The organism is Albidovulum sediminicola, assembly GCF_025751575.1.
Lineage (GTDB): Bacteria > Pseudomonadota > Alphaproteobacteria > Rhodobacterales > Rhodobacteraceae > Albidovulum > Albidovulum sediminicola.
The window spans coordinates 1-54,215 of sequence record NZ_JAOWLA010000019.1 but is presented as its reverse complement, the minus strand read 5'-3'; the positions used below and the strand labels follow the sequence as shown (position 1 = coordinate 54,215).

At 66.6% G+C, this 54,215-nt stretch carries 60 protein-coding genes (1 of these 60 running past the window's edge); 35 read left to right on the top strand and 25 right to left on the bottom strand.

The annotated features are described in order from the left end of the window. From OE647_RS17285 to OE647_RS17265, 5 genes are all read right to left on the bottom strand, one after another. Window positions 1–1,191 carry the 5' portion of a Ppx/GppA family phosphatase gene (locus tag OE647_RS17285; protein WP_263723041.1) on the bottom strand. It extends 339 nt beyond the left edge of the window, so only the first 1,191 of its 1,530 coding nucleotides appear in the window; it begins with the start codon at window positions 1,189–1,191; its stop codon lies beyond the left edge, outside the window. 57 nt (window positions 1,192–1,248) lie between these two features. After that, window positions 1,249–3,414, bottom strand: coding sequence for an RNA degradosome polyphosphate kinase (locus OE647_RS17280; RefSeq protein WP_263723012.1), 2,166 nt, complete (start codon window positions 3,412–3,414; stop codon window positions 1,249–1,251). 42 nt (window positions 3,415–3,456) lie between these two features. Then, window positions 3,457–4,143 (bottom strand): AAA family ATPase, encoded by a 687-nt coding sequence (locus tag OE647_RS17275; protein ID WP_263723011.1) that lies wholly within the window; start codon window positions 4,141–4,143, stop codon window positions 3,457–3,459. Window position 4,144: 1 nt separating this feature from the next. After that, a complete protein-coding gene (locus OE647_RS17270) occupies window positions 4,145–5,212 on the bottom strand; it encodes an AI-2E family transporter (RefSeq protein WP_263723010.1) in 1,068 nt (355 codons plus the stop codon). A gap of 180 nt (window positions 5,213–5,392) precedes the next feature. Beyond that, entirely contained in the window at window positions 5,393–6,172 is a 780-nt protein-coding gene (locus OE647_RS17265) for a hypothetical protein (RefSeq protein ID WP_263723009.1), read from the bottom strand. Between the two features lie 618 nt (window positions 6,173–6,790). On the opposite strand from OE647_RS17265, the gene OE647_RS17260 reads away from it, so the two are divergent. From OE647_RS17260 to OE647_RS17235, 6 genes are all read left to right on the top strand, one after another. Beyond that, window positions 6,791–7,318 carry a serine O-acetyltransferase gene (locus tag OE647_RS17260; protein WP_263723008.1) on the top strand — a complete coding sequence of 176 codons (528 nt, stop codon included), beginning with the start codon at window positions 6,791–6,793 and terminating at the stop codon, window positions 7,316–7,318. Window positions 7,319–7,341: 23 nt separating this feature from the next. After that, on the top strand, window positions 7,342–8,901 hold the full coding sequence (locus OE647_RS17255) for an AMP-binding protein (RefSeq protein WP_263723007.1): 1,560 nt from the start codon (window positions 7,342–7,344) through the stop codon (window positions 8,899–8,901). 63 nt (window positions 8,902–8,964) lie between these two features. After that, the gene (locus OE647_RS17250; RefSeq protein WP_263723006.1) at window positions 8,965–9,201 is read left to right on the top strand and encodes an acyl carrier protein; all 237 of its coding nucleotides are present in this window, start codon (window positions 8,965–8,967) and stop codon (window positions 9,199–9,201) included. Window positions 9,202–9,216: 15 nt separating this feature from the next. After that, window positions 9,217–10,455, top strand: coding sequence for a type III PLP-dependent enzyme (locus OE647_RS17245; RefSeq protein ID WP_263723005.1), 1,239 nt, complete (start codon window positions 9,217–9,219; stop codon window positions 10,453–10,455). Between the two features lie 106 nt (window positions 10,456–10,561). Then, window positions 10,562–11,899, top strand: a complete 1,338-nt coding sequence (proS, locus tag OE647_RS17240; RefSeq protein WP_263723004.1) for a proline--tRNA ligase — start codon at window positions 10,562–10,564, stop codon at window positions 11,897–11,899. A gap of 97 nt (window positions 11,900–11,996) precedes the next feature. Next, entirely contained in the window at window positions 11,997–12,488 is a 492-nt protein-coding gene (locus tag OE647_RS17235) for a DUF2937 family protein (protein ID WP_263723003.1), read from the top strand. 1 nt (window position 12,489) lies between these two features. Here OE647_RS17235 and OE647_RS17230 read toward each other — a convergent pair whose 3' ends face one another. After that, window positions 12,490–13,071, bottom strand: coding sequence for a carboxymuconolactone decarboxylase family protein (locus OE647_RS17230; RefSeq protein WP_263723002.1), 582 nt, complete (start codon window positions 13,069–13,071; stop codon window positions 12,490–12,492). Window positions 13,072–13,188: 117 nt separating this feature from the next. On the opposite strand from OE647_RS17230, the gene OE647_RS17225 reads away from it, so the two are divergent. From OE647_RS17225 to OE647_RS17215, 3 genes are all read left to right on the top strand, one after another. After that, a complete protein-coding gene (locus OE647_RS17225; RefSeq protein ID WP_263723001.1) occupies window positions 13,189–14,475 on the top strand; it encodes a lipoprotein-releasing ABC transporter permease subunit in 1,287 nt (428 codons plus the stop codon). Beyond that, window positions 14,468–15,145, top strand: coding sequence for an ABC transporter ATP-binding protein (locus OE647_RS17220; protein WP_263723000.1), 678 nt, complete (start codon window positions 14,468–14,470; stop codon window positions 15,143–15,145). The genes OE647_RS17225 and OE647_RS17220 overlap by 8 nt, the downstream gene beginning before the upstream one ends. Before the next feature lie 66 nt (window positions 15,146–15,211). Next, window positions 15,212–15,616, top strand: a complete 405-nt coding sequence (locus tag OE647_RS17215) for a c-type cytochrome (protein WP_263722999.1) — start codon at window positions 15,212–15,214, stop codon at window positions 15,614–15,616. On the opposite strand, the gene OE647_RS17210 is transcribed toward OE647_RS17215, so the two are convergent. Continuing rightward, the gene (locus OE647_RS17210) at window positions 15,613–16,059 is read right to left on the bottom strand and encodes a DMT family transporter (protein WP_263722998.1); all 447 of its coding nucleotides are present in this window, start codon (window positions 16,057–16,059) and stop codon (window positions 15,613–15,615) included. The genes OE647_RS17215 and OE647_RS17210 overlap by 4 nt on opposite strands. Window positions 16,060–16,189: 130 nt before the next feature. On the opposite strand from OE647_RS17210, the gene OE647_RS17205 reads away from it, so the two are divergent. From OE647_RS17205 to OE647_RS17190, 4 genes are all read left to right on the top strand, one after another. Continuing rightward, a complete protein-coding gene (locus tag OE647_RS17205) occupies window positions 16,190–16,591 on the top strand; it encodes a c-type cytochrome (protein WP_263722997.1) in 402 nt (133 codons plus the stop codon). Window positions 16,592–16,796: 205 nt separating this feature from the next. Further along, window positions 16,797–17,417: a 30S ribosomal protein S4 gene (gene rpsD, locus OE647_RS17200; RefSeq protein ID WP_263722996.1), complete on the top strand. Its 621-nt coding sequence runs from the start codon at window positions 16,797–16,799 to the stop codon at window positions 17,415–17,417. Window positions 17,418–17,619: 202 nt separating this feature from the next. Next, the gene (gene hisC, locus OE647_RS17195) at window positions 17,620–18,705 is read left to right on the top strand and encodes a histidinol-phosphate transaminase (RefSeq protein ID WP_263722995.1); all 1,086 of its coding nucleotides are present in this window, start codon (window positions 17,620–17,622) and stop codon (window positions 18,703–18,705) included. Then, window positions 18,702–19,625, top strand: coding sequence for a prephenate/arogenate dehydrogenase family protein (locus tag OE647_RS17190; protein ID WP_263722994.1), 924 nt, complete (start codon window positions 18,702–18,704; stop codon window positions 19,623–19,625). The genes hisC and OE647_RS17190 overlap by 4 nt, the downstream gene beginning before the upstream one ends. Here the strand turns inward: OE647_RS17190 and OE647_RS17185 are convergent. Continuing rightward, a complete protein-coding gene (locus OE647_RS17185; RefSeq protein WP_263722993.1) occupies window positions 19,622–20,587 on the bottom strand; it encodes a DUF2125 domain-containing protein in 966 nt (321 codons plus the stop codon). The genes OE647_RS17190 and OE647_RS17185 overlap by 4 nt on opposite strands. A 71-nt stretch (window positions 20,588–20,658) precedes the next feature. On the opposite strand from OE647_RS17185, the gene OE647_RS17180 reads away from it, so the two are divergent. From OE647_RS17180 to OE647_RS17165, 4 genes are all read left to right on the top strand, one after another. Further along, a complete protein-coding gene (locus OE647_RS17180) occupies window positions 20,659–21,213 on the top strand; it encodes a gamma-glutamylcyclotransferase (RefSeq protein ID WP_263722992.1) in 555 nt (184 codons plus the stop codon). A 72-nt stretch (window positions 21,214–21,285) separates the two neighbouring features. Further along, window positions 21,286–22,503, top strand: a complete 1,218-nt coding sequence (locus OE647_RS17175; protein ID WP_263722991.1) for a biopolymer transporter ExbB — start codon at window positions 21,286–21,288, stop codon at window positions 22,501–22,503. Window positions 22,504–22,506: 3 nt separating this feature from the next. After that, window positions 22,507–24,129: a peptidoglycan -binding protein gene (locus OE647_RS17170; RefSeq protein WP_263722990.1), complete on the top strand. Its 1,623-nt coding sequence runs from the start codon at window positions 22,507–22,509 to the stop codon at window positions 24,127–24,129. Window positions 24,130–24,231: 102 nt separating this feature from the next. After that, window positions 24,232–24,618, top strand: coding sequence for a RidA family protein (locus tag OE647_RS17165; RefSeq protein WP_263722989.1), 387 nt, complete (start codon window positions 24,232–24,234; stop codon window positions 24,616–24,618). Between the two features lie 55 nt (window positions 24,619–24,673). On the opposite strand, the gene clpA is transcribed toward OE647_RS17165, so the two are convergent. Continuing rightward, window positions 24,674–26,995: an ATP-dependent Clp protease ATP-binding subunit ClpA gene (gene clpA, locus OE647_RS17160; RefSeq protein WP_263722988.1), complete on the bottom strand. Its 2,322-nt coding sequence runs from the start codon at window positions 26,993–26,995 to the stop codon at window positions 24,674–24,676. Window positions 26,996–27,185: 190 nt separating this feature from the next. After that, window positions 27,186–27,953, bottom strand: coding sequence for a hydroxyacylglutathione hydrolase (gloB, locus tag OE647_RS17155; RefSeq protein ID WP_263722987.1), 768 nt, complete (start codon window positions 27,951–27,953; stop codon window positions 27,186–27,188). A gap of 67 nt (window positions 27,954–28,020) precedes the next feature. On the opposite strand from gloB, the gene OE647_RS17150 reads away from it, so the two are divergent. The 10 genes from OE647_RS17150 to OE647_RS17105 all read left to right on the top strand — a co-directional run bounded on the left by OE647_RS17150 (window position 28,021) and on the right by OE647_RS17105 (window position 37,074). After that, window positions 28,021–28,767 (top strand): class I SAM-dependent methyltransferase, encoded by a 747-nt coding sequence (locus OE647_RS17150; protein WP_263723040.1) that lies wholly within the window; start codon window positions 28,021–28,023, stop codon window positions 28,765–28,767. A 282-nt stretch (window positions 28,768–29,049) separates the two neighbouring features. Beyond that, entirely contained in the window at window positions 29,050–29,610 is a 561-nt protein-coding gene (locus tag OE647_RS17145) for a F0F1 ATP synthase subunit delta (RefSeq protein ID WP_263722986.1), read from the top strand. Further along, the gene (atpA, locus tag OE647_RS17140) at window positions 29,610–31,148 is read left to right on the top strand and encodes a F0F1 ATP synthase subunit alpha (protein WP_263722985.1); all 1,539 of its coding nucleotides are present in this window, start codon (window positions 29,610–29,612) and stop codon (window positions 31,146–31,148) included. Before OE647_RS17145 ends, atpA begins: the two co-directional genes overlap by 1 nt. A 23-nt stretch (window positions 31,149–31,171) precedes the next feature. Further along, window positions 31,172–32,047: a F0F1 ATP synthase subunit gamma gene (locus OE647_RS17135; RefSeq protein WP_263722984.1), complete on the top strand. Its 876-nt coding sequence runs from the start codon at window positions 31,172–31,174 to the stop codon at window positions 32,045–32,047. 18 nt (window positions 32,048–32,065) lie between these two features. Then, window positions 32,066–33,508, top strand: coding sequence for a F0F1 ATP synthase subunit beta (gene atpD, locus OE647_RS17130; protein ID WP_263722983.1), 1,443 nt, complete (start codon window positions 32,066–32,068; stop codon window positions 33,506–33,508). Between the two features lie 9 nt (window positions 33,509–33,517). Next, the gene (locus tag OE647_RS17125; protein WP_263722982.1) at window positions 33,518–33,916 is read left to right on the top strand and encodes a F0F1 ATP synthase subunit epsilon; all 399 of its coding nucleotides are present in this window, start codon (window positions 33,518–33,520) and stop codon (window positions 33,914–33,916) included. Between the two features lie 133 nt (window positions 33,917–34,049). Continuing rightward, window positions 34,050–34,400, top strand: coding sequence for an H-type lectin domain-containing protein (locus tag OE647_RS17120; RefSeq protein WP_263722981.1), 351 nt, complete (start codon window positions 34,050–34,052; stop codon window positions 34,398–34,400). Between the two features lie 45 nt (window positions 34,401–34,445). Continuing rightward, window positions 34,446–35,984: a caspase family protein gene (locus OE647_RS17115; RefSeq protein WP_263722980.1), complete on the top strand. Its 1,539-nt coding sequence runs from the start codon at window positions 34,446–34,448 to the stop codon at window positions 35,982–35,984. After that, window positions 35,954–36,637, top strand: coding sequence for a hypothetical protein (locus OE647_RS17110; protein ID WP_263722979.1), 684 nt, complete (start codon window positions 35,954–35,956; stop codon window positions 36,635–36,637). The genes OE647_RS17115 and OE647_RS17110 overlap by 31 nt, the downstream gene beginning before the upstream one ends. An 8-nt stretch (window positions 36,638–36,645) precedes the next feature. Beyond that, entirely contained in the window at window positions 36,646–37,074 is a 429-nt protein-coding gene (locus tag OE647_RS17105; RefSeq protein WP_263722978.1) for a hypothetical protein, read from the top strand. Between the two features lies 1 nt (window position 37,075). Here the strand turns inward: OE647_RS17105 and OE647_RS17100 are convergent, their stop codons facing one another. Beyond that, entirely contained in the window at window positions 37,076–38,095 is a 1,020-nt protein-coding gene (locus tag OE647_RS17100) for a ribose-phosphate pyrophosphokinase (protein ID WP_263722977.1), read from the bottom strand. Between the two features lie 115 nt (window positions 38,096–38,210). Here OE647_RS17100 and OE647_RS17095 point away from each other — a divergent pair, with 115 nt between their 5' ends. Beyond that, entirely contained in the window at window positions 38,211–38,822 is a 612-nt protein-coding gene (locus OE647_RS17095; RefSeq protein WP_263722976.1) for a 2-hydroxychromene-2-carboxylate isomerase, read from the top strand. After that, complete coding sequence (locus tag OE647_RS17090) at window positions 38,822–39,622, top strand: alpha/beta fold hydrolase (RefSeq protein ID WP_263722975.1); 801 nt, start codon at window positions 38,822–38,824, stop codon at window positions 39,620–39,622. The genes OE647_RS17095 and OE647_RS17090 overlap by 1 nt, the downstream gene beginning before the upstream one ends. Here the strand turns inward: OE647_RS17090 and OE647_RS17085 are convergent. From OE647_RS17085 to OE647_RS17055, 7 genes are all read right to left on the bottom strand, one after another. Then, window positions 39,619–40,671 (bottom strand): threonine aldolase family protein, encoded by a 1,053-nt coding sequence (locus OE647_RS17085; protein ID WP_263722974.1) that lies wholly within the window; start codon window positions 40,669–40,671, stop codon window positions 39,619–39,621. The genes OE647_RS17090 and OE647_RS17085 overlap by 4 nt on opposite strands. Beyond that, complete coding sequence (locus tag OE647_RS17080; protein WP_263722973.1) at window positions 40,671–41,135, bottom strand: YcgN family cysteine cluster protein; 465 nt, start codon at window positions 41,133–41,135, stop codon at window positions 40,671–40,673. Before OE647_RS17080 ends, OE647_RS17085 begins: the two co-directional genes overlap by 1 nt. A 69-nt stretch (window positions 41,136–41,204) precedes the next feature. Beyond that, window positions 41,205–42,131: a bifunctional riboflavin kinase/FAD synthetase gene (locus OE647_RS17075; protein WP_263722972.1), complete on the bottom strand. Its 927-nt coding sequence runs from the start codon at window positions 42,129–42,131 to the stop codon at window positions 41,205–41,207. Between the two features lie 32 nt (window positions 42,132–42,163). Then, window positions 42,164–42,607: a MaoC family dehydratase gene (locus tag OE647_RS17070; RefSeq protein WP_263722971.1), complete on the bottom strand. Its 444-nt coding sequence runs from the start codon at window positions 42,605–42,607 to the stop codon at window positions 42,164–42,166. A 123-nt stretch (window positions 42,608–42,730) separates the two neighbouring features. Further along, the gene (locus OE647_RS17065) at window positions 42,731–43,612 is read right to left on the bottom strand and encodes a TIGR01459 family HAD-type hydrolase (protein WP_263722970.1); all 882 of its coding nucleotides are present in this window, start codon (window positions 43,610–43,612) and stop codon (window positions 42,731–42,733) included. Window positions 43,613–43,705: 93 nt separating this feature from the next. Then, window positions 43,706–44,626 carry a manganese-dependent inorganic pyrophosphatase gene (locus OE647_RS17060; RefSeq protein WP_263722969.1) on the bottom strand — a complete coding sequence of 307 codons (921 nt, stop codon included), beginning with the start codon at window positions 44,624–44,626 and terminating at the stop codon, window positions 43,706–43,708. 106 nt (window positions 44,627–44,732) lie between these two features. Next, window positions 44,733–45,731, bottom strand: a complete 999-nt coding sequence (locus tag OE647_RS17055) for a TraB/GumN family protein (RefSeq protein ID WP_263722968.1) — start codon at window positions 45,729–45,731, stop codon at window positions 44,733–44,735. A 196-nt stretch (window positions 45,732–45,927) separates the two neighbouring features. On the opposite strand from OE647_RS17055, the gene groES reads away from it, so the two are divergent. The 3 genes from groES (at window position 45,928) to OE647_RS17040 (ending at window position 48,970) form a co-directional block, all read left to right on the top strand. Beyond that, window positions 45,928–46,215: a co-chaperone GroES gene (gene groES / locus OE647_RS17050; RefSeq protein WP_263722967.1), complete on the top strand. Its 288-nt coding sequence runs from the start codon at window positions 45,928–45,930 to the stop codon at window positions 46,213–46,215. 48 nt (window positions 46,216–46,263) lie between these two features. Next, the gene (groL, locus tag OE647_RS17045) at window positions 46,264–47,907 is read left to right on the top strand and encodes a chaperonin GroEL (protein WP_263722966.1); all 1,644 of its coding nucleotides are present in this window, start codon (window positions 46,264–46,266) and stop codon (window positions 47,905–47,907) included. 205 nt (window positions 47,908–48,112) lie between these two features. Beyond that, window positions 48,113–48,970, top strand: a complete 858-nt coding sequence (locus OE647_RS17040) for a DMT family transporter (RefSeq protein ID WP_263722965.1) — start codon at window positions 48,113–48,115, stop codon at window positions 48,968–48,970. 8 nt (window positions 48,971–48,978) lie between these two features. Here OE647_RS17040 and OE647_RS17035 read toward each other — a convergent pair whose 3' ends face one another. The 3 genes from OE647_RS17035 to OE647_RS17025 are packed head-to-tail and all read right to left on the bottom strand — an operon-like array spanning window position 48,979 to window position 50,395. Then, window positions 48,979–49,464: a GNAT family N-acetyltransferase gene (locus OE647_RS17035; protein WP_263722964.1), complete on the bottom strand. Its 486-nt coding sequence runs from the start codon at window positions 49,462–49,464 to the stop codon at window positions 48,979–48,981. Continuing rightward, the gene (locus OE647_RS17030; RefSeq protein ID WP_263722963.1) at window positions 49,458–49,955 is read right to left on the bottom strand and encodes a GreA/GreB family elongation factor; all 498 of its coding nucleotides are present in this window, start codon (window positions 49,953–49,955) and stop codon (window positions 49,458–49,460) included. Before OE647_RS17030 ends, OE647_RS17035 begins: the two co-directional genes overlap by 7 nt. Next, entirely contained in the window at window positions 49,952–50,395 is a 444-nt protein-coding gene (locus OE647_RS17025; RefSeq protein ID WP_263723039.1) for an NUDIX domain-containing protein, read from the bottom strand. Before OE647_RS17025 ends, OE647_RS17030 begins: the two co-directional genes overlap by 4 nt. 45 nt (window positions 50,396–50,440) lie before the next feature. Here OE647_RS17025 and OE647_RS17020 point away from each other — a divergent pair, with 45 nt between their 5' ends. After that, window positions 50,441–51,184, top strand: a complete 744-nt coding sequence (locus OE647_RS17020; RefSeq protein ID WP_318527962.1) for an alpha/beta fold hydrolase — start codon at window positions 50,441–50,443, stop codon at window positions 51,182–51,184. 115 nt (window positions 51,185–51,299) lie between these two features. Here OE647_RS17020 and OE647_RS17015 read toward each other — a convergent pair whose 3' ends face one another. The 3 genes from OE647_RS17015 to OE647_RS17005 form a co-directional block, all read right to left on the bottom strand. Next, on the bottom strand, window positions 51,300–52,373 hold the full coding sequence (locus OE647_RS17015; protein WP_263722962.1) for a 5-(carboxyamino)imidazole ribonucleotide synthase: 1,074 nt from the start codon (window positions 52,371–52,373) through the stop codon (window positions 51,300–51,302). Further along, window positions 52,366–52,851 carry a 5-(carboxyamino)imidazole ribonucleotide mutase gene (purE, locus tag OE647_RS17010; RefSeq protein WP_263722961.1) on the bottom strand — a complete coding sequence of 162 codons (486 nt, stop codon included), beginning with the start codon at window positions 52,849–52,851 and terminating at the stop codon, window positions 52,366–52,368. Before purE ends, OE647_RS17015 begins: the two co-directional genes overlap by 8 nt. 82 nt (window positions 52,852–52,933) lie before the next feature. After that, on the bottom strand, window positions 52,934–53,152 hold the full coding sequence (locus OE647_RS17005) for a YdcH family protein (RefSeq protein ID WP_263722960.1): 219 nt from the start codon (window positions 53,150–53,152) through the stop codon (window positions 52,934–52,936). A 185-nt stretch (window positions 53,153–53,337) separates the two neighbouring features. Between OE647_RS17005 and OE647_RS17000 the strand changes: the two genes are divergently transcribed. Both OE647_RS17000 and OE647_RS16995 read left to right on the top strand, forming a co-directional pair. Continuing rightward, window positions 53,338–53,751: an Hsp20 family protein gene (locus OE647_RS17000; RefSeq protein ID WP_263722959.1), complete on the top strand. Its 414-nt coding sequence runs from the start codon at window positions 53,338–53,340 to the stop codon at window positions 53,749–53,751. A 15-nt stretch (window positions 53,752–53,766) separates the two neighbouring features. Beyond that, window positions 53,767–53,994: a DUF1150 domain-containing protein gene (locus OE647_RS16995; RefSeq protein ID WP_263722958.1), complete on the top strand. Its 228-nt coding sequence runs from the start codon at window positions 53,767–53,769 to the stop codon at window positions 53,992–53,994. 84 nt (window positions 53,995–54,078) lie between these two features. On the opposite strand, the gene OE647_RS16990 is transcribed toward OE647_RS16995, so the two are convergent. Then, window positions 54,079–54,215 (bottom strand): adenylyl-sulfate kinase (locus OE647_RS16990; protein ID WP_263723037.1); only part of this gene is annotated, 137 nt, incomplete at its 5' end.

The following is a 54,215-nucleotide window of genomic DNA, read 5'->3' as shown; positions in this document are numbered from 1 at the left end:
CCCGCCCAGGTTCGCGCGCGTGGCGTTGTCGAAGCAGACCTCCGCCCGGTAGTCCGGATGCGCGCGCCAGGTCGTGTCGTGCAAGAGGCAGGCCGCCCGCGCCAGCCGCAGCTTCTCGTAAGAGGCGTTCGGGTAAAGCGGCAGCAGGAAATTGAACAGTTTCTTGCCGAACCCCGGCATCCGGGCGGAGGTGCGTTCGGCGTGACGGCAGGCCTCGATCAGCGGGTCGCGCACGCGCAGACGCTCCGGCATCTGTTCGTAAAGCAGCCCCTCGCGGATGCCGTAGGAGGAGACGTCGATTTCCTTCGGGTGGAAGGTCAGCACCAGCTGCCTTAGCACCTGACTGGCGAGCGGTAGAAGCTCCATCCGCGCGGCCGAGGTGCCGGTGCGCGTGCGCAGCGCGCTCAGGTCGTTCTCCGCGATCCAGTGGACGGTCTGAAGGACCGACTGCGGGCCCATCCGGTATTCGTGCAGAACCGTCATCGGATAGTTCCGCCGCTCCATGTCGACGCGCGCGAAGGCGCGCCAGGAACCGCCGACCAGATAGATCCGCTCATGGCCCATGCCCATCGTGGCCGCGAGCTTTTCGACCTCGGCGCGGATGAACTCCGCCACGCCTTTCTTGCCGCCCTTGACCTGTTGAAGGCGGAAGGGCCCCAGCGGCGAGGTGACGCGCCGCCCGACCTTGCCCTTGGAAACCTCGGCCAGTTCCATCGAGTTGCCGCCGATGTCGCAGACCAGACCCTCCGCCTCGGGCCAGCCCAGCAGGACGCCCTGCGCCGACAGCCGCGCCTCTTCCTGCCCGTCGATGACCCAGAGCTTGAGGCCGGTGGCGGCCTCGACCTCGGCCTGGAACTCCGGCCCGTCCTCGGCCTCGCGGACCGCGGCGGTGGCCACGCAGGTCAGGGAGGGCAGCCGCATCCCCTTGGCAAGCGCCGCGAAGCGTTTAAGCGCGGCGAGCGCGCGAACGCGCCCTTCGGGGTGCAGCCGCCCGGTCTTGGCAAGCCCCTGTCCGAGGCCGGCAAGCACCTTTTCGTTGTAGAAATAGGCCGGGCTTCGCGCCGCGCCGTCGAAAACCACAAGCCGGACCGAGTTCGAGCCCACATCGACCACGCCCACGCGTTCCAGCGCGCGGGTGGAGGGGTCCTCGAACAGCGGGCGGCCGAAAAGCGCGATGTCGTCCTCGGGCATCTGCGGCTTCTTCGACTTGCGGCGCTTTGTGTTGTCGGTCTTGGGCATCCGCTCCCCTCAGTCCATGGAATGGGCCAGCTTCGGAACGTCCTTCGCCCCGGCCGAGCCGCGCCCCGACAGGGAAGGGTTTTCCATGAAGAAGCGGTGGCAGTTGAACAGGTCGTCGCGCCCCTCCGGCAGGTCGCGTTCATAGCGCCCGTCGGGGCGCAGGACCCAGCTTTGCACCTCGTCGGCGAGGTTCGCGGCCATGATCTGGCCCACGATCTGCGCCTTGACGGTGTCGTTCTTGATCTCGATCAGCGTTTCGACCCGGCGCGACAGGTTGCGCCCCATCCAGTCGGCGGAAGAGATGAAGACCCTGGCCTTTTTCGAGGCCAGCCCGTGGCCATTGCCGAAGCAGACGATGCGGCTATGTTCCAGGAACCGGCCGACGATCGACTTCACGCGGATGTTCTCGCTCAGCCCCTTGATGCCGGGGCGCAGTCCGCAGATGCCGCGCACAACCAGGTCGATCTTCACCCCGGCGGCGCTCGCGGCGTAAAGCGCGTCGATCACGTTGGGTTCGATCAGCGAGTTGATCTTGACCCAGATCTGCGCGGGCCGTCCTGCGCGGGCATGCTCGGCCTCCGCGGCGATCAGCTCCAGCAGCCGGGGCTTCAGGCTGATCGGAGAGATGGCGAGGTTCTCCAGGCCCTCCGGCTGGACGTAGCCCGACAGGTAGTTGAAGACCTTGGTCGCGTCCCGACCCAGCGCCGGATCGCAGGTGAACAGGCTGAGGTCGGTGTAGATACGCGCGGTGATCGGGTGGTAGTTGCCCGTGCCGTAGTGGGTGTAGGTGACCAGATGGTCGCCCTCGCGCCGGACCACGGTCGAGATCTTGGCGTGGGTCTTGTAGTTGACGAATCCGTAGACGACATGCGCGCCCGCGCGTTCCAGCCTGCGGGACTGGCGGATGTTCGCGGCCTCGTCGAAGCGGGCCTTCAGTTCGACAAGTGCGGTCACCGATTTCCCGGCCTCCGCCGCCTCGCAAAGCGCGCCGACGATCGGGCTGTCGTGCGAGGTGCGGTAAAGCGTCTGCTTGATCGCCAGGACATGCGGATCGCGCGCCGCCTGCTCCATGAAGCGGATCACCATGTCGAAGGTCTCGTAGGGGTGGTGAAGCAGCATGTCCTTCTGCCGGATCGCCGCGAACATGTCGCCTTCGTGGTCCTGCACGCGCTCGGGCACGCGCGGGGTGAAGGCCGGCCACTGAAGATCGCGGCGGCTGTCCAGCACGAGTTCCTTGAGGTCGGCCATGCCGACCATGCCCTTGACCTCCACCACCTCATCAGGGGCGACACCCAGTTCGTCCCTGATCAGCGCCCTGAGCGCATCCGGCGCGCCGGCGGTGATCTTCATCCGGATGACCTGGCCGCGGCGGCGGCGTTTCAGCGCGGTCTCGAATTCCCGCACGAGGTCCTCGGCCTCGTCCTCGACCTCAAGGTCGCTGTCGCGCAGCACGCGGAAGGTGCAGTGTCCGGTGTCGCGGTAGCCTGGGAAGAGCGAGCCGAGGTGCAAGAGCAGGAGCTCTTCCATCGGCAGGAAGCGTGTGCCGCCGGGCAGGGCCACGAAGCGGACGATCTGCTGCGGGATCGGCAGCAGTGCCTGCAAGGTCCGCTTGTCGCTGGCGCGTTCGAGTTGCAGCGCGAGACAGAAGCCGGTGTTGGGGATGAAGGGGAAGGGGTGCGCCGGGTCGATCGCCAAGGGCGAGAGCACCGGGAAGACCTGATTGAGGAAGTAGTCCTCAAGGAATTTCTCGTCCTTGCGCCCGAGCTTCGAGCGGGTCATCAGCGCGATGCCGGCCGCCTCCATCTCGCGTTTCAGCTTGTTCCAGACGGATTGCTGGGCGTTCATCAGGCGTCGCGCGTCGTCGTTGATCAGGACCAGCTGTTCGCTTGGCGACAGCCCGTCGGCCGCGGGCGTCGCATTGCCCGCCCGGCGCAGCTCGCGCAGGCCCGCGACGCGGACGGTGTAGAACTCGTCGAGGTTGGTGGCCGAGATCGACAGGAAGCGGAGCCGCTCCAGCAGCGGGACGCGCGGATTGCGCGCTTCGTCCAGCACGCGCCAGTTGAAGGCCAGCCAGCTGAGTTCGCGGTTGAAGAAGCGTTTTGGCCCGGCAGTCGCCGCCTCGGGCAGGGCGACGGGCTTCGGCGGAGGGGCCTTGAGGAAATCGGCTTGCGTCATGACGGGCTTATGCGCGGCCTTTGTAACGGTTGCATGACCGTATCATTGACCGCCCGCACCGAGACTGTCCAGCACCTCTGCCGCGAGCTTTTGTCCTATCGGCCGCCCCTGCGAAAGCGCCTGCACGTCAAGCCGCGCCGCGATATCGCGGGCCGCTGCAAAGGACCGGTCCATCCGGGCGACCAGCCAAGGGATCAGCGTTGCGGGCACGCGCAACTGGCGGTCGGTGAAATGCTTGACCAGAACCGCCGCCAGCAGCGCGTCATCGGGGGCCTCAAGCACCGCGATCTGTGTGGCATGCAGGCGGCTTGCCAGGTCCGGCAGCGCGAAGCGCCAATGGGCCGGGGCGCTGTGTGCGGTCAGCAACAACGGCCGGCCCTCGGCCAGCGCGAGGTTATGCAGGTGAAAGAGCGCGGTTTCCGCGGCGATCGTGCCGGCGATGCGGTCGGCATCCTCCACCACGACGGCCGGGGCCTGCGCAAGGCGCGCGACTTGGGCCCCGGTCAGGTCCCCGGACTGGACGATCAGCGCCCCGGTCGCGGCGGCGAAGACTTGGGCCAGATGGGTCTTGCCTGCGCCCTCCGGCCCGACCAGCAGCATTTTTCCCTGTGGCCAGGCGTCGGGGGCGTCCAGCACGGACAGGGCCAGCGCATTGGCGGGCGAGACGAAGAAATCCTCGCGTCCCAGTGCGGGGCGCACCGGCAGATCGAAAGTCAGCTGCCGTGACATCTCAGTTCTCGTCCCCGCCGCTCAGGCCCTGGTAAAGGCGGCTGTCGCGGTACTGGGCGACGGCGAAGCGCGCCAGCACTCCCATCGAGGCGGCCACGGGCACCGCCACGAGCATGCCCACGAAGCCAAAGACCGTGCCGAAGGCCGAAAGCGCAAAGAGCAGCCAGACCGGGTGCAGCCCGACCGAGTTGCCGACGAAGCGCGGGGTCAGAACGTTGCCCTCCAGGAACTGGCCGGCGGCAAAGACCCCGGCGACCGCGCCAATGTGGCCCCATTCGCCCCAGAACTGGAAGAACGCGAGACCGACCGCCAGGGCCCCGCCCACGAGCGCGCCCACATAGGGGATGAAGGTGATGAGCCCCGCGATCGCACCGACGATCAGGCCGAAGTCCAGTCCCACGAGCATCAGAGCGGCCGAATAGAAGGTCCCGAGCGTGACGCAGACCGATACCTGTCCGCGCACGAAACCCGCAAGCACGCGGTCGATGTCGCGGGCGATGGAGCGCACCACCTCGGCATGGTCGCGCGGGATCCAGCTGTCGACCGTCGCCACCATCTTGTCCCAGTCCAGCAGGAGGTAGAAGGCGACGACCGGCACGACGACAAGGAACAGCAGCGCGTTGATCAGCGACAGCGCGGAGGACAGGACGCCGGAGGCAAGCTTGCCGCCTTGCGACTTGATCGTCTGGCCGATCGATTGCAGCGTCTCGTGAACGACGCTCTGGGTGTCGAAGAGTTGCGGGAAGTGTTCGGTCAGGAAGGCCTGAAGCTGCCCGAAGATCGTCGGCGCCGCATTCACCAGCTGGGCCAACTGGCGCGCCAGCGTCGGCAGGATCAGCAGCGCCAGCAGAACAAAGACCAGCAGCGCCACGACGGAAATCGTCGCCGTCGCCGCGGTCCGCGACAACCCCAGCCGTTCGAGCCGGTCCGCGACCGGGTCAAGGAAATAGGCCACGGCCCCGCCGACCAGGAAGGGCAGGATCACATCGCCCAGAAACCAGAGCGCGGCAAAGAAGACCGCCAGCGCGATCCCCCAGTATTTCGCCTGTTGCCGGACGGGCAGGGCCATCTGTCACTCCTTTCCCCTCTCATGGCCGAAGCTCGTGCGCGCCGCAAGTCGCAACTCGGCCCAGACAAGGATGCCCGCGCCGCCGGGCAGCGCGGTTGGGTGGCCCATGCGGCGCTTGAGGCGCGAAGAAGGGCGCTCCGCGTCGCGGCCGACGCCCGTCGCCGGCGGATCAGCCCGCGGTTACGCGGTCCCGTCTCGCCCGGACGCCACGGAGGGGTAGCTAAACCCTGCCCGCCGTTCGAGGTCGAGGTCGAGATTGGCGAGGATGAAGGCGCGATCCTCGGCGGAGATTTCCTTCACCCTGCGCTCCGGGGTGTCCGCAAATCGGTTCCACGGCCAGCCAAAACGCCCTTTCGGCACCGAGACCTCCGCCGGTTCGGGCAGTCCGTGCAGGCGCGCGACGTCCTGCACGACGCCGCCGGGGTTGGCGACGATCCGGTCATGCGCCCAGTGAACCACCTTCACACCGCGTTCGGAGAGACCCAGCAGCCCCTCCATCTTCCAGCGGCGCAGTTCGAGCAGGTTCTTTGGCGGCTTGCCGGTCAAGGGGTGCCTGTCCTGCTGGAGGATCTGCCCGTTCAACGGATCATCGGTCGCCAACATGAACTTCTTGTCGAGGAAAGTGCGCCACTCGGCCCGGATGAAGTTCGAAAAGGACAGATCGTAGAGGTCGGGTTCCGCGTGCCAGGGCTTTTCGTACATGCTGAGCAGCCAGCCGAAGACCTCGCGGTAGACGGCCACGAAGACGACATCGTCCGGCGCCGCGATGAAGCTGGGAAACCCGTGTTTCCAGCCGAAGGCCTGGCAATCGCGGACCGGCAGGCTCTGCAGGATCAACGCCTCGGTGAAGTTGGTGCCGGAGCAACGTTCCCCGATCACCTGCACCTTGGGCTTCCCGAGACGTCGGAACTCGCCGAGCGTCTGCCTGAGGCGGCGCTGGACATAGGGGCTCCAGATCATCGCGCGGCCCCCGGTCGCGGTTCGGGCGCGGCGTGGCGGCAAAGGCCCCGATGCCGCCCGATGGCGGCGGGACGCGCCACGGCGCGCAAGGCCGTGATGGCAGTTCGGGATGCGGGTCGTCCCGCCATGATCGCTTCACCCTCTTCGGTGCAGGTGGCACAAGGCCGTTTTCCGGCAATCACAGCGCCGGGGCAAGACGTTGCTGGAAAATCCGGGAATGGCGCATCGCATTGTTTCGGTATGCGCACAAATACGGCGGCTGTCCCGCCATCGTCTATCGGGGCTGATGTCGCGGTGTTTCGCGTCGCCAAGGTTGCTTCTTGTCTCTCAGTGGCGCCGGAACGGTCTCTTCCGGGCATGGCAAAATTAGCTGGCTCGCTGTGGTGTTGGGTATTTTTTATATATTTTTCATAATCTTGTAGGGGTCCGACCCAAAGTCTAAGGTATCCGCTGCACTGGGGGCGGCGCAAGGGTGCGTCCCCCTGCGGGTCTTGTCCCGTCTGGGCGCCCCCCGATCTGCGTTGACACCGGAAAACAGAAATCTGAAACATAGTTGGTCACGATTGCGTACCGTCGCCTTGCTGAAGGAGAGCGGGCATTTTTGGGTGGAAGTAGCGGATGTTTGATACTCTTCGTGCGGATTATCGACGGCACAGGGGCGAAGGGGCGGCATTCGTCGCGTTGACCACTTACCGCTTCGGCCACTGGGCGCTGAGCCTCGGCAATCCCGCATTGCGTTGGGCTTTGCTGAAGGTCTACGGCCTCACGCATATGTTCGTCGCCAACATCACCAAGATCTGGCTGCCCCCGGAGATGATCATCGGCGAGGATTTCCATATCATCCATGGGTCAGGGTTTCTGGCCCTTCATCCGGATGTGGTCATCGGGGATCGATGCGGAATCATGCATAATGTGACCATCGGCACGAACATGGTCGGGGGCGTTCCACGGATCGGTGATGATGTATTCATCGGCGTCAACGCGACCATACTCGGACCTATCACGATCGGTGATCGGTCGAGGATCGGCGCCAACGCCGTGGTCGTTACCGATGTGCCGCCGGATTCCATCGTCCAGGCCCCGCCGCCGCGGATCTATCCAAGTCTTTCCATGAAAGCCATGAAGGCATCGCGCCCTTCGCCGTGAACCGGCCCGCCGGGAGGCATTTCGTGAACGCTCTGACGACGACCTTTTACCAACTTCTGTCGGACAACCTCGCGGTTCGTCCCGGCAAGACGGCGCTTGTCGATCCCAAGCGCTCCGTCGACTACGCCACGCTTCATGCCGAAGTCGACCGCGTTGCCGCGTATCTGGCGGGCCAAGGCATCGCGCGCGGCGACCGCGTCATCGTGCATCTTCGCAAGAGCATCGAGGAAGTGGTGGCCATGCTGGCCGTGGCGAAGGTGGGCGGTGTCATCGTGAATGTGAACGCTCAATGGACGCTTGACCAGCTTGGCTACGTCGCCGAGGACTGCGGCGCGGTAATGGTCCTGACGGACGGCCGCGCGGCCGCCGCAATGGCCAAGGCGGGATTTCCCGCCAGGGTTCGCCGCGCCCTTGCGCTTGAGCTCAAGAAAGACGCGGAGGGGTTCGACGACTGGCGGGACCTGCCGGAGGCGACCGCGCGCGAGGTTCCCGTGCTCGACACCGACCTTGCGATGATCATTTACACCTCCGGCTCCACGGGGCGGCCGAAGGGTGTCATGCTGTCCCACCGCAACATCATCGCGGGCGCGCGCTCGGTCGCCCGCTATCTGCGGCTGTCGGAGGACGACCGCCTGATCAGCATTCTCGTCTACAGTTTCGACGCGGGGCTGAACCAGTTGACGACGATGCTCCTGCTTGGCGGGACGGTGGTGCACCAGCCGGTGATGATGCCGGCGGAGATCGTGCGGACGATGGTCCGGCACGAGGTGACGGGCCTTGCCGGGGTGCCGCCGCTGATAAATCCGATCGTCCGGTTCCTGCGCGACAATCCCGTCGCATTGCCTTCGCTGCGGCGGGTCACGAACACCGGCGGCCGGATTCCGCCCGACATCCTGGATCTGATGCCCGGCGTGTTCCCGGGCGCCGACATCTACCTCATGTACGGCCTGACGGAGTCGTTCCGCTCGACCTTCCTCGCGCCGGAGCTTTTTCAGGCCAAGAAAGGCTCCATCGGCAAGGCGATCCCCGGTGCCGAGGTCTTTGTCATCAAGGAAGGCGTCGGAATCGCCGGACCGGGGGAGCAGGGCGAGCTTGTCCATCGTGGCCCCTTGGTCAGCATGGGCTACTGGGGCCGCCCGGACCTGACCAACGAAAAGATCCGGACCTGCCCGGAGCTGCGCCACCTGATCGGAGACGAGAAGGTGGTCTACAGCGGTGACATCGTCAGGGTCGATGAGGATGGCGATCTCTGGTTCATTGGGCGCAACGACGCAATGATCAAGACGAGCGGCTTCCGCACCAGCCCCGATGAGATCGAGGATCACATCTACAGCAGCGGCATCGTCGCCGAGGCCGTCGCCTACGGTGTCGAGGACGGGGATCTTGGTCACGCGGTCCACGTTGCGGTCACGCCGCTTGAGGGCTACGACAAGGATCGACTGATCGAGCATTGTTTCCGCACCATGCCCAGCTACATGGTGCCCAAGCAGATCCGGCTATGGACGGCCGCCATGCCGCGCACGGCGAGCGGCAAGCTCGCGCGCCCCGAGATCGTCAGGATCAGCCGGAGCCAACAGGACTAGGCCGATGAATTGTCAGGTGGAAGGACAGGACGTGCATATGAATGAGACTGCGGGTGCCCGCCAATGACCCTGCGAATGGATGAACTCGTCGATTACCTGACCCGCATGCTCGAACCCGACGAGCCGATCGAGCCGGAGACGGAGCTTTTTTCCTCTGGGCTGCTGGATTCCGTGCTGATGGTCGGCCTCATCATGTTCATCGAACAGAAGTGCGGTATCCAGGTGCGCGCGGAAGACGTGACGCTCGACAATTTCGACACGCCCGCGCGGATCGAAAGATATGTCGAAAGCGTCGGATAGGTCGTGAACGGTAGAATGTTGGAAGCCTGCGCAGATGATGCCGCCCTTGCCCGGGTGGCTGCCGAGTTCGGGACCCCGTCCTACGTGTATGTCACGGACAGGATCGAGCAGCGCATCGCCGAGTTGAAGGCCGGCTTCGGCGATCGCTTTGCGTTGAGCTACGCGGCCAAGAGCAACCCCAATCCCGAGCTTCTGCGCTGGCTTTCGACCCGGATCGACACGCTCGACATCTCCTCCATCGGTGAAATGCGGCTGGGGCTGAGGGGGGGGTGGACCGCCGATCGGATGAGCTTTACCGGCCCCGGCAAGCGCGACGCCGAACTGCGCGAGGCCGTCGAGGGCGGCTTGGGCGAGCTGATCGTCGAATCCCTGGACGAGGCGATCCGCGCGGACCGGATCGCGGCCGAGGCCGGCCGTGTGCAGCACATCCTGGTACGGATCGCGCCCGACCGGGTGCCGAAGGGGTTCGGCGACCAGATGGCGGGCCGGCCAAGCGCCTTCGGGATCGACTGCGAGACGATCCACGAGGAGCTTCCGCGCATTCTCGCGCTCAGGAACCTGCGTCTGATCGGGCTGCACATCTATTCGGGGACGCAATGCCTGGTCCCGGGCGCGATCTGCGAAAACTACCGGATCTTCATGCAGCTCTTCTCTGAAATCTGCGCGCGCCACGACATCCATCCCGAAAAGCTGGTCTTCGGGTCGGGCCTTGGCGTGCCCTATTTCGAGAACGACACGCCGCTTGATCTGGCGGCCACGGCGGGTGGCATCGCGGCGGAGCTCGACGCATTCCGCGCGCAGCCGAGGTTCCGTAAGGCCCGGCTGGTACTGGAACTCGGCCGTTATCTGGTCGGCGAGGCGGGATACTTCCTGACCGGCGTGACCACCATCAAGGACTCGCGCGGGACGCGTTTCGCGATCTGTGACGGGGGGATGAACAACCATCTGCCAGCGTCGGGAAACTTCGGCATGGTGATCCACCGGAACTACCGGATGCACCGGGTCGGCGGCGGCGAGCCCGCCCGCAAGGTCAACCTTGTCGGGCCGCTCTGTACGCCGCTGGATCGGATCGGCGTCGGGGTGCACCTTCCGGAACTCGCCGTCGGCGACGTGATCGCGGTTCACAACAGCGGCGCCTACGGGCTGACCGCCAGCCCGCTCCACTTCATCAGCCACGAACCGCCGCGCGAGATTCTGCTGGAGGGCGGACAGGCGCGGGACGTGACGCGGGCCCTTGGCGATACCGCCGCCTAGCGCGTCGCCGAAGTCTTCGCGATCCGGCGGAAGGTGGCCGCCTTGCCTGCGTGAGCGCTTTCGCATAATCCCTTGGCTAACCGAAGCCACAGGATGCGAGCCGTTCATGCGCCTTTCCCGCTATTTCCTCCCCGTCCTCAAGGAAAACCCCGCCGAGGCGCAGATCGTCAGCCACCGCTACATGCTGCGCGCGGGCATGATCAAGCAGCAGGCGGCGGGCATCTATTCCTGGCTGCCACTGGGCTTCCGCGTCCTGCGCCGGATCGAGGAGATCGTGCACCAGGAACAGGTGCGCGCGGGCCATATCCCGCTCTTGATGCCGACGCTGCAGCCCGCCGACCTCTGGCGCGAAAGCGGCCGGTACGACGATTACGGCGAAGAGATGCTGCGCATCAGGGATCGCCACGGGCGCGACATGCTCTACGGTCCGACGAACGAGGAGATGATCACCGACATCTTCCGCAGCCACGTGTCCTCCTACAAGGACCTGCCGCTGACGCTTTACCACATCCAGTGGAAGTTCCGCGACGAGGTTCGCCCGCGCTTCGGCGTGATGCGCGGGCGCGAGTTCCTGATGAAGGACGGCTACAACTTCGATGTGGACCGGGATGCGGCGCTGCACGCCTACAACCGCCACATGGTCAGCTACCTGCGCACCTACGAACGCATGGGCCTGACCGCGATCCCGATGCGCGCGGCCTCAGGCCCCATCGGCGGCGACAACACGCATGAATTCCTGGTGCTGGCGCAGACGGGCGAGTCGGAGGTCTTCTACGACGACCGCGTGACCGGGTTGAAGCTTGGCGCCCGCGATATCGACTACGACGACCGCGATCAGGTCGCGAAGGTCTGCGAGGAGTTCACGACCCTTTACGCGCGCACTGACGAAACCCATGACGAAGCGGTGTTCGACCAGGTCCCGGAGGCGCATCGCAAGGTCGGGCGCGGCATCGAGGTCGGGCAGATCTTCTACTTCGGCACCAAGTATTCAGAGGCCATGGGCGCGACCGTCGTGACCAAGGACGGCAGCCGCGTGCCGGTCGAGATGGGCAGCCACGGGATCGGCGTCAGCCGCCTTTTGGGCGCGATCATCGAGGCGAGCCACGACGACAAGGGCATCATCTGGCCCGAGGGCGTCACGCCCTTCCCGGTCGGGATCGTCAACCTCAAGCAGGGCGACGGGGCCGCGGACGCGGCCTGCGAGGGGCTTTACAAGGCGCTGCGCGCCCAGGGGCTGGAGGCGCTTTACGACGACCGCGACGAGCGCGCGGGCGCGAAGTTCGCGACGATGGACCTGATCGGCCTTCCCTGGCGCATCACCGTCGGCCCGCGCGGTCTGGCCAATGGCGTGGTCGAAGTCACCTCGCGCCGCACCGGCGACAGCGAGGAGATGAGCCCCGAGGCGGCGGTGGCCCGCATCGCCCAGATCTACGCGGGGCGCTAAGGCCGAGACGGCTGGCATGGCCGGGGGCGCGTCAGAAACGGCTCGCCTCCGGTCCGATTTGCGCTAATCTCGGCTTGGGCGGATCGGGATGCGCGCGATGCTGAGAATGTTGAGCCTTGCGGGGGGAATGGCGGGCGCGCTGGCGTTGTCGCAGTTCCCCGAGTTTTCGCAGCAGTATCTCCAGCGCTTGGCGGGCAAGGTCGATGCCCTGGACCGCGTGGCGGCCGAATTCGACGCCTCTGCCCAGGCCGCAGGGATGGACCGGGAACAGGCGTTGGTCTCGCTGTCGGGTAATGCCTTCGCCGGGCTCCATCAAAGCGACATGCGATCCACCTTCACGGAACTGGACCGGCTGCGCTCCGATCTGGCGCTGTTGCGCGCCGCCGGTCCGGTTGAGCGCACGCTGCTGCCGCACCGCTTTCTTGACGTGGAAACCTTTGCCGCGACCTGGGGCGACTTTCAGCCCGCGGTTCCCGCGACCACGGCGGGCGTGGCAACCGGCGCCATGGGCTATGTCGGCGGCTGGGCCTTGGTCAGCATCCTGATGTCGATCCTGACAACGCCTTTCCGGCGGCGGGCGCGGGTCTGACCTACCCGGCGATCGGGCGTCCCACGGTCAGCGCCCTGCGCAGGCTCTCCTCCATCCCGGCATAGGTCGCGTCGGGAAGGGTGCCGAGCGCATCGAGCAGCTTCGAAAAGAAGCAGCGTGCCGCAGCCGTTGCTGCGATGTCGAAGATTTCCTCCTCCATCAGGCCGAGTTGGCGAAGCCCGTCTATATCGCCTTGCGTGACGGAGGTCGCGTCCGTGGCGATCTTGGCGGCATAGGCCAGGATCGCGCGCTCGGCGGGGGACAGCGCCTCTGAATCACCCTCCGCGCCGATCTCGCGCAGCGCCTCGGCAGGCAATCCGTCCTTCAGCAACACGCTGCCATGTGCAAGCAGGCAATAGGACGACCGGATCGCCCGCGCCGCGCCGAGGGTGGCGTCGTAGCGGCGCGGGTCCTGACGGGCCTTCACGGCCTCAAGAAGGGCCGACCACCCGGCCAGCAGGGCGGGATTGAGGCTGAAGAGCCGCGCCCAGTTCGGCAGCGGCCCCGCCGCGGAGAGCCGCTCATACAGATCCGCAACGGCGCCGGTGGCGGCCTCCGGGGGTGTCGTGTGCACAAAGCTCATGGATGGCCCTCCGATCTGATGGCAGGTTACCGCGAATTGATCCTGCCGCGCTACCGGCCTGCTTGACCTTTCGCGCCCGCCCCGCCACCTTGCGCCGGCTTTCGCACCGGAGCCCGCATGGCACAGGCCACCCGTCCCTTCGCCCCTTTCGAGTTCATGATCGCCTGGCGCTACCTGCGCGCCCGCCGCGCCGAAGGCGGCGTCAGCGTCATGACCTGGATCAGCCTTGTCGGCATCGCGCTGGGCGTGATGGCGCTGGTCGCCACGCTGGCGGTGCGCTCGGGCTTTCGCACCGAATATGTCCAGACCATCCTCGGCGCCAATTCGCACGCCGAGATCGGCGCCTACCCGCAGGCGATGGACAATGGCATCGTCAACATCTCGATCCCCGATTACGCCGAGGTGACCGCGCGGATCGAGGCCATTCCCGGCGTCACCCGCGCCAATCCGCGCATCGCGGGCTTTTCAATGATCAGCTACGGTGACCGCGCCACCGTGGGCGAAGTTCTGGGCGTGGCGCCCAACGTCCTGGCGGAGCTTCCCACCTTCCGTGGCGCGCCGGAGGCGACGGGCGACATCGGCCGGTTCGAGGCGGGCATCGCCATCGGATCGGGCATCGCGCGGGCGCTTGGGGTCATTCCCGGCGACAAGGTGAAGCTTCTCCAGCCGAACGGGGTCAAGACCGCCTTCGGCACCTCGCCCCGCGTCAACGTGTATGAGGTGACCTACATCTTCTCCGTCGGGCGCGCGGACGTGGACAGCGCCCGCATCTACATGCCGTTCGCCGAGGCGCAGAGCTTCTTCAACCGCGAGGGCGTCGCCGATCAGATCGAGATCTTCGTCGACGACCCGGAGGGCATCGATGCGCTGGTCCCCGACCTTTTGCAGGCGTCGGGGCAGGGGCGCTACGTCTGGACCTGGAAGGACCGGTCCTCGGCCTTCCTGGCGGCGCTCTCGATCGAGGATGACGTGATGTTCGTGATCTTGGCGCTGATCGTGCTGATCGCGACGATGAACATCACCTCGGGCCTTGTCATGCTGGTGAAGAACAAGGGGCGCGACATCGGCATCCTGCGCACCATGGGGCTCACCGAGGGCTCGGTCCTGCGGGTCTTCTTCCTTTGCGGCGCCTTCGTGGGGGTGATCGGCACCATCGCGGGCGTCATCCTGGGCTGCCTCATCGCCTGGAATGTCGATGGCATCATGTCGGCGGTGAACTGGGCGACCGGGGGTGGGGCCTGGGACCCCTCGATCCGGGGCATCTACCGGCTTCCGGCCGAGCTCAGGGGCTGGGACGTGTTCCGGGCGGTGGCGCTGTCGCTCAGCCTCTCGTTCATCGTGACGATCTTTCCCGCCCGCCGCGCGGCGCGCATGAACCCGGTGGAGGCGCTGCGCTATGAGTGATGTGGTGCTGGATCTTTCGGGGATCGAAAAGACCTACAACCGTGGCCTGCCGGGCCAGGTCGAGGTGCTGCGCGGCCTTGATCTGCGGGTCGCGGCGGGCGAGATCGTGGCGCTGGTCGCGCCCTCGGGCGCGGGCAAGTCGACGCTGCTGCATATCGCGGGGCTTCTCGACACCGCCGATGCGGGCGGCGTCTCGATTTCCGGGCGGGCGATGGCGGGCCTGTCCGACCGGGCCCGGACCGAGGCGCGGCGGCGCGAGGTGGGCTTCGTCTATCAATTCCACCATCTGCTGCCGGAATTCTCGGCCGCAGAGAACATCGTCCTGCCGCAACTGGCCAACGGTGTTTCCCGCGCCGAGGCGCAGGACCACGCGATGCGGCTTCTGGATCTTGTGGGCATCCTGCCCCGGGCCGGTCACCGCCCGGCGGCGCTCTCGGGGGGCGAACAGCAGCGCGTGGCCTTCTGCCGGGCGCTGGCCAACCGTCCGAGGCTGTTGCTGGCGGATGAACCGACGGGGAACCTCGACCCCGAAACCTCCGACCGGGTCTTCGCGACGTTGCTGTCGCTGGTTCGGGAAACGGGGCTTGCGGCGCTGATCGCCACCCACAACCTGGAGCTTGCCGCCCGCATGGACCGCGTCGTGCGCCTTGAGGCCGGGCGCATCATCTGATCCGGATCAAGGCGCGCCGGGGTGCGACCCTGCGACACTGGCGCCGAACCAGCCCGGAGATCTGCCATGCGCCCCGCCGTCTGCCTCCTTGCCCTGTTCCTCGGCCTCGTCGCGGGTCATCCTGCCCTGGCTCAGGAAAACGCCACCGGGCGGGAGATCTATGTGGGCGCCTGCGCCGGCTGCCACGGAGAGGAGGCCACCGGCACCGGCCCGATGTCCGAACTGCTGACGATCCCGGTGCCAGACTTGACCCGGATCTCGGAGCGAGAGGGCGGCAGCTTCCCCTGGCTCAAGGTCGTTCACCTGGTAGATGGGCGCAGCGGGTTGCGCGGGCATGGCGGGCCGATGCCGATTTTCGGCGCCGTCTTCGCGGGCGATCCGGTCGCGGCGGATGGCCCCGAGGGCACGCCGGTCATCACCTCCCGGCGTGTGCTGGAGGTCGTCGACTACCTGATGTCGATCCAGCGCTAGGCCTTCTGGCAGAGATAGACCCCGAGCGCCATCAGGCACAGTCCCGCGATCCGCGCCGGGCCGACGCTTCGCACGGCGGCCCCGAACAACCCGAACTGGTCGATCAGCGTGGCCGAGATCAACTGCCCCAGAAGCACGAAGAAGATCGCGTTGCCGATGCCGAATCGCGGCGCGACCCAGGTGATCGAGAGGACGTAGAACGCGACCAGCAACCCCGCCAGCAAGAGGTGGCGCGGCTGCGCCGGGATCAAAGCCAGCTTGCCCATCCCCCCGGTCGCCACCGTGACGATGAGGGCGGCCCCGCAGGCCACCACGAACAGAACCGTCGCGGCCGCCGCAGGGGAGCCGATGCGCCCCCCGAGCTGCGCGTTCAGCGCCGCCAGGATGGGGATGCCGATACCCGCGGCAAGCATGATGAGCGCATAGCGCAGGGTCTCGGTCATGTCGTCGTCTCCTCCCGGAACGGGGGCGAGCCTAGGGGGGCGGCGCGCCCTTGTCACGGGCTGATTCAGATCATATTGCCTTTGCTAGCGCACCCTTATCCTCGGGCGCGGAGCCAAGCGGAGGAAGCCCATGAAACCCATCCTTGCCCTGTCGGTCGCCGCGCTGGTCCTTGTGGCGGCCTGCGCGCCCGAACAGCAGGTTTCGGGCCGGTCGCTCTACCTCGACTACTGCGCCTCGTGCCATGGGGAGCGGGGTAACGGCGACGGTCCTGCGGCCGAAGGACTTGGCAAGGCGCCCGCGGACCTGACGCGGATCGCGGCCCGCAACGGCGGCACATTCGAGCGCGTGAAGGTCATGTCCACCATCGACGGGTATACGCGGCGCGGCGATCGGTCCTCCGTCATGCCGGAGCTTGGCGTCGCGCTTCAGGACGGACCGCTGGTGCTGGTCGATACCGGGGAGGGCGTGATGACGCCGACGCCCGTCAATCTTGTCGCTCTGGCCGACTACCTGGAAAGCCTGCAAGAGTAGCGGGCCAGATCGCAGGTGGTGCCCTTGACTCCCCCGCGCCGGCCTGTATAAGCCGCCCGTCCCGGGACGAAGTGCCCGGGTCATTCATTTGGTGTTGGTGGCCCCCGCAAGGGGAAGCCTGTCGCCCGCAAGGGAAAGGACAACGCCCTTCATAGCCGCCCGGCTGATCAATCGGGGGCGGCGCCTGCAACGAAGGAGATCAGCGGTGACCAAACGCACCTCTGCCAAGTACAAAATCGACCGCCGGATGGGCGAGAACATCTGGGGTCGTGCGAAATCCCCGGTCAACAAGCGTGACTACGGCCCCGGCCAGCACGGCCAGCGCCGCAAGGGCAAGCTGTCGGACTTCGGCACGCAGCTGCGCGCCAAGCAGAAGCTCAAGGGCTACTACGGCGACCTGACCGAAAAGCAGTTCCGCCGCATCTACGCCGAGGCCGAGCGCGTCAAGGGCGACACCGGTGAAAACCTGATCGGCCTCTTGGAGCGCCGCCTGGACGCGGTTGTCTACCGCGCCAAGTTCGTTCCGACCATCTTCGCCGCGCGCCAGTTCGTGAACCACGGCCATGTGACCGTCAACGGCAAGCGCGTGAACATCGGTTCCTACCGCGTCAAGGAAGGCGATGTCGTCGCCGTCCGCGACAAGTCGCGTCAGCTGGCCATCGTGCTGGAGGCCGTCGGTCTCGCCGAGCGTGACGTGCCGGACTACATCGAAGCCGACCACAACAAGATGTCCGCGACCTTCGTGCGCACGCCGGCGCTGGGCGACGTTCCCTACGCCGTGCAGATGGAACCGCACCTCGTCGTCGAATTCTACGCGAAGAACTGATCTTCGCTACTGGTTTGGAAAGGGCCGCCCTTGGGGGCGGCCCTTTTTCGTTGGGTCGCCCCGGCCCGGGCCGCCCGTGGTAGCGGGAACAGGTGCGATGGCTGCAACACTCGCCCCCTCGCGGCGGCGGCGACGCGCGTTCAGGTCTGGTCTAGCGCCCTGACGCCCGCTAGAAAGCGCGCGAAACTGCGGAGTCGCTGCCATGACCGATCCCATCCGCCCGCAGCCGGGCATTATGGACATCGCCCTTTACGAGGGCGGTGCGGCGCATGTCGCAGGCATCAGCGACGCGATCAAGCTCAGCTCGAACGAAAATCCCTTCGGTCCCTCGGACAAGGCCAAGGAAGCGTTCCAGCGCGCCGTCCACAAGCTGCACCGCTACCCGAACACCGATCACCTCGCGTTGCGCCAGGCCATCGGAGAGGCGCACGGGCTCGACCCGGCCCGCATCATCTGCGGCGTGGGCTCGGACGAGATCATCCACTTCCTGTGCCAGGCCTATGCCGGTCCGCGCGACGAGGTTGTGTTCACCGAACACGGGTTCCTGATGTACCGCATCTCGGCGATGGCGGCGGGCGCCACGCCCGTATCGGTGCGCGAGCGGGAACGGACGACCGATGTCGATGCCCTTCTGGCGGCCTGCACGCGGCGCACGAAGCTGGTGTTCATCGCCAACCCGAACAACCCGACCGGCACGATGATCGGCCCGGCCGAGGTCGAGCGCCTGGCGGCCGGCCTTCCGAAGCAGGCGATCCTTGTGCTCGACGGGGCCTATGCGGAATATGTCGAGGGGTTCGATGGCGGGGCGGAGCTGATCGCCCGCCGCTCGAACGTCTTCATGACGCGGACCTTCTCCAAGATCTACGGGCTGGGTGGGCTTCGGATCGGCTGGGGCTACGGGCCCAAGTCGATCATCGATGTCCTCAACCGCATCCGTGGCCCCTTCAACTTGTCCAGCGCGCAGCTTGACACCGCCGAGGCCGCCGTGCGCGACCAGGACCATGTGGACCGCTGCCGGGCGGAAAACACCCGCCTGCGCGCCTGGCTGGCCGAGGCGCTGGCCGAACGCGGCGTGCCCTCGGACACCTCGACCGCGAACTTCATCCTGGCCCGCTTCGCGGATGAGGCGGAAGCCGCCGCCTGCGATGCCTATCTTCAGACCCAGGGGCTGATCGTACGGCGCGTGGCGGGCTACGGTCTGCCCCACTGCCTGCGTATCACGATCGGGGACGAGGCGTCCTGCCGCCGGGTGGCCCATGCCATCGGCCAGTTCAAGGGACAGAAATGAGCCGGCCCATCTATGACCGCGTGGCCTTGATCGGGCTCGGGCTGATCGCGTCCTCGATGGGCCATGCGATGAAGAAATGGGGCCTCGCGGGCACGATCGCGGGGCATGCGCGTTCCGCCGAAACCCGTGCCGCCGCGCTGGAGATCGGCTTTTGCGACGAGGTCTTCGAAACCGCCGCAGAGGCCGCGAAGGGCGCGGATCTGATCGTCCTGGCGGTGCCCGTGGGCGCCATGGGCGCCGTCGCTGAGGAGATCGGCCCGCACCTGAAACCCGGCGCTACCGTCACCGACGTGGGATCGGTCAAGCAGGCCGTCGTTGACGCCGTTTCCCCGCATCTGCCCGAGGGCGTCCATTTCGTACCTGGCCACCCGCTGGCCGGGACCGAGCATTCGGGGCCGCATTCCGGCTTTGCAACGCTCTTCCAGAACCGCTGGCATATCCTGATCCCCGGGACCGCCGCGCCCGAGGCCGTGGCCCGGCTGCGGTCGCTGTGGGAGGCGATGGGGGCGAATGTCGATGAGATGGACGCGGCCCATCACGACCTCGTGCTGGCCGTGACCAGCCATACGCCGCACCTGATCGCCTATACGATGGTGGGCGTGGCCGACCACCTGCGCCGCGTGACCGAAAGCGAGGTCATCAAGTATTCCGCCGCGGGGTTCAGGGATTTCACCCGTATCGCGGCCTCGGACCCGACGATGTGGCGCGACGTGTTCCTGACCAACAGGGAGGCGACGCTGGATATCCTCGGCCGCTTCACCGAGGAGCTTTTCGTGCTTCAACGCGCGATCCGGATGGGCGACGGCCAGCTTCTGCACGATTATTTCACGCGCACCCGCGCCATCCGCCGCAGCATCATCGAGGCGGGGCAGGACACCGCCGCCCCGGATTTCGGCCGCACGAAACCGTCCGAGGGCTAGAGCCGTGGCGCTGGACCCAGCGCGAAGGGGCCCAGATAGACCATCCCCTGCCGCAGCGTGAAGGGCAGGCTGACGCTGTCGGGGTCTGCCGTCCCGCGCGAGATTCCGTCCAGCATCCGCTCCAGGTTCGCCGCATCGACGGGGGAAAGGAGCGCCATTTCGCGCGCGGCGTCCAGCATCTGGCGCCACTGGACCAGCTTGACCGTCAGCTTGCCTTCCGGCGTGCCCGAGGGTGTCACCTCGACCGTGCCGTCGGCCTCGGCGCGCATGTCGCCCCAGACCAGCCGCGCCTCGTCGATCTCGGCGCGGGCAAGGCGCGGCACGGTTTCGCCTGCGAACCGGTCGATGGGGCGGTCGAAGCTCAGCGTCGCATCCAGATAGGCGCGTTCGACGGGCGTTGCGCCCAACCCGGTCGGGGCGGCGCCTGTCATTTCGATCCCTGTGATCTCGACCCCGACGCGGTGCGCCCGGCCGTCGTCCGAGATCGACTGGGTGGCCAGGCGCGCCTCGGTCGCGGAGGCGCGCCAGCCCAGGGCGGCGGCCAGCGTCGGCGCCTTGACCACCATCTGCGCATGGTCGAGCGGCAGTGAGGTGTCTGCGCCGAAAAGCGCGCTTGCGCGCATGTCCTCCGCCCCCAGGTCGAAGCGCTGCCCGGCCAGCGTCACCGTCTGTTCGTGCGGCCAGACCGCGATGATCTGGTTGGGCTTGTAGGACAGCGCGAAGACCTGGAGGAACGGCGCGGCCCAGCTGATGTCCTGCCCGCGCACCTCCGGCGCCTCGACCGTCAGGTCGAAGCGCGAGGGAAAGCCCACGAGCCCGATCGAGGCGTAGTTGACCTGACCCTGATCCCGGAGCCGGCTCAGCGCCGTTTCCACCCCCGAAAGCACGGCGCGCGAGCCAACGAACCAATAGCCGCCGTAAAGGGCCGTGAGCAGAATGGCGAGTGACATGAGCTTGCGCATTGACGCCCCCTGGGGTCTTTCCTGATCCTTGCAGATGGTGTTTACAGGCCCGGCGTGGAGGGGGCCAGTGCATGAACTTCAACAGCCTGTGGGTCTTCGGCTATGGATCGCTGATCTGGGAGCCGGGTTTCGCCTATACCGAACGCGCCATCGCGCGGCTTTCGGGCTGGCATCGGTCGTTCTGCATGCGCTCGATCCATCACCGCGGCACGCCGGAGGAACCGGGGCTTGTGCTGGCGCTCGACGCGGCGGAAGGCGCGCATTGCGATGGCGTGGCCTTCGCCGTCGCGCCGGACGACGCGGAGGCGACGCTTGCCTATCTGCGCGAACGGGAACTGGTCTCCGCCGCCTATCTCGAAAGGACGCTGCCGCTGGCGCTTTCCGACGGGCGCGAGGTCGAGGCGCTCGCCTATGTGATCGACCCCGATCACGTCCAGTATTGCGGGGGCCTGGCGCTTGAGGACCAGGCGCAGATCATCGCCCGCGCGGTGGGCGGGCGCGGGCCGAACGTCGACTACCTGTGCAACACCGCCGCGCATCTGGCGGAGCTGGGATTGTCCGATCCCGACCTCGATTGGCTGGTCGCGCGGGTGCAGGCGCACCGGTCAGGCAAGCCAGGGCGCTGAGGCGCGCAACACGGGCTTGGCAGGCCCCCCGCCCCCGCCTATTGTCGGGTGGAAAGAACGGGAAGCCACCAGATGATCAAACCCGCGCGCGAGGCCGAGCCGCTGTTTTCGCAACCCGTCCGCCAGGTCCTGATGATGTTGATCGTCATCGGCCTGGTCAGCGCCGGGGCCTATTTCGCCTTTGCGCGGATCTCCCCCATCTTCCTGGCCAACCCCTATCTCAACGGGCTGATCCTGGGGGTCTTCGTCCTTGGCGTCTTGACCTGTTTCTGGCAGGTCGTGCAGCTGGTGCAGTCGGTCAGCTGGATCGAGGGCTTCGCGGGCCAGCGACCGGGGCATGAGATCACGATCGCCCCGCGGATGCTGGCGCCGCTTGCAGCGCTCCTGCGCAGCCGCAGCGCGCGCAGCAGCCATATCTCGAACTCTTCCGCCCGCTCGATCCTCGAGTCCGTCTCGGTCCGCATCGATGAAGAGCGTGACATCACGCGCTACCTGATCAACCTGCTGATCTTCCTTGGCCTGCTCGGCACCTTCTACGGCCTGGCGACGACGGTCCCGGCGGTGGTCGACACGATCCGCGCGCTCGCCCCGCAGGAGGGCGAAAGCGGGCTTCAGGTCTTTGACAAGCTGATGACCGGGCTTGAGGCGCAGCTGGGCGGCATGGGCACGGCCTTTTCGTCCTCGCTGCTCGGCCTTGCGGGCTCGCTTGTCGTCGGGCTTCTGGAACTCTTCGCGGGCCACGGGCAGAACCGCTTCTATTCGGAGCTTGAGGACTGGCTGTCCTCCTTCACCCGTCTCAGCCTTGCCGGCTCGGACGGCGAGGGCGGGGTCGATGGCGCGGGCCTTGCCGATGTCATCGACCAGATGGCCAACCAGGTGGAGGCGCTGACCGACCTGATCGCCCAGGCGGAGGCCGGCCGCATCCGGACCGACGATACGCTCTCGAAGCTCGCGCAGGCGATCCAGATGATGGCGGACAGCGCCCCCGCCGCCGCGCCACCCGCGCCCCTCCCGGACACCAGCCCGGTTCTGGCGCGGATCGCCGACGGGCAGGACAGGCTGGTCGCGCTGATCGAACGGAACGCGGCTGGGCCCGGTCTGGACGGTGGCGACGCCGAGGCGCGGATGCGCCTGCGCTCGATCGACATCCAGCTTCTGAAGATCCTCGAAGAGGTCGCGGCGGGCCGGCAGGAAGCGGTGGCGGAGTTGCGTTCAGACATCGCGCAACTGACGCGCGCGGTGCGCTCGCTCGTCCGGATCGAGCCCTCGGCCCCGCCGCGGAAGGACTAGGCCATGGCGCAGTCGAACGGACGCGGCGGCCAAAGATTCTCCACCAATATCTGGCCCGGTTTCGTCGATGCGATGACGGCGCTTCTCATGGTGCTGATGTTCGTGCTGACGATCTTCATGATCGTGCAGTTCACATTGCGCGAAACCATCGACAATCAGGACGACGAATTGGCCGCGCTGGCCGACCAGGTCGCGGGGCTTGCCGACGCGCTTGGGCTGGAGCGCGACCGCTCCGCCGCCTTCGAGGTCGAGGTGCAGGGCTTGAACGCCGACCTGAGCGCCGCGCGCAGCGAGGCTGACCGCCAATCGGTCTTGATCGCGACCCTGACGCGGCAGGTCGAGGGGCAGGCCGCCGAACTGGCGCAAGCCAGCGCGCGCATCACGACCTTCGAGGCTCAGGTCGCCTCCCTCCTGTCCGAGCGGGACAGCGCGCGGGCGGAAGTTCAGGACCTGACGGAAACGCGCGACCGGCTGCTCTCGGATCAGGAGGCACTGAACCTTGCGCTTGCCAAGGCACGGGACGAGGTCGACGCCCAGGCCGAGGCCGCCCGCCTTGCCGCCGCGCGCCGTGACGCGATGAACGCGCTGATCGCCGATCTGCGCGCGCGCGCCGAAGCGCGGGACGCCGCGCTGGCCGAGGCACAGGAGCAGTTGAGCGAGGCCGAGAAGGACCGCCTGGCCGAGGCTGCCGCCGCCGCACTGCTGCGCGAAAGGCTCAAGTCCTCGGAAGGCGAACTGACGGCGATGACGCTGGCGCTGGAGGAAAAGCGCAAGGAGGCGGAGGAGACGCTGACCCTTCTGGCCGCGGCCCAAGGCAGGGACGCCGAGGGCAGGACCGAGGCTGAGCGCAAGGCGGCCCTTCTGGCGTTCGCCGAAGAGGAGCTCGCGAAGCAGAAGGAGGTCTCCCTTGCCGCACAGCGCAACGTGGCGCTTCTGAACCAGCAACTGGCCGCTCTGCGCACGCAGCTGGGATCGCTTCAGAGCCTGCTTGACGCCTCGGCCGCGCGTGACGCCGAGGCCAAGGTGCAGATTGAAAGCCTGGGCAGCCAGTTGAACTCCGCCCTGGCGCAGGTTGCGTCCGAGCAACGCCTGCGGGCGGAACTGGAAGAGGCCGAGCGCAAACGGCTGGAGGAAGAGGCGAAATCGCTGCGTGACGAGACCAAGCAACTCGCCAGGTATCGCTCCGAGTTCTTCGGCAAGCTGTCGGAGGTTCTGGCGGGCCGCGAGGGCGTGCGCGTCGTCGGCGACCGCTTCGTCTTTTCCTCGGAGGTGCTGTTCGAAACCGGCTCGGCCCAGCTTTCGGGCGAAGGTCAGTCCCAGATCGCGGGTGTGGTGTCCATCCTTCGCGACATCTCCGACCAGATCCCGCCCGCCATCGACTGGATCATCCGGGTGGACGGCCATACCGACAATGTGCCGATCTCCAGCGGCCAGTTCCGGGATAACTGGGAACTCAGCCAGGCGCGGGCGCTTTCGGTCGTGCGTTTCATGCAGGACGACCTGGGCTTCCCGCCGCAGCGCATGGCGGCGACCGGCTTTGGCGAATATCGCCCGGTGGCCGAGGGCGATACGGCGGAGGCGCGCGCGCAGAACCGCCGGATCGAATTGAAGCTGACCGAGCGATAGGGCGCGGGACCCGCAGCCGCCCGTGGTAGGCTCGGGGCGCGCGATCCACCTCTGCCGGCAATCGGGCCGTGCCGGGGTACGGGGTCGAACAGGGAGCGCCCCATGACCACAAGATACATCGTTGCGGTGGACGGCGTGCCGCCATCGCCCTCGCCAATCAGCAATGCCGTCGTGGTCGGCAACCAATGCTGGATCAGCGGCCAGCTTTCGGTCGGCCCCGATGGAAAGTACCAGCCCGGCACTGCGGGCGAAGAGGCGGAGCGGGCCTTCGCCCATGTGTTTCGCATCGCCGAGGCGGCCGGGTTCGCGCGGTCCGAGATCGTCTATGTCGATCTGGCCTTCATCGACCTGGCGGATGTGGCCGAGGTAAACGCGCTTTACGGCGCGCTCTTCCCCGAAGGCCGGCGGCCGGCGCGCACCATCTATCAGGCGGTGGCCTTGCCCTTTGGCGGCCGGATCAAGGTCCAGGCCGTCGCGGCGCGGGTATGAGGCATGAGAAAGGGGCGGCCTTGGCCGCCCCCGTTCAACACAGGCTCTGCTGCGCCTAGTCGGCGGTCAGAAGCGGCGGCTTCGATCCGGTGATCCGGCGTTGCTGCGGCTCTTCGACCTTCAACTCGATCTTGCCGTCCTTGACCAGGACCCGCACGACCCCGCCCTTGGTGAGCTTGCCGAAGAGCAATTCCTCCGCCAGCGGCTTCTTGATATGCTCCTGGATGACGCGGGAGAGCGGGCGCGCGCCCATCTTGTCGTCATAGCCCTTCTCAGCGATCCAGTTGGCGGCCTCGGGCGACAGTTCGATATGGACATTGCGGTCCATCAGCTGCGCTTCAAGCTGCAGGACGAACTTGTCGACGACCTGCATGACGATGTCCCGCGACAGCGGCGCGAAGGAGATCACCGCGTCCAGGCGGTTGCGGAACTCCGGCGTGAAGGTCCGCTCGATCGCCGCCGTATCCTCGCCCTCGCGCCGTTCGCGGCCGAAGCCGAAGGCCGCCTTGGCCTGTTCGGAGGCGCCCGCGTTCGAGGTCATGATCAGGATCACGTTGCGGAAATCGACCTGGCGACCGTTGTGATCGGTCAGCTTGCCGTGGTCCATCACCTGCAACAGGATGTTGTAGACATCCGGGTGCGCCTTCTCGATCTCGTCCAGCAGCAGCACGCAATGCGGGTGCTGATCCACGCCATCGGTCAGCATGCCACCCTGGTCGAAGCCCACGTAACCCGGAGGCGCGCCGATCAGGCGGGAAACCGCGTGCTTCTCCATGTATTCCGACATGTCGAAGCGCAGAAGCTCCACCCCCAGGCTGTCGGCCAGTTGCTTGGCGACCTCGGTCTTGCCGACGCCGGTCGGGCCGGCGAACAGGTAGTTGCCGATGGGCTTTTCGGGCTCGCGCAGCCCCGCCCGGGCAAGCTTGATCGCCGAGCTGAGCGCTTCGATCGCCTTGTCTTGGCCGAAGACCACGCGCTTGAGCGTCCGTTCCAGGTCGCGCAGCACCTCCGCATCGTCCTTTGAGACGTTCTTGGGCGGGATGCGGGCGATCTTGGCCACCACGGCCTCGATCTCTTTCGGGCCGATGGTCTTGCGGCGCTTGGATTCGGAAACCAGGTGCTGCGCCGCGCCGGCCTCGTCGATCACGTCGATGGCCTTGTCGGGCAGCTTGCGGTCGTGAATGTAGCGGGCCGACAGGTCCACCGCCGCCTTGATCGCGTCCTTGGTGTAGTGCAGGTCGTGGTGCTTTTCGAAATAGGGCTTGAGCCCCATCAGGATCTTCACCGTGTCATCGACCGAGGGTTCGTTCACGTCGATCTTCTGGAATCGCCGCGAGAGCGCCCGGTCCTTTTCGAAGTGCTGGCGGAACTCCTTGTAGGTCGTGGAGCCCATGCAGCGCAGCTTGCCGCCCTGAAGCGCGGGCTTGAGCAGGTTGGAGGCATCCATCGCCCCGCCCGAGGTCGCCCCCGCGCCGATCACGGTGTGGATCTCGTCGATGAAGAGGATCGCGTCGGGATGGTCCTCAAGCTCCTTCACGACGGCCTTCAGCCGCTCCTCGAAATCGCCGCGATAGCGGGTGCCGGCCAGAAGCGCGCCCATGTCGAGCGAAAAGATCGTCGATCCCTTCAGCACCTCGGGCGTTTCGCCGCGCGTGATCTTCAGCGCCAGGCCTTCCGCGATCGCGGTCTTGCCTACGCCGGGATCGCCCACCAGAAGCGGGTTGTTCTTGCGGCGGCGGCAAAGCACCTGGATGCAGCGCTCGATCTCGGATTCGCGCCCGATCAGCGGGTCGACGTCGCCCTTCTTGGACTTCTGGTTCAAATCCACGCAGTATTTCGCCAGCGCGGATTCCTTGGCCTCGCCGTCGGTCTTCTCCTCGGTCTTGGCGTCCTGTTCATGCGCGCCGCTGACCGGGCGGGTTTCGCCGAAGGACGGGTCCTTGGCCACGCCATGGGCGATGAAGTTGACCGCGTCGTAGCGGGTCATGTCCTGTTCCTGGAGGAAATAGGCCGCGTTCGATTCCCGTTCCGCGAAGATCGCGACCAGGACATTGGCCCCCGTCACCTCGGTCCGGCCCGAGGACTGGACATGGATGGCGGCCCGCTGGATCACCCGCTGGAAGGCGGCGGTGGGCACGGCCTCCGACCCCTCGACATCGGTGACGAGGGTGGAGAGGTCATCGTCGATGAACTCCGAAAGCGTCTTTCTGAGCACATCGAGATCGACGGAGCAGGCCTGCATGACCTTCGCAGCCTCGGGCTCGTCGATCAGGGCAAGCAGAAGGTGTTCAAGCGTCGCAAGTTCGTGCCGTCGCGCGTTTGCCAGCGCCAGGGCCGCGTGGATTGCCTGTTCAAGCGTGGTCGAAAATGACGGCACCTGCGTGCTCCTTCTCCTCGGGGGCCGAAAGGGGCGGGCGCCCGCTTCGACCCTAGCCTCATACTCATAAGGTTTGGTGGAAACGACCGATCTTCAAGCGGTTTTCACGCCTAATCCTAGCATCGCAGCAAAAGCTGCACAAATTGTGATCGGATTGCGACTTTACGGTACCGATGCGGTGGCAATTGCCTCAGAACCGGTCCTTGCGTGCCCGGATCTCGGCGAAGCACTCCACGTCAGAGGCGCCATCCATGCCGATCAGGTGTTTCACGGCGGGCAGGTTCGCGCGCAGGAACGGATTCGTCTCCAACTCCTCGCCCAGTCGTGACGGCACGGTCGCACGGCCCATCTCGCGCGCCTCGGCCACGGCCTTGACGCGGGATATAAGCGCGGGATTGTCCGGTTCAATGGTCAGTGCAAAGCGGCCGTTAGACTGCGTGTATTCATGTCCGGAACAGACGAGCGTTTCACGGGGCAGGGCCGCAAGCTTCGACAGGCTTTCCCACATCTGCGCGGCGCTACCTTCGAAAAGGCGCCCGCATCCCAGCCCCATCAGGCTGTCCGCGGTGAAGACGACGGCGGAGTCCGGGAAATAAAAGGCGATATGGCCGACCGTATGGCCGGGCACCTCGATCACCTCGCCCGCCGACATCCCGATGCGCACGATGTCGCCTTCGGACACGGCCTCCGTCAGTGGTGGCAGCCGGTGCGCGTCGGCCGCCGCGCCGATCACCCGCGCCCCGGTCGCGGCGGCAAGCGTCTCGACCCCGTCGATGTGATCGCCGTGGTGGTGCGTGATCAGGATGTGGCTGGCCCGCCAGTCACGTTCGCGCAAGGCGTTCAGGATCGGCGCGGCCTCCGGCACGTCGACGACGGCTGTTGCGCCCGTGGCCGGGTCGTGGGCCAGATAGGCATAGTTGTCCGTCAGGCAGGGAATGGTAACGATTTCAAGGGGCATGGCGTTTCGCGCGACTTTGCTTATGCTCATCGAAACGGAGTTTGACCCGATCGCGGGCTTGCATGCAATGCATCTTGATGTTCTGGACCTCAGGAATTTCTACTATCGCACGCAGCTTGGGCGTGCGGCGCAGAAGGCGATCCGCGACCAGCTTGTCGCGCTTTGGCCCGAGGCGAAGGGGCGCACGGTCGTGGGCTTCGGTTTCGCGGTGCCGCTCTTGCGCCCCTATCTTGGCGATGCGCGGCGCGTGATCGGGCTGATGCCGGGGCCGCAGGGCGTCATGCCCTGGCCCGCGGGGATGGAGAATGTCTCGGTCCTGTGCGAGGAAACCCGCTGGCCGCTGGAAACCGGCATGGCCGATCGCCTGGTTGTGCTGCACGGGCTCGACACTTCGGAAAATCCCTCGGCCGTGCTTGACGAATGCTGGCGCGTGCTTGGTCCCGGCGGGCGGGCGCTTTTCATCGTGCCGAACCGCTCGGGCCTGTGGTCGCGCAGCGACAAGACGCCGTTCGGCTTCGGGCGGCCCTATTCGATGGGCCAGCTCGATGCGCAACTGCGCAAGCACAATTTCGTCGCGGAGCGTCACCAGACCGCGCTTTACGTTCCGCCCTCGTCCCGGCGCTTCTGGCTGCGTACCGCGCCGATGTGGGAACGTGTCGGCCATCGCGTTTCCTCCGTCATGTCGGGGGGGGTCCTGATGCTTGAAGTGTCCAAGCAACTTCACGCGCCGATGCGCCCGGGCCTGCGCGCAGCGGTGGAGCGGCCGCTGCGGGTGCTGGAGGGAATGCCGAAGCCGGTTGCCGGCGCGACGTGAATCGCGCCCTCGCGGCAAGCCCGCCCCGCCGGATTCCCCCGCCTGAAACCGATGTTAACGCCCCAACCTCGCGGCCCGGAAAGGTGCCCCGGCAACGGGGTTGGTCCAAGTTGTTGAAAATCAACAAATTGGGGTTGTGAAATATGTTGGCCTAGGCGGTTGCGGCAGCAAATCCGCTCTGCTACACCCGCGCCGAACTAAGACGTGCGTTTGCGCGCGCGAAGGGGTGGCCTCGGTTCCCGTGACTTCGGGCGATGAGGCAAAGTCATCGGAAGGGTGGACGTGTCGGAACCAGCTTCGATCTCCGCAGGGATTGCCGGGCGCTATGCCACGGCCGTTTTTGAACTGGCCAAGGAGGCCAAGGACCTGAAGGCCCTCGGGGCCGATGTCGATGCGCTTCAGGGCGCGCTCGATGCCAGCGCCGATCTGCGGGGGCTGATCGCCTCGCCGGTCTACAGCCGGGAAGAGCAGGCCGCGGCCGTTTCGGCCCTCGCCAAGGCGATGTCGCTCTCCGCGACGGTGGCCAACACGCTCGGCCTGATGGCCGCGAACCGCCGGCTGTTCGTCCTGCCCCAGCTTCTGGTCGCGCTGCGCGCCATGATCGCAGAGGAAAAGGGCGAGATCACCGCCGATGTGACCTCGGCCGCCGCCCTGACCAAGGCGCAGGCGGACCAGCTTGCCAAGACGCTGAAGGCCAGCGTCGGCAAGACCGTGAAACTCAATACGACCGTCGATGAAAGCCTCATCGGCGGTCTCGTCGTCAAAGTGGGCTCTAAGATGATCGACACCTCGATCCGCTCGAAGCTCGCTTCCCTCCAGAATGCTATGAAAGAGGTCGGATAATGGGAATCCAGGCAGCCGAGATCTCTGCGATCCTTAAGGAGCAGATCAAGAACTTCGGTCAAGAAGCGGAGGTGGCCGAGGTCGGCCGCGTGCTCTCCGTCGGTGACGGTATCGCCCGCGTTCACGGGCTGGACAACGTCCAGGCCGGCGAAATGGTGGAATTCCCCGGCGGCATCCGCGGGATGGCGCTGAACCTTGAAGTCGACAACGTCGGCGTCGTGATCTTCGGTTCCGACCGGGACATCAAGGAAGGCGACACCGTCAAGCGCACCAAGTCCATCGTGGACGTTCCGGTCGGCGACGAGCTGCTCGGCCGCGTCGTCGACGCGCTGGGCAACCCGATCGACGGCAAGGGCCCGCTCAAGACCGCGAAGCGCTCGGTTGCCGACGTGAAGGCCCCCGGCATCATCCCGCGCAAATCGGTGCACGAGCCGATGGCGACCGGCCTGAAGTCCGTGGACGCCATGATCCCCGTCGGCCGCGGCCAGCGCGAACTGATCATCGGCGACCGCCAGACCGGCAAGACCGCGATCGCGCTCGACACGATCCTGAACCAGAAGGTCTACAACGAAGCGGCGGGCGACGACGAGAGCAAGAAGCTCTACTGCGTCTACGTGGCCATCGGCCAGAAGCGCTCGACCGTTGCCCAGCTGGTCAAGAAGCTGGAAGAAACCGGCGCGATCAACTACTCGATCATCGTGGCCGCCACCGCCTCGGACCCGGCGCCGATGCAGTTCCTCGCGCCCTACTCGGCGACCGCGATCGCCGAATACTTCCGCGACAACGGCCGTCACGCGCTGATCATCTACGATGACCTCTCCAAGCAGGCCGTCGCCTACCGCCAGATGTCGCTGCTGCTGCGCCGTCCGCCCGGACGCGAAGCCTACCCGGGCGACGTTTTCTACCTGCACTCGCGCCTGCTGGAGCGTTCGGCGAAGCTGAACGAGGACAACGGCGCTGGCTCGCTGACCGCTCTGCCGATCATCGAAACCCAGGGTGGCGACGTGTCGGCCTTCATTCCGACCAACGTGATCTCGATCACCGACGGTCAGATCTTCCTTGAAACGGAACTCTTCTACCAGGGCATTCGTCCGGCCGTGAACACCGGTCTGTCGGTTTCCCGCGTGGGCTCCTCGGCCCAGACCAACTCGATGAAGTCGGTCGCGGGCTCGGTGAAGCTGGAACTGGCGCAGTACCGCGAGATGGCGGCCTTCGCGCAGTTCGGTTCCGACCTCGACGCCGCGACCCAGCGCCTGCTGAACCGTGGCGCGCGTCTGACCGAGCTGATGAAGCAGCCGCAGTACTCGCCGCTGACCAACGCGGAAATCGTCTGCGTCATCTTCGCGGGCATCAAGGGCTTCCTCGACAAGCTGCCCGTGCGTGACGTCGGCCGGTTCGAGCGCGATCTGGTCAAGCACCTGCGCAGCAACCGCAAGGACATCCTCGACTGGATCACCAAGGACGACCCCAAGATCAAGGGTGAAGCCGAGGACAAACTCCGCGCTGCGATCGAAGAATTCGCCAAGACCTTCGCTTGACGCGCTGAGGAGGGGACAGGGATATGCCCAGCCTTAAGGACCTGAAAAACAGGATCGGAAGCGTCAAGTCGACGCGGAAGATCACCAAGGCCATGCAGATGGTCGCGGCGGCCAAGCTCCGCCGCGCCCAGGAGGCCGCCGAGGCCGCTCGCCCCTATGCCGAGCGGATGAACGCGGTCATGGCCGGACTTGCCGCCTCGGTGGGCGGATCGGACAGCGCGCCCCGGCTTCTGGCCGGGACGGGTGCCGACAAGACCCATATGCTGGTGGTCATGACGGCGGAGCGCGGCCTGTGCGGCGGCTTCAACTCCTCCATCGTGCGGCTTGCCCGCGCGAAGGCGGCGGAACTGATCGCGGCGGGCAAGACCGTCAAGATCATCACCGTCGGCAAGAAGGGGCGTGAGCAGCTCAAGCGCGACTACGCGGATCATTTCGTGGCCCATGTCGACCTCTCCGAGGTCAAGAAGATCGGCTACGACAACGCGCAGTCCATCGCGCGTGACTTGATCCACCGCTTCGACCATGGTGAGTTCGATGTCGCCACGATCTTCTTCAACCGCTTCCAGTCGGTGATCAGCCAGATCCCGACCGCGCAGCAGGTCATCCCGGCGAAGTTCGAGCAAGCCGAGGGCACGGGGTCCGCCGCGCTCTACGACTACGAGCCGTCGGAAGAAGAGATCCTGGCCGATCTGCTGCCGCGTGGCGTGGCGACCCAGGTCTTCACCGCGCTGCTGGAAAACGGTGCGTCCGAACAGGGTGCGCGGATGTCCGCCATGGACAACGCGACGCGCAACGCGGGCGACATGATCGACAAGCTGACGATCCAGTTCAACCGCTCGCGCCAGGCCGCGATCACGAACGAACTCATCGAAATCATTTCGGGCGCCGAGGCGCTCTAAGGGAACCGGAGAAACTCTATGGCAAAAGCACCGAAAGCAGCTGCCGCAACCGGCCGGGTGACGCAGGTCATCGGCGCGGTCGTGGACGTGCAGTTCGACGAACACCTCCCCGCGATTCTGAACGCTCTTGAGACCACCAACAACGGCAAGCGTCTGGTTCTGGAAGTCGCGCAGCACCTGGGCGAGAACACCGTCCGTACCGTGGCCATGGACGCGACCGAAGGTCTCGTGCGCGGCGCCGCGGTCGTTGACAAGGGTGAGCCGATCTCGGTTCCCGTCGGCAACCCGACGCTGGGCCGCATCCTGAACGTCATCGGCGAGCCGGTGGACGAAAAGGGCCCGGTCGTCTCGACGGAAACCCGCGCGATCCACCAGCCGGCGCCGGAGTTCAACGAACAGGCGACGTCCTCGGAAATCCTCGTTACCGGCATCAAGGTCATCGACCTTCTCGCCCCCTACTCCAAGGGCGGCAAGATCGGCCTGTTCGGCGGCGCCGGCGTGGGCAAGACGGTTCTGATCATGGAACTGATCAACAACATCGCCAAGGTGCACTCGGGCTTCTCGGTGTTCGCGGGCGTTGGCGAGCGGACCCGTGAGGGCAACGACCTCTACCACGAGATGATCGAGTCGGGCGTTATCGTTCCGGACGACCTGGAAAAGTCCAAAGTGGCCCTTGTCTACGGTCAGATGAACGAGCCGCCGGGGGCCCGTATGCGCGTCGCCCTTTCGGGCCTGACGCTGGCCGAGCAGTTCCGCGACCAGTCCGGGACCGACGTTCTGTTCTTCGTGGACAACATCTTCCGCTTCACCCAGGCGGGTTCGGAAGTGTCCGCGCTGCTGGGTCGTATTCCTTCGGCCGTGGGCTACCAGCCGACGCTCGCGACCGACATGGGCGCGATGCAGGAACGCATCACCTCGACCAAGGCGGGCTCGATCACCTCGGTGCAGGCCATCTACGTTCCGGCCGACGACCTTACCGACCCGGCGCCGGCGACCTCGTTCGCCCACCTCGACGCCACCACGGTTCTGTCGCGTGCGATCTCGGAGCTCGGCATCTACCCGGCCGTGGACCCGCTCGACTCGACCAGCCGGATCCTTGACCCGTCCGTCGTGGGCGAGGAGCACTACCAGGTTGCCCGTGACGTCCAGGGTATCCTTCAGCGCTACAAGTCGCTGCAGGACATCATCGCCATCCTCGGCATGGACGAACTGTCGGAAGAGGACAAGCTGACCGTGGCCCGCGCCCGGAAAATCCAGCGCTTCCTCTCGCAGCCGTTCGACGTGGCGAAGGTCTTCACCGGTTCGGACGGCGTCCAGGTGCCGCTCGACAAGACGATCGCCTCGTTCAAGGCGGTTGTGGCCGGCGAGTACGACCACCTGCCCGAAGCCGCCTTCTATATGGTCGGCGACATCGAGGAAGTGAAAGCCAAGGCGCAGCGTCTGGCCGCTGAAGCGGCGTAAGGGGGCGAGATGGCCGATACGATGCAGTTCGACCTCGTCAGCCCTGAACGGCGGCTTGCCTCCGTTCAGGCGCGCGAGGTCCGCATTCCGGGCGCCGATGGCGACCTGACGGCGATGCCGGACCATTCGCCGCTGATCACCACGCTGCGTCCCGGCATCCTCACCGTCGTCTCCGCCGAAGGCAGCGTCGATTATGCGGTGACCGGCGGTTTCGCCGAGATCTCGGCGGCCGGAGCCTCGGTCCTGGCCGAGCGCGCGATGCCGAAGGCCGAGGTCACCGCGGCCGAAATGGACGCGCTGATCTCGGACGCGACCGCCGAGGCGGGGGAAGCCCCCGCCGAAGGCAAGGACGCGGCGATGAAGCTGGTCGCCGATCTTCAGACGCTGAAAGCGGCGCTGGGGCTCTGAGCCGATCGAAATTGCGGGAAGGCGGGGCCATCGTGCCCCGCCTTTTTGCTTTCCGGGGCAGCGAGGGGAGGCCCGTAAGGGCTTTCCCTCCCGCCGCATTGGGATAACATCGGCCCAAGTCTGCGGGGGCGAGATGCGACGGTTTACCAGTAACATGTTGGGGGTGGAGCGCGGCTCCATCCCGCTGTTTTCGGATTTCGAGGCCGGCGGCCCGATGTGGACCGGCACAGGTCCGAGGGAGGTTCGCCGGTACGTCGGGTTTTCCGAGGCGTTCCGGGACGTGCCCATCGTGCAGGTCACGCTCAACATGTGGGATGTGCATCACGCCGCCAACATGCGCGCCGAGATCCTATCCGAGAACGTCACGCCGGAGGGGTTCGACATGGTCTTCCGGACCTGGGGCGACACCCGCATCGCGCGGATGCACGCCGACTGGCTGGCCTTGGGCGAGGTCTCGCATGCGGACAACTGGGACATCGGCTAGGGCTTGGCATTGCGTCTCGCCTCGGCCTGTCTATGCTGGCGGGCGATGAGCGGGCTCGGAAAATCCCTCAGCTATCGCACCTGTTGCGCGGCCTTGGCCGCGGCCCTTGTCGCGTGGCCAGCGGCGGCCGCTGAACGTGTCGCGCTCCTCATCGGCAACTCCGACTATGCGCTGGACGATCTGGATCTTCCCAACCCCGTGAACGACGCGCTGGCGCTTGGCGCGGCGCTTGGGGGGCTGGGGTTCCGGGTGATCGAGGCGACGGACCAGGACCTGGCGGGGATGCGCGACGCCCTGGCGCGGTTCGAGGTTGCGGCAAGCGGGGCGGAGGTCGCGCTTTTCTTCTACGCCGGGCACGGCGTCCAATACGCTGGCGATAACCTGCTGATCGGGACGGGTTTTGGCGCGCTCGACACGGCCGGGATGGTTCGCGCCTCACTCCCGATGAGGGAGGTGAGGACCGTCCTGGAACGCGCCCGGCCGGGCGCGGGGCTGATCCTGCTCGACGCCTGCCGGGATTCCCCTTTCGGGACGGGCGAGAACGCGGCCAAGGGCCTTGTCCGCACCGGCGGGGGGGCGGGATTGCTGATCGCCTATGCGACCGATCCAGGCAACGTGGCTTTCGACGGGACCGGGCGGAACAGCGTGTTCACAAAGGCGCTTTTGAACAACATCGCGACACCGGGGCTCGACGTGCGCCTGATGCTTGGGCGCGTGCGGCAAGATGTGGTGGTGGAAACCTTCGGCCAGCAGGTGCCTTGGGTTGAAGAGGCCCTGATCGGGGAACATGTCCTGGCCGATGTGAAAGGGGACGAGATCCCGACGGACGCCGATGCCGCCGAGCTGGCGCTTTGGGCCGTGGCGGAGGGCGGCGACGCGCGTGCGCTGCGCGATTATGTCAACCAGTATCCGGCCGGGACATTCGCCGAAACCGCGCAGGCGCGGCTTGCGGACCTCGACGGCGCCGGATCCGTGCCCGCGTCGCTGCCCGATGCCTTTCGGGCTGAGCCACGGGCGCGCCTTGAGGCGGCGCTGGCGGCGCTCGGTCTGCCGGGCGGGGTAGAGGCCGCTGCCGCCCGCTATGCCGCTCAGCAAGACGCAAAGGCCGAGCTGCGGCCCGCCGCGCTTTACCAGGATGCGACGCGCGCCTCGATGGCCTTGGCGGCTACCACGGCGCAGCGGCTGCGAACCGATCTGGTGGCGCTGCGCGGCATTGACCGGCTGGCCCGGCTGTCTGAGAACGCCTTGACCGAGATCCGCGAGATCGCGACCCGGGACCCGGATGCCGCCGCCCCGGTGCTGGCGCAGGCCGAGCGCGATTTCGAGGACATTCGACGGTCGCGGCAGAGGGTTCTGGTGCGGCTTGACCAGTCGCGCGAGTACTACAACCGAATATTGACACGCGCCGCCCTGTTCGTGCCTGATGGGGCGACCGAGGACCTCCTCGCCGCCGGGACCGAGGCGGGCGTTGATGGAAAGTTGCGCGCGGATGCGGCGCTTTTCTTGAAACATGTTCGCCAGTCGGCGGACCCATCAAGGAAGGGAACCTATTCATGGCTCACGGATTTTCTCGCTCAGGGCTGACGGCCGTCTGCCTTTCGGCGGCGTTGGCGCTTGGCGCCTGCGGCGGTGCGCCCGCGCCCGAAAGCTCCGTCGCGCAGCCCGCCGTCGCCGCGGATGCGGAACTCTCGCGCGTTGCCACGGCCATGCAGAAAACCATCCTTGAAGGGGCGTTGGCCGGGGCCGCGGCTGGCGGGGGCATCGCGATGACGCTCGGCACGAACCGCAAGAAAGGCATCCAGATCGGAACCGCGGTCGGCGCCTCCGCCGGGAGCTATGTCGCCTTCATCCAGCGCAAGTATTTCTTCAAGGAGCGGCGGCTTGAGGCGATGAAGTCCGATCTCGACCGGAACTCGGAAGAGGTCGCGGCCACGATTTCGGTGATGCAGGGCGTTCTGGCCGCACAGAAGGCCGAGCTTGACAGCCTGCGCGCCCAGGCCTCCACCGGCGGCGACCCCGCGGCGCTGGATGCCGGGGTCGCCCAGGCGCAGGCGAACCTGTCAGAGATGCAGCGTGCGATCGAAGGCGCGACCAACCGTCAGGCGGAATTCACCGAGGCGCGCGGGCTCGTCCCCGCCGATGGCGGCGGTTCGCGGATCGATCCGGAGCTTTCGGCGCTGTCGAGCCAGATTGCCGAGATGCGCGCCATCGCCGACGACCTGGCAGGCAGCCTGTGAGGCCCCCGGTGCGCCACCTGGGCCTGATTGCCGGACTGGCCCTCGCGGGATGCGTCGAAACCACGACCGATCCTGGCGACGGCGGCTTCTTCACCGGCGTGCAGAACATCCGCTCGGGCGCTTATGACCAGCGCGTGGCCGAACGCGAGCAGGCCGTTGATGAGGCCGGACAGCGCAATGCTGCGCTCAAGGCCGAACAGGCGTCGCTTGCCGCGCAGATCTCGGCCACCGAGAACGAACTGGCAAAGGCCCGTTTCCGGCTGCTTCAGCAACGCGACCAGGCGCGCAATCTGGATGACGCGACGCGCGCGCGAGTGAACCGGGTGCTGACCGCCAAGCCCGCGTCCACCTCAGACGCCAAGCGGCTGGCCGATCTCCAGGCGCTGCTGTCGGAGACGAAGGCGCTGAGCGCGGAACTGGCGGCGCTGAGCGGCTAGGTCAGCCGCGCGAATACATGCCTTCGTAGATCGGGCCGAGCGTTTCCGTCTCAAACAGCGAGGAGACCGAGGTGCCGGACCAGATGTTCAGGATCGCCTGCGCGAACATCGGCGCGGTCGGAACGATGCGGATGTTCTTGGCCTTGCGCACCGGGTCGGTCGGTTCGATCGAGTCGGTCAGGACAAGGCTTTTCATCACCGAGGCCTGAACCCGTTCCACAGCCGGGCCCGACATCACGCCATGGGTGATATAGGCATGCACTTCTGCCGCGCCGTTCTGCATCAGCACCTCGGCCGCCTTGCAAAGCGTGCCAGCGGTGTCGCAGATGTCGTCCACGATGATGCAGGTCTTGCCGGTGACGTTGCCGATCACCGTCATCTCGGCGACCTCGCCCGGCTTTTCGCGGCGCTTGTCGACGATGGCCAGCGGCGCGTTGATCCGCTTGGCCAGTTCGCGCGCGCGCGCCACGCCGCCCACGTCGGGCGAGACGATCATGATGTCGCCCATCTTGCCCTTGAAGTGGTGTTCGATATCGAGCGCGAAGATCGGCGAGGCGTAGAGGTTGTCGACAGGGATGTCGAAGAAGCCCTGGATCTGCGCTGCGTGCAGGTCCAGCGTCAGAACCCGCTCCACGCCCGCCTCGGTCAGCAGGTTTGCGACGAGCTTGGCGGAGATCGGCGTGCGCGCCTTGGCGCGGCGATCCTGGCGGGCGTAGCCGAAGTAGGGGATCACGGCGGTGATGCGCGCGGCAGAGGACCGGCGCAGCGCGTCCGACATGATCAGCAGTTCCATCAGGTTGTCGTTCGCCGGGTTGGAGGTCGACTGGATGATGAACATATCCTCGCCACGGACGTTCTCGAACACCTCGACGAAGATTTCCTGGTCGTTGAAACGTTCGACCCGTGCATCGACCAGTCCGACATTGACGCCCCTGTGCATCGACATGCGCCGCGCGATGGAATTGGCGAGCGGGCGGTTGGAGTTGCCGGAAATCAGCTTCGGCTCGGTCATGGACGGCATGATCGGTTCCTTGTCGAGAGGGGCGAGGAGGGTCAGGTGACAGATTCGTGACGTTGCACACCGCTTACCACCGGGCTAGCCTGCCCGCAAACCCATGCGAGAGGAGCGGCGCGACGTGGCGCAGATCGACTACTATTTCTCGACGATTTCGCCGTTCACCTACCTGGCTGGAACCCGGCTTGAGGACATCGCCGCGCGCCATGGCGCCACGATCACCTACAAGCCGGTCGACATCGTCGCGCTCTTCGCGCGCACCGGGGGAACGGGCTTGGCCGACCGGCACGAAAGCCGCAAGGCGTACCGCCTGCAAGAGCTCCGCCGCCAGGCGGCGAAAACGGGGATGCCCATCAACCTGCGGCCCATGTTCTTCCCCGCGAACGCCGCGCCCTCTGCCTACGCGATCATCGCCGCGCAGGCGGCAGTGGCGAAAGGGGGCGCGGGCGATCTGGGGGCGCTGGTGCATGGGGTCCTGCGCGCCTGTTGGGCGGAAGAGCGCAACATCGCCGAGGATGAGGTCGTCACCGACCTTCTGAAGGCCTACGGCTTCGATCCGGGTTTGGCGTTTTCCGGCATGCTGATGGGCGCGGAAACCTACGCCCGCAATCTGGAGGACGCGGTCGCCGCAGGGGTTTTCGGCTCCCCCTTCTACGTCCTCGATGACGGGGAACGGTTCTGGGGGCAGGACCGGCTGGAGGATCTGGACCTGCACCTGGCCGGAAAACTCTGATGCCGGAGGGGATACGTGCCGGCCATCGCACCTTTTGGCGTGTGATGGGCGCGGGAGAGCGACCCGCCCTTGGCATCCACTGCGCGCTGGCCCATTCCGGTGCCTGGGCGGGGGTCATGGTGCCGCTGGCAGAGCGGATCACCCTGACCGCCTTCGACCTGCCCGGCCATGGCAAGTCGGACGACTGGAGCGGGCAGGGGGATTATCCTCGGCTCTGCGCTGAAATCGCGGCCAGTTTCATCGACCGGCCGGTGGATCTGATCGGCCATTCCTTCGGGGCGGTGACGGCGCTGAGGCTGGCGATCGCGGCGCCGGAGGCATTCCGGACCCTGACGCTGATCGAACCGGTCCTGTTCGCCGCTGCCCAGGGAACGCCCGCCTGGGCCGAGTATCAGGCGGACATCGCCCCATTCCGGGCGGCGATGGCCGAAGGCCGGCCGGAAGAGGCCGCGCGCGCCTTCACCAGTCTCTGGGGAACGGGCGTCGACTGGACCCGGCTGAACGCCGAAAGCCGCAGCGCGCTGGTGGACCGGATCGGCATGATCCCCGCAAGTGACCCCGCACTTGCCGACGACAGCGGTCGCGTCCTCAGGCCCGACGGGTTGGAAAGCCTGGACATGCCGGTGCTGATGATCCAGGGCGAACGTTCCCCCGCCATCATCTCGGCCATTGCCGAGGCGCTGGCGGCGCGCATGCAGGACGTGGGCATCGCCACCGTTCCCGGCGCATCGCATATGCTGCCGATCACGCACCCCAAGGAAGTCGCCGGTCTGATCGCCGTGAACCTGGACCGGGCCTAGGCGCGCAGCGCCTCGATCAGCCCATCGACCTCGGCCTCGGTCGTCGCCCAGGAGGTGACGAGCCGGCAGAGCACCCGTTCGTCCGGGTCGCCGTCCAACGGGGTGCCGTGGGGCATGAGGTAGTAGTTCGCCCCCGCCTCCATCGCACGCTGGTGCAGGCGGCGGGGCATGGTGACGAACTGCATGTTCGCGCCGCGCGGACTGGCGAAGGTGACCTCCGGCAGGGTCCGCAGGCCCGCCTCCAGCTGTGCGGCCATGTCGTTGGCGTGGCGTGCCAGCGTCAGCCAGAGCCCGCCGTCCAGATAGGCGCCCATCTGTGCGGACAGATAGCGGTGCTTGGAGAACAGATGCCCCGCGCGCTTGCGGCGCAGCGCGAGTTCCCAGGCCCTGGCCGGGTCGAAGATCACGACCGCCTCCACCCCCATGCAGCCGTTCTTGGTGCCGCCGAAGGACAGCACGTCCACCCCGGCTTTCCAGGTCATCTCGGCGGGCGTCGCGCCGGTGGCGACGATTGCATTGGCGAAACGCGCGCCATCAAGATGCACCGGCAGTCCGAAGCGCTTGGCGACCCCGGCCAGCGCCGCGACCTCCTCCGCCGAATAGACGGTGCCTGCCTCGGTGATGTTGGTCAGCGTGACCATGCCCCGCTGTACTGAATGCACGTCGCCTTGGCCCGTCTCCCCGATCTTCGCGGCAAGCGCCTCGGGTGTGATTTTGCCGTCCTGGCCGGGAACAAGCCTGATCTTGGCGCCGCCGGTGAAGAATTCGGGCGCGCCGCATTCGTCCATCTCGGCGTGGGCCGCTTCGAAGGCGTAGATGGCGCCCCAGGGCGGGCAGAAGGTGGCCAGCGCCAGCGCATTGGCCGCGGTGCCGGTGGCCACAAGGGCCACCTCCGCGTCCGGCGCCTCGAACAGGGTGCGGATGCGGTCACGCACGCGGTCCATGATCGGGTCGTTGCCATAGGATGCTGCGGGCCCGGCGTTGCAGGCCACGACCGCGTCCAGAATCACGGGCGACGTGCCCGCGTTGTTGTCCGATCTGAATTCCATCACAGGTCCTCGATGACGTGGTCTTCCCAATCCTCTTCGTCCACCTCGAACTCGGGCACGGTCCAGCCCCGGACCGACATACCGGCGTCATGGACGCTGTCGGGGTCGCCGGTCAGAAGCGGGTGCCAGTCGGGCAGCGGCTTGCCCTCGGCCAGCAAGCGGTAGGCGCAGGTCGAGGGCATCCAGTAGGCGCTGTCCTTCAGGGTCTTCGGCGTCAGCACGACGCATTCGGGCACGAAGGTCTTGCGGTTCTCATATTGGCCGCAGCGGCAGGTTTCTCCGTCCAGCAGCCGGCAGGCGACCCGGGTGAACAGGATCTCGCCTGTCTCGGCGTCTTCAAGCTTGTTGAGGCAGCACTTGCCGCATCCGTCGCAAAGCGCCTCCCACTCCTCGGCGGTGAGGCTGTTGAGCGGAAGCCGCCAGAACTCGGGTCGCAGGCGTGGGGTGGGGCGGTGCGTGGTCATGGGCGGCAAGATAGGCAGAAGGCCGCAGGGAAGGGAAGGCCCGAAGCGGCGGGCGATGACGGGAAGGGCTCAGGCGTCGGCCAGGATCGCGCGGGCGCGGTCGCAGTCCGCGTTCATCTGCGCGATCAAGGCGTCGAGCCCGTCGAACTTCATCTCCGGCCTGAGATAGTCGATGAGCGCGACCGACAGGTGCTGACCGTAAAGGTCGCCTTCGAAGTCGAAGAGGAAGGTTTCGAGGTTCGGCTGGTTTTCCCCGAACATCGGCCGGACGCCAAGGCTCGACGCGCCGATGTAGCTGCCCGCATGGGGCCCCGTCAGCACGTCGACCTTGACCGCATAGACGCCGAGCCGGGGCAGGTGGAGCCCATCGACCCCCATGTTTGCCGTCGGGAAGCCCAGACCCTTGCCGCGCTTGTCGCCGTGCAGAACCTCACCCTCGATCCGGTGCCAGTGGCCCAGCATCCCGGCGGCGTCGCGCGGGCGCCCCTCGCTCAGCGCGGTGCGAATCGCGGTCGAGGAGATTTCGACCCCCTCGATGGCCACAAGATCGGCAATGGTCACGCCAAACCCGAGGTCCGCGCCCAGCGTCCGAAGCGTTTCGGCCGTCCCCTTGCGGCCGCGGCCGAAGCAGAAGTCGGCCCCAACGGTGACATGGGAAACGCCCAGTCCCGCGACCAGAACGTCACGGACGAAGCCTTCGGCCTCCATCACGGCCAGCGTGGCATCGAAGGGCAGGACGTAAAGCTGTTCGACCCCCAGCTTTTCCAGCCGGTGACTGCGCGCCTCGGCGTTCATCAGGCGGAACGGCGGCGCTTTGGGTGCGAAGAACTGACGCGGATGGGGTTCGAAAGTGACGATGCCAAGGGCCGCGCCCGGGCGCTGCGCCTGGGCGATCACCGACTGATGGCCAAGGTGCACGCCGTCGAAATTGCCCATAGCGACCGAAGCGCCCCGGTCGCTGGCGGAAAGCGTCGTCCAGTGAGTATGCGTCCGCATCGGCCCCCGTCTGGCGGGCGGCCCGCCGGATATCAGTCGAACTTGCGGCTTGGCGCCAGAACCAGCGCCTCGCCCTTCAGCACAACCGTATCGCCCACCGCGCAGTGGGTTTCAAGGGTCACACGGCGCCGCGCGTGGTCGATCGCCGTCACTTTCACCTCGGCATAGACCACGTCGCCCGGCCGCACCGGGGCCATGAACTTGAGGCTTTGGCCAAGGTAGACCGTGCCGTGGCCGGGAAGCTGTTCGCCGATCACGGCCGAGATCAGCCCGGCGGTCAGCATCCCATGCGCGATCCGGCCCTCGAAGATCGTGTCGCGGGCGTATTCGTCGTCCAGGTGCACCGGATTGCGGTCGGTCGAGACCTCCGCGAACATCTCGATGTCGCGGTCGGTCACTTCCTTGCGGAGATAACGGATCATCCCGATCTCCAGATCCTCGATGCAGATTGTGCCGCGGGGGAAATTATCAAGCATCATCGCGAATCCCGGTAAGGTTGCTGCGATGCGGCATAGCACGGATTGCCCGCTTGGGGCAATCCTGTCGGTAATTTATTTTCACCCCTTGCCGAAAAGTCGCAACAATCTTGCGAGATCAACTCAGCGCAGGCGGCCGATCACATAGGTCGGCGCGATCTGCTGCGCCTCGATCCAGGGGGCAAGGCGCGCCGGATCAGGGTTATCGATGTCGGTGCCGAACTCCGCCGCGGCAAGGCCGCCGGTGATGAAGAGCGTATCGATGTTTTCGCCCAGCCCGCCCAGAATGTCGGTTGCGATCCCGTCGCCTACGGCAAGGATGCGGCTCGTGTCAGGCTCGGTCCCTGTCAGCGCGGCGGTCCGGCGCCGCGCCAGGTCGTAGATCGGCGGGTGCGGCTTGCCGAAATAGAGGCTTTCGCCCCCCATCTCGGTGTAAAGCCGGGCCAGCGCGCCCGCGCACCATTCGCGGGTCTCACCCCGGTCAACCACGATGTCGGGGTTCGCGCACAGAAGCTTCAGCCCCTTGGCCTTGGCATAGAGGAACTCCGGCCGATTGACATCGGGGTCGGCCAGCGGGTCGCGCGGGCCGGTGCAGACGATGCCCTCGGCCTGATCTAGCGGGACGATGGTAATCTCCACCGGGTTATCGAGGATCTTCAGGGGCGCGAAGAAGCCCATGTCGGTCTCGGGGTTGCCGATGAAATGCACGCGCGTTCCGACGACGCCCTGGAACATCGCCGCACGCGCGGAGTCGCCGGAGCTTGCGATCGTGTCCCAGGCATCGCGGTCGACGCCGATCGCGTCGAGCTGGGTCGCCACATTGGCGCGCGGGCGGGGGGAATTCGTCACCAGAACGACCTTGCCGCCCTGGGCGCGGAAGGCGCGCAGCGCCGCGACGGCGGCCGGAAAGGGCCTTAGCCCGTCATGCACGCAGCCCCAGAGGTCGCAGAAAAGCACGTCGTAGTTTGCGGCGATGTCGGAAAGCGCGGCGATGATCCGGGTCACGGGGGGCAATCCTTTTGGATATGTCGCGCGACCGCGCGGGGTCAGACGCGCAGAAAGGGGCGGGCGCCGGTCGACCCGGCGCCCGGTTGGGTATTACATCTTGAGCGCGGGGATGATCTGCTTCTTCCGGCTCATGATGCCGGGCAGCACGACCGTATCGCCCGACACGGTGCATCCGAAGGAGGCTTCGGCGATCTTCTTTACAGTCTCGTTCGGAACCAGCAGCGTCGCTTCCTCACGGATGATGTCCACGACGAAAAGCAGCACCTGGTCGGCGCCGTCTTCCTTGGCGACGTCGGTCATCGAAGCCATCAGGCTGTCCTTGCGGTCCAGAACCATCTTCGGAGAGGTGGTCTCCAGCACCGAGACCCGCAGGTCCACGCCCTCGACCGTGTATTCCTTCGAATCCATGCGCAGAAGTTCCGCGTCGGAGAAGGCCGAGACGTCGGATTTTGCCGCGAAGAGTTCCGCCGCGTAGTCGGGGATCGAGATGCCAAGCTGCCCTGCCAGGGCCTCGGCCACGGCGCGGTCATGCGGGGTCGTGGTGGGCGAGCGGAATTCCAGCGTGTCGGACAGGATGCACGACAGCATCGCGCTTTTGATGCTGTCCGGCATCTTGGCGGCATCGTCGCCCATCAGGTCATGCATGATGGTCGCGGTGCAGGCGAGCGGGCGGATGGTGATGTCGATCGGGCCCTTCGTCTTGAGCCCACCGGCCAGAAGGTGGTGGTCGATGATCTGGACGACGTTCGCGTCGTTGATCGAGGCGGGAAGCTCGGCCGGGTTGTTGGTGTCCACGACAACGCAGGTGTCGCCCGCGGCCACGTCCGCGATGATCTCGGGCTTCGCCAGATCCCAGCGCTTCAGGACGAAGGCGGCTTCGGTATTGGGTTCGCCGAGCAGCACGGGCTTGGCGGGGGTTCCCTTCACCTCGGACAGATACCAGGCCCAGATGATGGGCGAGCCGGTGGAGTCGGTGTCGGGGGATTTGTGGCCGAAGACCTTGATCGTCATGGGGGGCGTCCGTTCTTTCAGGGAATTTGGCGCCTTATAGGCAGGTCCGGCGGCCTTGTCACGTCCGCGGGATTGACGTCCGCGCAAGGCTGCCTTGCCCCTGACGTCAGAACGACTCCCTGTCGATGCGGTAGCCGTGCTCTTCGACCAGGGCGAGGATGCCGTTGACGCCGGACAGATGCGCGGCCCCCACGGCGACGATGATCTCGTTGCCTTCCGCGGCCTTCAGGATCGGGTCGATCCAGCTGTAGTTGCGCCGGATCAGAAGGGCGTCCTCCATCCGGGCGAAGTCGGCGGCGGCAGTCTCCGGGTCCTCGGGCGATTCCGCGATGGAGCGCTCGCGCGTGTATTCCCAGAAGAGCCGGTTTTTCTCGGCGAAATAGGAATCTATCAGCGTCTCATAGACATTCTCGGCCTCGGACAGGAGCGGCAGGGAAGAGCGCAGGATGTCCAGCTGATCGGCCTCGTCCATCTCGGTGAAGACGCGGATCGCGGCGTCGTAGGGTTCGAGCGCGTGAACCGGCACGCGCGCTTCCGCCGCCGCGTCCATGATCATCTTGTCGAGCCCGTTGGCCTGGCCGCCAAGCTCCTTCACGGCACAGGGCGGCAGTCCCAGGATCGCCGTCGCATACCAGGGGCGCAGCTTGGAGGCGAGCACGGCGGGCATCCCCCGCGCGGCGAGTTCGCCCGAGAGAACCGCCCAGTCCTCTTTGCCCAGCCGTTCGGGCAGGGTCGCGCCCTCGGTCACGAAGATCAGGTCGGGGCGCTTGGCGATTTCGGACTTGAGCTGCTGCTGCTCGGCCTCCGTCGCCTCGACATAGATCGCGTCGGAATGGGCGATCACGGTCCTGAGACGTTCCAGCGGGGCGTCCATCCTCGGGTCGTGGACATGCAGGGTGCCGACGAAATGGATGATGCTGTCGCCCTTCGTCGCAACGTACCGGTTGCCCGTCGCGTAGGGGTTCGCCTCCGATCCGGCCTCAAGCGCGGCGAAGTCGTCGGCGGGCATGGCGGCCAGCAGATCCTGCCCGGCGCATTGGGCCCAAAGTGCGGCTGGCGACAGGAAGGCCGCGAGAGCAAATGCCAATCGGAACGTCGTGGTCATCAAGCCAGCAGGTCCTCGAAACCTCTTTCCGGCAGGCTGGCACGGGCGGGCGCTCAAATCCAGTGCGGTGGGGCAAGATTTTTCATCGACAAGGCAGTTGACTCACGCTTTTGTCATCCCTAACTACGGCGCGTTAGCACTCGTCAACGGTGAGTGCTAATCACATTCAAACCTGGAACCTAGGGAGTGTTACCAGATGGCATTCAAACCGCTTCATGACCGTGTTCTGGTCAAGCGTGTGGAAAGCGACGAGAAGACCAAGGGCGGTCTGATCATCCCCGATAGCGCGAAAGAAAAGCCGGCCGAAGGCGAAGTCGTCGCTTGCGGCGAAGGCGCGCGCAAGGACTCGGGCGAGCTGATCGCGATGGCCGTGAAGGCCGGCGACCGGGTTCTCTTCGGCAAGTGGTCGGGCACGGAAGTGACCGTCGACGGCCAGGAACTGCTCATCATGAAGGAAAGCGACATCCTCGGCATCATCGCCTGAGACTGTCCCTGACCTTCCCTTCCAACCAGACAACCAGGAGAAGCCAACATGGCTGCTAAGGACGTCAAGTTCGAATCCGATGCCCGCGATCGCATGCTGCGCGGCGTCAACATCCTCGCCGACGCGGTGAAGGTGACCCTCGGCCCGAAAGGCCGCAACGTCGTGATCGAGAAATCCTTCGGCGCGCCCCGCATCACCAAGGACGGTGTGTCGGTCGCCAAGGAAATCGAACTCTCCGACCGTTTCGAGAACATGGGCGCGCAGATGGTGAAAGAAGTCGCCTCGCGTACCAATGACGAGGCCGGCGACGGCACCACCACCGCCACGGTTCTGGCCCAGGCCATCGTGCGCGAAGGTCTGAAGTCGGTCGCGGCCGGCATGAACCCGATGGACCTCAAGCGCGGCATCGACCTCGCCGTGCACAAGGCCGTCGAGCACATCAAGGGCGCTGCCCGCAAGGTCGCCGACAGCGCCGAGGTTGCGCAGGTTGGTACGATCTCCGCCAACGGCGAGGCCGAAATCGGCCGTCAGATCGCCGACGCGATGCAGAAGGTCGGCAACGAGGGTGTGATCACCGTCGAAGAGAACAAGGGCCTGGAGACCGAGACCGAGGTCGTCGAAGGCATGCAGTTCGACCGCGGCTACCTGTCGCCCTACTTCGTCACCAACCCGGACAAGATGATCGCCGAGCTCGATGACGCGATGATCCTGTTGCACGAGAAGAAGCTCTCGTCGCTCCAGCCGATGGTCCCGCTGCTCGAGCAGGTCATCCAGTCGCAAAAGCCGCTTCTGATTATCGCGGAAGACGTCGAAGGCGAAGCGCTCGCGACCCTGGTCGTGAACAAGCTGCGCGGTGGTCTGAAGATTGCCGCCGTCAAGGCTCCGGGCTTCGGCGACCGCCGCAAGGCCATGCTCCAGGACATCGCGATCCTGACCGGCGGCCAGGTGATCTCCGAAGACCTCGGCATGAAGCTTGAGAATGTCGGCATGGACATGCTGGGCCGCGCCAAGAAGATCTCGATCACGAAGGACAACACCACCATCGTGGACGGTGCCGGCGAGAAGGCCGAGATCGAAGCGCGCGTCGCCCAGATCCGCACCCAGATCGAGGAAACCACTTCGGACTACGACCGCGAGAAGCTGCAGGAGCGTGTTGCGAAGCTCGCCGGTGGCGTCGCCGTCATCCGCGTTGGCGGCATGACCGAAGTCGAAGTGAAAGAGCGCAAGGACCGCGTCGATGACGCCCTGAACGCGACCCGTGCGGCCGTGCAGGAAGGCATCGTCGTCGGCGGCGGCGTGGCGCTGGTTCAGGCCGGCAAGTCGCTTGATGGCCTGAAAGGCGAGAACGCCGATCAGGACGCCGGCATCGTGATCGTCCGCAAGGCGTTGGAAGCGCCGCTGCGCCAGATCGCGCAGAACGCGGGCGTCGACGGTTCGGTCGTGGCCGGCAAGGTTCGCGAATCCTCGGACCAGAAGTTTGGCTTCAACGCCCAGACCGAAGAATATGGCGACATGTTCAAGTTCGGCGTCATCGACCCGGCGAAGGTCGTGCGCACCGCGCTTGAGGATGCGGCCTCGGTCGCTGGCCTTCTGATCACCACCGAAGCCATGATCGCCGACAAGCCGGAGCCGAAGGGCGCCGCGGCCGGCGGCATGCCGGGCGGCATGGGCGGCATGGACGGGATGATGTAATCCCGGCCATATGGCCAAAGCTTCGGGGGCCCCGTTCGCGGGGCCCCTTTCTTTTTCAAAGGCGGCCCTTGCGGGCCAGGCGATCTCTCGCCCCCGGCGCTTTCGCGCCGGGGGCCCGGGGATGAGTATTTTCGCCAGAATGAAAGGAAAGCTCCTGGTGCGCCCTGTCATTCGGAGTAACGTCGTGCGGAAAAGGGGGCTGGGGATGCGGCTTTTTCTTCTGACGGCGCTGACGATGACCGCCTTTGCGGCGAACTCGGTCCTGAACCGGATGGGCGTCGGGCCGGGGCATATCGGCGCCGTCGAGTTCGCTGTCGTGCGACTTCTGGCCGGGGCTGGCATGCTCGCGCTCCTGCTTCTGGCGCGCGCACGCGGGGGGCGGGGGCGGCTTTCCACCGGTGCGCCCGGGCGGCGTCTCGTCGGGGCGGGGTCGCTTCTGCTTTACCTCTTCGGTTTTTCGATGGCCTACGGGGCGCTCGACGCGGGTGTCGGTGCGCTGATCCTGTTCGGGACGGTCCAGATCACCATGTTCGCGGGTGCGCTTGCGTTGCGCGAGGAGGTTCCGGCCCGGCGCTGGGTGGGGGCGGGCCTGGCCTTTGCGGGACTCCTGTGGCTGTTCGCACCAGGCGAGGGGGCGGCGCTGAGCCCCTCCCACGCCGCGATGATGGCGGCGGCGGGCCTCGGCTGGGGGATCTATTCGCTCTCGGCTCGGGGGGCCGCCGATCCGCTGGGCGCGACTGCGTGGAATTTCCTTTTCGCGGGGGTGCCGGGCGTGTTGCTGGCGGTCGCTTTGGTTGCACGGGGGATCGAGGCGGATGCTGCCGGCCTTTCGCTCGCGATACTGTCGGGGGCCGTCACCTCCGGATTGGGCTATGCGCTTTGGTATGCGATCCTGCCCGCGCTGGGGGCCGCGCGGGCGGCGGTGGCGCAGCTTTCGGCCCCGGTGATCGCGGCCTTCGGCGGTCTCGTCCTGATCGGGGAGCCGGTGACCCCGCGTCTTGTGGTGGCGGCGCTTATGGTCCTTGGCGGGGTCGCCTTCGCGAGCCTTCCTAAGCGGCGTTAGCTGGGGGTTCAGAGCACCTTCACGAGGCGGCAGATGCGGTGGCCCGATTCTGGGTCGTCGCGGAAGACACCGGTATCCGTGAACCCCTCGCGTTCCCAGAAGGCGCGTCCGCGCGGATTGGCCTCCAGAACGGCGAGGTAGAGGCGCGGCGTTCCGGCCCGGCGCGCGCGGGCCTCGATCTCGGCGAGGAAGCGGCGGCCATGGCCCATCCCGCGCAGGCGCGGGGCAAGGATCATCAGGCCAAGGTAGCCGTCCCCGGCGTCGGGGAAGCCGAAGGAAAGCTCCGCCACACCCGAAAGCCGATCCGCGATGAAAAGACCCAGACGATGGGACGCGGCCGCATCGGCGCCGGGCGGGCCGTCGGTAAAGAACGCCGCCGCCTTGGCGCGGTCGGGCGCGGCACGGTCTGCCAGCAGCCAGTAGTCGGCGGCTTCGGCATAGAGGGCCTCGACCAGGTCGGTGTCGGGGCCGGGCGACAGGGGCCGGATCAGCACCGCAGGGGCTCGATCGCGAGGAGTTCGAGGGTGACCGTTCCGGCTGGTCGTTTCCAGTCGACGGTATCGCCAACCCGCGCGCCGATCAGCGCGCGCGCAAGCGGCGATTGCGGCGCGATGCGGCCAAGGGCGGCATCCGCCTCGTCCTCCCCCACGATCTCGAACGCCTGCTCGGTGCCGTCCTCGTCCGCGACCGTGATACGGGTGCCGAAAGCGGCCTCCCCCGGCGGGGCGTCGTTCGGATCGACCGGGATCGCGGAGCGCAAGCGTGCCTCCACATAGCGGATGTCGCGCTCGACGGCGCGTTCGGGAAGGCGGTCCAGCCGCTCAGCCCGCGCGCGAAGGCGCGAAAGCTCCGCCTGAAGCGCGGCCAGCCGGTCGCGCAGCGCGGCCAGCCCACGGGGCGTTACGTAATTGGGGTGGGGGCTGATGGGGAGGTCGGGCAGCGGTTCGTTGTCCGGCCCGTCCTCCTTCACGAAGGCGCGGCTCATCGCACGATGACCTCCAGCGGATCGTAGAGGATACCTTCGCCCCAGGCGGCGGCAGCCAGGCTGTCGGGCTTGTGGCGAAGTGAGGCCAGTTCGTCCCGGGCGACGAAGCGGCGCTCGGTCACCACGCCTTCGGGGTCGCGCCAGGTCGGGGGCAGGGCGTTCAGCGGCTGGCAGCGGAAGTAGATGTCCACCTGGTGGAAGCCCGTCGCGGGATCGTGGAATTCGTTGACCAGACAGGGCGCGCCGACCTCGATCCGCAGGCCCGTCTCCTCCTCCACCTCGCGGGCGAGGTTCTCGGGCAGCGAGCTTCCGGCATGAACGCCGCCGCCGGGCGCGCACCACAGGTCCGACTTGCCCGCCGGGTAGGCGTTGACGACCAGGAGCCGATCCCCGGACAGGATCAGCGCACGGGCGGCAAGGCGGGGGGAACGGCGGCTCATCGCGGCAGAGTGGCCCGCGTCGCCGCCATTGGCAAGCGCGCCGCGGTGGCTTATCTGCGGCATATGCGCTTCGCCCTGATCCTTTTCGGCCTGCTTTCCCTCGCCGCCCCGGCGCGCGCGGATTGCGTGGTGCTGCTGCACGGCCTGCACCGGTCCGACGGCTCGCTCCTGGTCTTGCAGAAGGTGCTGGGGCGTCACGGCTACCGGACGGTGAACCCGGATTACCCCTCGACCGAGGCGCCGATCGAACAGATCGTCGACGACTATGTCGGCCCCGCCGTCCGGGCCTGCGGCCGGGACAAGGTTCATTTCGTGACGCATTCCATGGGGGGTATCCTGGTCCGGGCCTGGCTTGCCAGTCACCGGCCCGCGGACCTTGGCCGGGTGGTCATGCTCGCCCCCCCGAACCGCGGCTCGGAACTTATCGATGTCGCGCGGGATTACGAATTTCTCTCCCGAATCCTCGGACCCGCCGGGCTGGAACTTGGCACCGGCCCCGGTTCCGAGCCCAACAGCCTTGGACCGGCCCGCTTCGAATTGGGCGTGATCGCGGGCGATGTCAGCTTCAACCCGCTTTATTCCTGGGTGATCGGGGGCAAGGACGACGGCAAGGTCTCGGTCGCTTCCACACGAGTCCGGGGCATGACCGATCATATCGTGCTTCCGACCAGCCATACCTTCATCATGAACAACCCCCGGGCGTTGGCGCAGGTCCTGGAGTTCCTGAGCACGGGCCGCTTCGATCACATGATGACGCTTCCGCAGGCGCTGGAGCGCATCTGGGGCTGACTTCTTCATTGTCTGAAATACCCCCGCCGGAGGCCGCGCGGCCGTCGCGCCCGCGCGATGGCCGCGCCGGGGAATGGCATCGCGCGCCGCACCGGCGCGCGACCGCCGGGTCCCCTCAGCCAGAGGTGCGAATGCGGTTCACGTGGCCCATCTTGCGGCCGGCGCGCGCCTCGGCCTTGCCATACAGGTGCAGCGCGGCATTCGCCTCGCGCGCGATGGCCGGCACCTTCAGGATATCGTTGCCGATCAGGTTCTCCATCACCACGTCGGAATGGCGCGTTCCGTCGCCCAGCGGCCAGCCGGCGACCGCGCGGATGTGCTGCTCGAACTGATCGACCGCGCAACCGTTCTGCGTCCAGTGGCCGGAGTTGTGGACCCTTGGCGCGATCTCGTTCACGACCAACCCGCCGGCGGTCACGAAAAGCTCCACCCCCATCACGCCGACGTAGTCGAGCGCGTTGAGGATGCGCGCGGCCAGCAGGACCGCATCGGTCCGCTCACCGGGCGTCAAGGTCGCAGGCACCGTCGTGGTGGACAGGATGCCGCCGACATGGACGTTCTCGCCGGGGTCGTAGGCCGCGACCTCGCCCGTCAACCCGCGCGCGGCGATGACCGAAACCTCGCGCGTGAAGGTGACGAACCCTTCCAGCACCGCCGGCGCCCCGCGCATTTCGGCAAGCGCCGCGGGGGCGTCGGAGCGGTCCATGATCCGCGCCTGGCCCTTGCCGTCATAGCCGAGCCGCGTGGTCTTCAGGATCGCGGGCGTGCCGATATGGGCAAGCGCCGCCTCAAGGCTTTCATCGTCATCGACCGCCGCGTAGGGCGCCGTCGTAAGGCCGATCCCGCTCAGGAAGTCCTTTTCCAGGATCCGGTCCTGGCTTACGGCCAGCGCGCGCCGGTTCGGGCGGATTGGGCGCAGGCTTTCCAGCAGGTCGAGCGCCGCCGTGGGCACGTTCTCGAACTCATAGGTAATGACATCCACGCCTCCGGCAAAGGCGCGCAGCGCCTCGGCATCGTCATAGGGGGCGGTCACGACCTTTTCGGCGACATGGGCCGCGGGCGGATTGGCCGCGGGTTCGAACACATGGGTCCGGTAGCCCAGGCGCGCCGCCGCGACCGACAGCATCCGGCCAAGCTGCCCGCCGCCGAGGATCCCGATCACCGATCCGGGGGGCAGCATCTCAGTCATCCTTGGGCTCCTCGGGGATGGAGGCCGACAGCGCCTCGCGCCAGGCGTCGAGGCGGGCGGCAAGCTCGGGGTCGTTGATGGCAAGGATTCCGGCGGCCATCAGTCCGGCATTGGCCGCGCCCGCCGCGCCGATCGCCATTGTGGCGACAGGGTAGCCCTTGGGCATCTGCACGATTGAATAGAGGCTGTCCACGCCCGAAAGCGCGCGGGTCTGGATCGGCACCCCGACCACCGGCACGCGGGTCTTGGAGGCCATCATGCCCGGCAGATGCGCCGCCCCGCCCGCGCCCGCGATGATGACCTGAAGCCCGCGTTCCACCGCCGTCTTGCCGTAGGACCAGAGCCTGTCCGGCGTGCGGTGGGCCGAGACGATCCTGGTCTCGTAGCGCACACCGAGTTCGTCGAGCAGCAGCGCCGCCTCCTTCATGGTGGGCCAGTCCGACTGGGATCCCATGATGATACCGACTTTCACGCCCATGCGGACCTCCCCCAGCGGATGGAGCGCGCAATATAGCGGCGAGGGGGCAGGCGGCAAGGGCCGAAAGACGGCCCCGACGCGCTCAGGCGATGATGTCGGGGGTCAGAAGATCCTCGATCCGGGCGATGCGGTCCTTGAGGTTCAGCTTCTGCTTCTTGAGCCGGCGCAGGGTCAACTGATCGGCGCGGCCCGATTCCTCCATCAGGTGGATGGCCTCGTCCAGGTCGCGGTGCTCGGTCTTCAGGACCCCCAGATTGACGCGCAAGACGTCATCGCTGTCCATGGTCGTTGGGGCGTTCATGTTGTTATGGCCCGACTCGGTTCCCTGCAGTTGCAAAAACTATATCAACACGCGCCTCGCGCGGGAAGCGCCACGCCGTCGCATCGGCCCTTGCCCATGCGCCCGGGGCATCCCATATTCAATCCATGGGTTGCCGGTATCGGGGCCCTTTCTGCACGTCGCTTGACTTCGAGGACCTGCCCGAGATGACGAAACTGACCTTTGGCGCCCATCCCTTCCTTCTGGGCTTCGATCAGCTGGAACGGCTGGTGGAACGCACCGCAAAATCGGGGAATGAGGGCTATCCGCCCTTCAATATCGAGCAGTCGTCGGACAACACGTTCCGGATCACGCTCGCCGTGGCGGGGTTCCGGGATGAGGATCTGGCCATTACGGTCGAGGACCGGCAACTGGTGATCCGCGGCCGCCAGGCCGAGGAGCCCGAGGGCCGGATCTACCTGCACCGCGGCATCGCCGCGCGCGCCTTCCAGCGCAGCTTCGTGCTGGCCGAGGGGGTGGAGGTCGCCGGGGCCCAGATGGAACACGGGCTGTTGCACGTGGACCTCAAGCGGTCGCTTCCCGACCCGGTCGTGCAGACCATTCGCATCTCGCGCAAGTAAGTAAAGGAGGCAGGCATGGATACGAAATTCGACTTCGGACCGGAGCCGGGCGAGCGCATCGTCTATGTGCGGCCGGTCGCGGTGGAGGATCTACCGGACGAGGTCCGCGAGCAGGTCCCCGGCATCAAGACGCTTTACGCCGTCTGCGACGCGGACGGGGAACGGCTGGCGCTGGTCAAGGACCGCAAGATGGCCTTCCTGCTGGCCCGCCAGAACGACATGGCGCCGGTGAACGTGCACTGACGCAGCCCGCCGGGCCGGATGGCCCGGCCGCAAATGCAAAAGGCCGGGCAGTGACGCCCGGCCCCTTGTGGATTGCCCGCGCGATCAGGCCTTGATCAACCCCATGCTTTCGAGTTTGAGCAGGACCTGGTGTGCGCAGTTGTCGACCTCGACGTTTTCGGTTTCGACGCGGAGTTCGGGGTTTGCGGGTTCCTCGTAGGGGTCGGAGATCCCGGTGAACT

Bases quoted from the DNA above. Each gene is read 5' to 3' on its own strand.
- OE647_RS17280 (WP_263723012.1), bottom strand. From the start codon at position 3,414: ATGACGCAAGCCGATTTCCTCAAGGCCCCTCCGCCGAAGCCCGTCGCC.
- OE647_RS17275 (WP_263723011.1), bottom strand. From the start codon at position 4,143: ATGTCACGGCAGCTGACTTTCGATCTGCCGGTGCGCCCCGCACTGGGA.
- OE647_RS17270 (WP_263723010.1), bottom strand. From the start codon at position 5,212: ATGGCCCTGCCCGTCCGGCAACAGGCGAAATACTGGGGGATCGCGCTG.
- OE647_RS17265 (WP_263723009.1), bottom strand. From the start codon at position 6,172: ATGATCTGGAGCCCCTATGTCCAGCGCCGCCTCAGGCAGACGCTCGGC.
- OE647_RS17260 (WP_263723008.1), top strand. From the start codon at position 6,791: ATGTTTGATACTCTTCGTGCGGATTATCGACGGCACAGGGGCGAAGGG.
- OE647_RS17250 (WP_263723006.1), top strand. From the start codon at position 8,965: ATGACCCTGCGAATGGATGAACTCGTCGATTACCTGACCCGCATGCTC.
- OE647_RS17245 (WP_263723005.1), top strand. From the start codon at position 9,217: ATGTTGGAAGCCTGCGCAGATGATGCCGCCCTTGCCCGGGTGGCTGCC.
- proS (WP_263723004.1), top strand. From the start codon at position 10,562: ATGCGCCTTTCCCGCTATTTCCTCCCCGTCCTCAAGGAAAACCCCGCC.
- OE647_RS17235 (WP_263723003.1), top strand. From the start codon at position 11,997: ATGCTGAGAATGTTGAGCCTTGCGGGGGGAATGGCGGGCGCGCTGGCG.
- OE647_RS17230 (WP_263723002.1), bottom strand. From the start codon at position 13,071: ATGAGCTTTGTGCACACGACACCCCCGGAGGCCGCCACCGGCGCCGTT.
- OE647_RS17225 (WP_263723001.1), top strand. From the start codon at position 13,189: ATGGCACAGGCCACCCGTCCCTTCGCCCCTTTCGAGTTCATGATCGCC.
- OE647_RS17220 (WP_263723000.1), top strand. From the start codon at position 14,468: ATGAGTGATGTGGTGCTGGATCTTTCGGGGATCGAAAAGACCTACAAC.
- OE647_RS17215 (WP_263722999.1), top strand. From the start codon at position 15,212: ATGCGCCCCGCCGTCTGCCTCCTTGCCCTGTTCCTCGGCCTCGTCGCG.
- OE647_RS17210 (WP_263722998.1), bottom strand. From the start codon at position 16,059: ATGACCGAGACCCTGCGCTATGCGCTCATCATGCTTGCCGCGGGTATC.
- OE647_RS17205 (WP_263722997.1), top strand. From the start codon at position 16,190: ATGAAACCCATCCTTGCCCTGTCGGTCGCCGCGCTGGTCCTTGTGGCG.
- hisC (WP_263722995.1), top strand. From the start codon at position 17,620: ATGACCGATCCCATCCGCCCGCAGCCGGGCATTATGGACATCGCCCTT.
- OE647_RS17190 (WP_263722994.1), top strand. From the start codon at position 18,702: ATGAGCCGGCCCATCTATGACCGCGTGGCCTTGATCGGGCTCGGGCTG.
- OE647_RS17185 (WP_263722993.1), bottom strand. From the start codon at position 20,587: ATGCGCAAGCTCATGTCACTCGCCATTCTGCTCACGGCCCTTTACGGC.
- OE647_RS17180 (WP_263722992.1), top strand. From the start codon at position 20,659: ATGAACTTCAACAGCCTGTGGGTCTTCGGCTATGGATCGCTGATCTGG.
- OE647_RS17175 (WP_263722991.1), top strand. From the start codon at position 21,286: ATGATCAAACCCGCGCGCGAGGCCGAGCCGCTGTTTTCGCAACCCGTC.
- OE647_RS17170 (WP_263722990.1), top strand. From the start codon at position 22,507: ATGGCGCAGTCGAACGGACGCGGCGGCCAAAGATTCTCCACCAATATC.
- OE647_RS17165 (WP_263722989.1), top strand. From the start codon at position 24,232: ATGACCACAAGATACATCGTTGCGGTGGACGGCGTGCCGCCATCGCCC.
- gloB (WP_263722987.1), bottom strand. From the start codon at position 27,953: ATGCCCCTTGAAATCGTTACCATTCCCTGCCTGACGGACAACTATGCC.
- OE647_RS17150 (WP_263723040.1), top strand. From the start codon at position 28,021: ATGCATCTTGATGTTCTGGACCTCAGGAATTTCTACTATCGCACGCAG.
- atpA (WP_263722985.1), top strand. From the start codon at position 29,610: ATGGGAATCCAGGCAGCCGAGATCTCTGCGATCCTTAAGGAGCAGATC.
- OE647_RS17135 (WP_263722984.1), top strand. From the start codon at position 31,172: ATGCCCAGCCTTAAGGACCTGAAAAACAGGATCGGAAGCGTCAAGTCG.
- atpD (WP_263722983.1), top strand. From the start codon at position 32,066: ATGGCAAAAGCACCGAAAGCAGCTGCCGCAACCGGCCGGGTGACGCAG.
- OE647_RS17125 (WP_263722982.1), top strand. From the start codon at position 33,518: ATGGCCGATACGATGCAGTTCGACCTCGTCAGCCCTGAACGGCGGCTT.
- OE647_RS17120 (WP_263722981.1), top strand. From the start codon at position 34,050: ATGCGACGGTTTACCAGTAACATGTTGGGGGTGGAGCGCGGCTCCATC.
- OE647_RS17115 (WP_263722980.1), top strand. From the start codon at position 34,446: ATGAGCGGGCTCGGAAAATCCCTCAGCTATCGCACCTGTTGCGCGGCC.
- OE647_RS17110 (WP_263722979.1), top strand. From the start codon at position 35,954: ATGGCTCACGGATTTTCTCGCTCAGGGCTGACGGCCGTCTGCCTTTCG.
- OE647_RS17100 (WP_263722977.1), bottom strand. From the start codon at position 38,095: ATGCCGTCCATGACCGAGCCGAAGCTGATTTCCGGCAACTCCAACCGC.
- OE647_RS17090 (WP_263722975.1), top strand. From the start codon at position 38,822: ATGCCGGAGGGGATACGTGCCGGCCATCGCACCTTTTGGCGTGTGATG.
- OE647_RS17085 (WP_263722974.1), bottom strand. From the start codon at position 40,671: ATGGAATTCAGATCGGACAACAACGCGGGCACGTCGCCCGTGATTCTG.
- OE647_RS17080 (WP_263722973.1), bottom strand. From the start codon at position 41,135: ATGACCACGCACCGCCCCACCCCACGCCTGCGACCCGAGTTCTGGCGG.
- OE647_RS17075 (WP_263722972.1), bottom strand. From the start codon at position 42,131: ATGCGGACGCATACTCACTGGACGACGCTTTCCGCCAGCGACCGGGGC.
- OE647_RS17070 (WP_263722971.1), bottom strand. From the start codon at position 42,607: ATGCTTGATAATTTCCCCCGCGGCACAATCTGCATCGAGGATCTGGAG.
- OE647_RS17060 (WP_263722969.1), bottom strand. From the start codon at position 44,626: ATGACGATCAAGGTCTTCGGCCACAAATCCCCCGACACCGACTCCACC.
- OE647_RS17055 (WP_263722968.1), bottom strand. From the start codon at position 45,731: ATGACCACGACGTTCCGATTGGCATTTGCTCTCGCGGCCTTCCTGTCG.
- groES (WP_263722967.1), top strand. From the start codon at position 45,928: ATGGCATTCAAACCGCTTCATGACCGTGTTCTGGTCAAGCGTGTGGAA.
- groL (WP_263722966.1), top strand. From the start codon at position 46,264: ATGGCTGCTAAGGACGTCAAGTTCGAATCCGATGCCCGCGATCGCATG.
- OE647_RS17040 (WP_263722965.1), top strand. From the start codon at position 48,113: ATGCGGCTTTTTCTTCTGACGGCGCTGACGATGACCGCCTTTGCGGCG.
- OE647_RS17030 (WP_263722963.1), bottom strand. From the start codon at position 49,955: ATGAGCCGCGCCTTCGTGAAGGAGGACGGGCCGGACAACGAACCGCTG.
- OE647_RS17025 (WP_263723039.1), bottom strand. From the start codon at position 50,395: ATGAGCCGCCGTTCCCCCCGCCTTGCCGCCCGTGCGCTGATCCTGTCC.
- OE647_RS17015 (WP_263722962.1), bottom strand. From the start codon at position 52,373: ATGACTGAGATGCTGCCCCCCGGATCGGTGATCGGGATCCTCGGCGGC.
- purE (WP_263722961.1), bottom strand. From the start codon at position 52,851: ATGGGCGTGAAAGTCGGTATCATCATGGGATCCCAGTCGGACTGGCCC.
- OE647_RS17005 (WP_263722960.1), bottom strand. From the start codon at position 53,152: ATGAACGCCCCAACGACCATGGACAGCGATGACGTCTTGCGCGTCAAT.
- OE647_RS17000 (WP_263722959.1), top strand. From the start codon at position 53,338: ATGACGAAACTGACCTTTGGCGCCCATCCCTTCCTTCTGGGCTTCGAT.
- OE647_RS16995 (WP_263722958.1), top strand. From the start codon at position 53,767: ATGGATACGAAATTCGACTTCGGACCGGAGCCGGGCGAGCGCATCGTC.